At 63.4% G+C, this 40944-nt stretch carries 36 protein-coding genes and 2 tRNA genes; 18 read left to right on the top strand and 20 right to left on the bottom strand.

Going from position 1 to position 40944, the window contains the following annotated elements:
* The 5 genes from ABZF37_RS02770 to ABZF37_RS02750 form a co-directional block, all read left to right on the top strand.
* Positions 1-936: excinuclease ABC subunit UvrC (locus ABZF37_RS02770; RefSeq protein ID WP_372716516.1), on the top strand; the 936-nt coding region annotated here is incomplete at its 5' end.
* Positions 936-1499 carry a CDP-diacylglycerol--glycerol-3-phosphate 3-phosphatidyltransferase gene (gene pgsA, locus ABZF37_RS02765; protein WP_372716514.1) on the top strand — a complete coding sequence of 188 codons (564 nt, stop codon included), beginning with the start codon at positions 936-938 and terminating at the stop codon, positions 1497-1499. The genes ABZF37_RS02770 and pgsA, both read left to right, overlap by 1 nt.
* A gap of 41 nt (positions 1500-1540) precedes the next feature.
* Positions 1541-1616: transfer RNA gene (locus ABZF37_RS02760), tRNA-Gly, on the top strand.
* A gap of 50 nt (positions 1617-1666) precedes the next feature.
* Positions 1667-1740, top strand: a tRNA-Cys gene (locus tag ABZF37_RS02755).
* Positions 1741-2288: 548 nt separating this feature from the next.
* Positions 2289-5729 carry a methylmalonyl-CoA mutase family protein gene (locus ABZF37_RS02750; RefSeq protein WP_372716512.1) on the top strand — a complete coding sequence of 1147 codons (3441 nt, stop codon included), beginning with the start codon at positions 2289-2291 and terminating at the stop codon, positions 5727-5729.
* A gap of 21 nt (positions 5730-5750) precedes the next feature.
* Here ABZF37_RS02750 and ABZF37_RS02745 read toward each other — a convergent pair whose 3' ends face one another.
* The 3 genes from ABZF37_RS02745 to ABZF37_RS02735 are packed head-to-tail and all read right to left on the bottom strand — an operon-like array spanning position 5751 to position 8341.
* Complete coding sequence (locus tag ABZF37_RS02745) at positions 5751-6143, bottom strand: DUF6285 domain-containing protein (protein ID WP_372716510.1); 393 nt, start codon at positions 6141-6143, stop codon at positions 5751-5753.
* Between the two features lie 7 nt (positions 6144-6150).
* Complete coding sequence (locus ABZF37_RS02740) at positions 6151-7173, bottom strand: phosphotransferase family protein (protein ID WP_372716508.1); 1023 nt, start codon at positions 7171-7173, stop codon at positions 6151-6153.
* The gene (locus ABZF37_RS02735) at positions 7166-8341 is read right to left on the bottom strand and encodes an acyl-CoA dehydrogenase family protein (RefSeq protein WP_372716506.1); all 1176 of its coding nucleotides are present in this window, start codon (positions 8339-8341) and stop codon (positions 7166-7168) included. The genes ABZF37_RS02740 and ABZF37_RS02735 overlap by 8 nt, the downstream gene beginning before the upstream one ends.
* Positions 8342-8642: 301 nt before the next feature.
* Here ABZF37_RS02735 and ABZF37_RS02730 point away from each other — a divergent pair, with 301 nt between their 5' ends.
* Positions 8643-9548 (top strand): GGDEF domain-containing protein, encoded by a 906-nt coding sequence (locus ABZF37_RS02730; protein ID WP_372716504.1) that lies wholly within the window; start codon positions 8643-8645, stop codon positions 9546-9548.
* Positions 9549-9723: 175 nt separating this feature from the next.
* Here the strand turns inward: ABZF37_RS02730 and ABZF37_RS02725 are convergent, their stop codons facing one another.
* Positions 9724-10431, bottom strand: coding sequence for a Crp/Fnr family transcriptional regulator (locus ABZF37_RS02725; protein ID WP_372716502.1), 708 nt, complete (start codon positions 10429-10431; stop codon positions 9724-9726).
* Between the two features lie 174 nt (positions 10432-10605).
* Positions 10606-11331, bottom strand: coding sequence for a Crp/Fnr family transcriptional regulator (locus tag ABZF37_RS02720; RefSeq protein ID WP_372716500.1), 726 nt, complete (start codon positions 11329-11331; stop codon positions 10606-10608).
* Positions 11332-11981: 650 nt separating this feature from the next.
* Between ABZF37_RS02720 and ABZF37_RS02715 the strand changes: the two genes are divergently transcribed.
* A complete protein-coding gene (locus ABZF37_RS02715) occupies positions 11982-13730 on the top strand; it encodes a DUF6600 domain-containing protein (RefSeq protein WP_372716498.1) in 1749 nt (582 codons plus the stop codon).
* Positions 13731-14018: 288 nt separating this feature from the next.
* On the opposite strand, the gene ABZF37_RS02710 is transcribed toward ABZF37_RS02715, so the two are convergent.
* The 11 genes from ABZF37_RS02710 to ABZF37_RS02660 form a co-directional block, all read right to left on the bottom strand.
* Positions 14019-14612 (bottom strand): cysteine hydrolase family protein, encoded by a 594-nt coding sequence (locus ABZF37_RS02710; RefSeq protein ID WP_372716496.1) that lies wholly within the window; start codon positions 14610-14612, stop codon positions 14019-14021.
* Positions 14602-16053, bottom strand: a complete 1452-nt coding sequence (locus ABZF37_RS02705; protein WP_372716494.1) for an amidase family protein — start codon at positions 16051-16053, stop codon at positions 14602-14604. The genes ABZF37_RS02710 and ABZF37_RS02705 overlap by 11 nt, the downstream gene beginning before the upstream one ends.
* A 32-nt stretch (positions 16054-16085) precedes the next feature.
* Positions 16086-17150, bottom strand: a complete 1065-nt coding sequence (locus tag ABZF37_RS02700) for an LLM class flavin-dependent oxidoreductase (protein ID WP_372716492.1) — start codon at positions 17148-17150, stop codon at positions 16086-16088.
* Positions 17151-17204: 54 nt separating this feature from the next.
* Positions 17205-17699, bottom strand: coding sequence for a nuclear transport factor 2 family protein (locus ABZF37_RS02695; RefSeq protein ID WP_372716490.1), 495 nt, complete (start codon positions 17697-17699; stop codon positions 17205-17207).
* A gap of 3 nt (positions 17700-17702) precedes the next feature.
* Positions 17703-18086: a hypothetical protein gene (locus ABZF37_RS02690; RefSeq protein WP_372716488.1), complete on the bottom strand. Its 384-nt coding sequence runs from the start codon at positions 18084-18086 to the stop codon at positions 17703-17705.
* Positions 18087-18102: 16 nt separating this feature from the next.
* Positions 18103-19293, bottom strand: a complete 1191-nt coding sequence (locus ABZF37_RS02685; RefSeq protein ID WP_372716486.1) for an SRPBCC family protein — start codon at positions 19291-19293, stop codon at positions 18103-18105.
* Positions 19294-19383: 90 nt separating this feature from the next.
* Positions 19384-20730 carry an ATP-binding protein gene (locus tag ABZF37_RS02680; RefSeq protein WP_372716483.1) on the bottom strand — a complete coding sequence of 449 codons (1347 nt, stop codon included), beginning with the start codon at positions 20728-20730 and terminating at the stop codon, positions 19384-19386.
* Positions 20730-21407 carry a winged helix-turn-helix domain-containing protein gene (locus tag ABZF37_RS02675; RefSeq protein ID WP_372716481.1) on the bottom strand — a complete coding sequence of 226 codons (678 nt, stop codon included), beginning with the start codon at positions 21405-21407 and terminating at the stop codon, positions 20730-20732. Before ABZF37_RS02675 ends, ABZF37_RS02680 begins: the two co-directional genes overlap by 1 nt.
* Positions 21408-21422: 15 nt before the next feature.
* Complete coding sequence (locus ABZF37_RS02670) at positions 21423-21857, bottom strand: hypothetical protein (protein ID WP_372716479.1); 435 nt, start codon at positions 21855-21857, stop codon at positions 21423-21425.
* A 29-nt stretch (positions 21858-21886) separates the two neighbouring features.
* Positions 21887-22423, bottom strand: coding sequence for a glycine zipper 2TM domain-containing protein (locus ABZF37_RS02665; RefSeq protein ID WP_372716477.1), 537 nt, complete (start codon positions 22421-22423; stop codon positions 21887-21889).
* A gap of 27 nt (positions 22424-22450) precedes the next feature.
* A complete protein-coding gene (locus tag ABZF37_RS02660; protein WP_372716475.1) occupies positions 22451-22867 on the bottom strand; it encodes a hypothetical protein in 417 nt (138 codons plus the stop codon).
* A gap of 130 nt (positions 22868-22997) precedes the next feature.
* Between ABZF37_RS02660 and ABZF37_RS02655 the strand changes: the two genes are divergently transcribed.
* Both ABZF37_RS02655 and ABZF37_RS02650 read left to right on the top strand, forming a co-directional pair.
* On the top strand, positions 22998-23789 hold the full coding sequence (locus ABZF37_RS02655; protein WP_372716473.1) for a M48 family metallopeptidase: 792 nt from the start codon (positions 22998-23000) through the stop codon (positions 23787-23789).
* Between the two features lie 77 nt (positions 23790-23866).
* The gene (locus ABZF37_RS02650) at positions 23867-25462 is read left to right on the top strand and encodes a GMC family oxidoreductase (protein ID WP_372716471.1); all 1596 of its coding nucleotides are present in this window, start codon (positions 23867-23869) and stop codon (positions 25460-25462) included.
* 19 nt (positions 25463-25481) lie between these two features.
* On the opposite strand, the gene ABZF37_RS02645 is transcribed toward ABZF37_RS02650, so the two are convergent.
* Both ABZF37_RS02645 and ABZF37_RS02640 read right to left on the bottom strand, forming a co-directional pair.
* The gene (locus ABZF37_RS02645; RefSeq protein ID WP_372716469.1) at positions 25482-25658 is read right to left on the bottom strand and encodes a YbdD/YjiX family protein; all 177 of its coding nucleotides are present in this window, start codon (positions 25656-25658) and stop codon (positions 25482-25484) included.
* Positions 25655-27685 (bottom strand): carbon starvation CstA family protein, encoded by a 2031-nt coding sequence (locus ABZF37_RS02640; protein WP_372716467.1) that lies wholly within the window; start codon positions 27683-27685, stop codon positions 25655-25657. Before ABZF37_RS02640 ends, ABZF37_RS02645 begins: the two co-directional genes overlap by 4 nt.
* A gap of 131 nt (positions 27686-27816) precedes the next feature.
* On the opposite strand from ABZF37_RS02640, the gene ABZF37_RS02635 reads away from it, so the two are divergent.
* The 8 genes from ABZF37_RS02635 to ABZF37_RS02600 all read left to right on the top strand — a co-directional run bounded on the left by ABZF37_RS02635 (position 27817) and on the right by ABZF37_RS02600 (position 36896).
* Entirely contained in the window at positions 27817-28407 is a 591-nt protein-coding gene (locus tag ABZF37_RS02635) for a class I SAM-dependent methyltransferase (protein WP_372716464.1), read from the top strand.
* An 80-nt stretch (positions 28408-28487) separates the two neighbouring features.
* Positions 28488-29492, top strand: coding sequence for an XdhC family protein (locus ABZF37_RS02630; RefSeq protein ID WP_372716462.1), 1005 nt, complete (start codon positions 28488-28490; stop codon positions 29490-29492).
* Positions 29493-29502: 10 nt separating this feature from the next.
* Entirely contained in the window at positions 29503-30084 is a 582-nt protein-coding gene (locus tag ABZF37_RS02625; protein WP_372716460.1) for an NTP transferase domain-containing protein, read from the top strand.
* 277 nt (positions 30085-30361) lie between these two features.
* Positions 30362-31621 (top strand): DUF1329 domain-containing protein, encoded by a 1260-nt coding sequence (locus ABZF37_RS02620; protein ID WP_372716458.1) that lies wholly within the window; start codon positions 30362-30364, stop codon positions 31619-31621.
* A 174-nt stretch (positions 31622-31795) separates the two neighbouring features.
* Complete coding sequence (locus ABZF37_RS02615; RefSeq protein ID WP_372716456.1) at positions 31796-33040, top strand: CaiB/BaiF CoA transferase family protein; 1245 nt, start codon at positions 31796-31798, stop codon at positions 33038-33040.
* A 3-nt stretch (positions 33041-33043) separates the two neighbouring features.
* The gene (gene argE, locus ABZF37_RS02610; RefSeq protein WP_372716454.1) at positions 33044-34195 is read left to right on the top strand and encodes an acetylornithine deacetylase; all 1152 of its coding nucleotides are present in this window, start codon (positions 33044-33046) and stop codon (positions 34193-34195) included.
* Positions 34196-34449: 254 nt separating this feature from the next.
* Entirely contained in the window at positions 34450-34956 is a 507-nt protein-coding gene (locus ABZF37_RS02605) for a DUF3015 family protein (protein WP_372716452.1), read from the top strand.
* A gap of 368 nt (positions 34957-35324) precedes the next feature.
* The gene (locus ABZF37_RS02600; protein WP_372716450.1) at positions 35325-36896 is read left to right on the top strand and encodes a DUF4105 domain-containing protein; all 1572 of its coding nucleotides are present in this window, start codon (positions 35325-35327) and stop codon (positions 36894-36896) included.
* A 593-nt stretch (positions 36897-37489) separates the two neighbouring features.
* On the opposite strand, the gene ABZF37_RS02595 is transcribed toward ABZF37_RS02600, so the two are convergent.
* Together ABZF37_RS02595 and ABZF37_RS02590 are read right to left on the bottom strand one after the other, a co-directional pair.
* Positions 37490-39082: a GNAT family N-acetyltransferase gene (locus ABZF37_RS02595; protein WP_372716448.1), complete on the bottom strand. Its 1593-nt coding sequence runs from the start codon at positions 39080-39082 to the stop codon at positions 37490-37492.
* 196 nt (positions 39083-39278) lie between these two features.
* Positions 39279-40076: an inositol monophosphatase family protein gene (locus ABZF37_RS02590; RefSeq protein WP_372716446.1), complete on the bottom strand. Its 798-nt coding sequence runs from the start codon at positions 40074-40076 to the stop codon at positions 39279-39281.
* A gap of 121 nt (positions 40077-40197) precedes the next feature.
* On the opposite strand from ABZF37_RS02590, the gene ABZF37_RS02585 reads away from it, so the two are divergent.
* Positions 40198-40944: RNA methyltransferase (locus tag ABZF37_RS02585; protein ID WP_372716444.1), on the top strand; the 747-nt coding region annotated here is incomplete at its 3' end.

Here is a 40944-nt window from a genome sequence, read left to right as displayed (position 1 = left end):
GCGGCATTCCTGCCACAACATTACCTCGACGGTGAGGTGCCGGACGAGATCGTCATCAGCCATGCGGTGCCGGACCAGGCGCTGATCGAAGCCGCCCTGGCCACGGTCAGCGGCCACCGGGTACGCCTGACCGCCGCCGTGCGTGGGGATCGAGGCAAGTGGCTGCGCCTGGCCCGCACCAACGCCGCGCTGACCCTCGGACGACGTCTGGCCAGCAGTGCCAGCATTCGCGAGCGTTACGAGGCCCTGCAGGAAGCGCTTGGCCTGGACAGCCTGCCGCAGCGCCTGGAGTGCTTTGACATCAGCCACACCATGGGCGAGGCGCCAGTCGCCTCGTGCGTGGTGTTCGACGCCGACGGGCCCGCCAAGTCCGACTATCGGCGCTTCAATATCGAGGGCGTCACCGGCGGCGACGATTACGGCGCCATGGCGCAGGCCATCGAGCGGCGCTACACGCGCCTGCAAAAGGGCGAAGGCAAGTTCCCGGACATCCTGCTGATCGACGGCGGTGCCGGCCAGCTGGGCCGCGTCGCGGCGGTACTGGACGAACTGCAAGTCAGCGGTCTTACGGTGCTGGGCGTGGCCAAGGGCGAGACACGCCGGCCGGGTGCGGAAACGCTGCTGCTGATGGGCCGCGAGCAGCCGATCTTCCTGCCGCCCGATTCGCCGGCCCTGCACCTGATCCAGCATATTCGCGACGAAGCGCACCGCTTTGCCATCGCGGGCCACCGCGGTCGCCGTCAGCGCACGCGCAATCAATCGCCACTTGAAGACATTCCACAGCTCGGCCCCAAGCGTCGGCGCCTGCTGCTGACGCGCTTTGGCGGCCTGCAAGCATTGCGCCGCGCCGGCGTGGACGACTTGGCGCAAGTGCCCGGTATCAGCCACACTTTGGCTCAGGCGGTATACGACGTCCTGCACGGAGAAAGCGTTTGATGCAACCGCCACTGAATCTGCCGAACCTGCTCACCCTGGCGCGTATCGGCACCATCCCGTTGGTAGTGCTGTGCTTTGCACTGCCCTTCAGTTGGGGCCGGCCCGTCGCAGCGGCGCTGTTCCTGACCAGTTCCGTGACCGACTGGCTGGACGGCTACCTGGCGCGCCGACTTGACCAGACGTCGCAGTTTGGCCGCTTCCTGGATCCGGTGGCGGACAAACTGCTGGTCGCAGCAGCGGTTGTGCTCCTGGTACAGGGCGATCCACGGATCTACGTGACGGTGCCAGCCATCATCATTATCGGCCGCGAAATCACCGTATCGGCGCTTCGCGAATGGATGGCCGAGATGGGCGAGAGCGGCCGCGTGGCGGTGTCGCGCCTCGGCAAATTCAAGACCACCGCACAGATGACCGCCATCACCCTGATGCTCTATCAGCACCCGATTGCGGGTCTACCCGTGTACTGGTTAGGCTTGGCGTGTTTTTACGGAGCGGTTGCGCTGACCCTATGGTCAATGGCGCAGTACCTCCGGGCGGCCTGGCCCAGCCTGATCAAAGCTTGACAGCTACGGCCGCCGACCCCGAAAATCCGCCTCCCATTCGGGCGGGAATAGCTCAGTTGGTAGAGCGCAACCTTGCCAAGGTTGAGGTCGCGAGTTCGAGTCTCGTTTCCCGCTCCATTCGTCCGTTCTGGCCGCGCCTTGAGCGCGGCCACACGTTTCTGGTCCCCGGCTAGGTGGCAGAGTGGTCATGCAGCGGCCTGCAAAGCCGCGTACGTCGGTTCGATTCCGGCCCTAGCCTCCACCTTGAGCGCAGAATTACCTGCTACAGCCCGACGCTATCGCGGGCCGGCACGTTCGCGTACTCCCTGACCCAACACTTTTTGGCACTTGGGCAAGGAGCTTGACTGGCTCCAGTCCACCTTAGCCGGTCATCCATAACGTTCGTGACCGTCGCATCATCCGTTCGTCGGTGGACTGGACTATTGCTGGCTCGCAGCGCCCCCTCCTGTCGCGGTACCGTCGCTGTATGTATGCGGCGGTTCAGCCTTGTTTGAACCCTACCCATCCTGCCCTTCAGCGGCTGCCCTCAGCCTTGCCGCAGCAAGCACCTTGGTCAGACGTGCACCACATATCAGCGTGCGAAACTCAAGTCCACCTCGCTGAATCCCGCGCCCCACGTGGCAATATGCAACCAGCAACAGAAACTTTGCAGCGCGCGTCAAGCGCCTTGGACCAGTGCCAGGCGGTTGGCCGACCCGGCGATTAAATATGAATGCGAAAAAAACAGCGCTCGCGCGACCGCGTGCGCCGCAGCAGCGAAGGTTGCCGATATGACCGTGGAGTCCTGCCATGCACGCTAAGCGCTCGCCCGATATCGAGACGGCTACCGCTGCCCGACCGCTGCGCTTTGTCACCGCCGCCGCGCTGTTCGACGGCCACGATGCCGCCATCAACATCATGCGCCGGCTGATGCAGGACCAGGGAGCGGAAGTCATCCACCTGGGCCACAACCGCGGCGTCCAGGAAATCGTCCGCGCAGCGCTGCAGGAAGATGCCGACGGCATCTCGGTGTCGTCGTACCAGGGCGGACACGTCGAGTTCTTCAAGTACATGGTCGACCTGCTGCGCGAGGCGGGCGCTGGCCACGTGCGAGTGTTTGGCGGCGGCGGCGGCGTGATCGTGCCGGTCGAAATCCGCGAGCTTGAGGCCTATGGCGTGGAGCGCATCTACAGCCCCCACGACGGGCGTGAGCTCGGCCTCGAGGGCATGATTTCGGACATGCTGACGCGTACCGCGCAGCATCGGGTGGACAACCTGCCCATCCGGCCCACCGGGCCACACGAGCATTCGGCCATCGCCCGCTGCCTGACCGCGCTTGAGAACCTGACCGGCGAGGGCCCGGCGCGCAGCCGCCTGAAGTCGGTGTGGCCCAAGCATGCAACCGGGCGCCCGCCGGTGCTCGGCATCACCGGTCCCGGTGGGGCCGGCAAATCGAGCCTGACCGATGAGCTTCTGCTGCGCTTCCTGACGCAGTTTCCCGAGCTTCGCCTGGCGGTGCTGGCGGTGGACCCCACACGCCGACGCACCGGTGGCGCCCTGCTGGGGGACCGCATCCGGCTGAACGCCCTGGCCGACGAACGCATTTTTATGCGCTCGGTAGCCACCCGCCGTTCGCACCTGGCCACCTCGGTGGTCCTCAAGGACGAGATCGATTTTCTGGCCGACTGCGGCTTCGGGCTGATCCTGGTGGAGACCGCTGGCATCGGGCAGAGCGATACCGAGATCGTGGACCTTACCGATCTGTCCATTTATGTCATGACCAGCGAGTACGGCGCCGCCAGCCAGCTCGAAAAAATCGACATGCTGGACTACGCCGATCTGGTGGTTCTGAACAAATTCGAGAAACGCGGCGCCGAGGACGCGCTGCGCGACGTTCGCAAGCAGTGGAAGCGCAACCGGGTGGCCTTTGAGCTCGGCGACGAGCAGATTCCGGTATTCCCGACCATCGCCAGCCAGTTCAACGACCCAGGTGTGAACTGGCTGTTCGCCACCCTGTGCCAGCACCTGATCAAAAAGCTCAGCCTGGACGCCAAGCGCTGGACCCCGGACCTCGACACCACGCAGCGCGAACCGCGGGCACAGGCGCTGATCCCGCCCGCCCGTGCCCGCTATCTGGCGGAGATCGCCAGTCAGGGCCGCGGCCTTCGCGCGGACATCGAAGCGCAGGCGCAATCGGCGAGCCTGGCGCAAAGCTACCACCAGAGTCTGGCCGCACTCGACGACGCGGCACTACCGCCGGCCTTGACCCCCTATCCACAGCCAGCGCTCACCGAGGACGCTGACCGCACCCTGTTGCTGCTGCGCCAGCGATACAACGCAGCACTGGCCGAGTTATCCGATGACTCCGTGCGCCTGCTGGCCGATTGGCCGCAGCGGCGCGACGCCGTCACCGCCGATCAGTTCAGTTACGACGTGCGCGGCCGGACCGTGACTGGCGATAACTACGTCGAAACGCTGTCGCGCCAGCGGGTGCCCAAGATCGCCGCCCCGCGCTACCGCGACTGGGGCGAGCTGCTGTGCTTCCTGCACAACGAGAACCTGCCGGGGGGCTACCCCTATACCGGTGGCGTCTATCCATATCGACGCGCCGGCGAAGACCCGACCCGCATGTTTGCCGGCGAGGGCACGCCCGAACGCACCAACCGGCGGTTTCACTACCTGTCGTTGGGGCAACCGGCGGCGCGTCTGTCGACTGCCTTCGACTCGGTCACCCTGTACGGCGAGGATCCGCACCCGCGGCCCGACATTTACGGAAAAGTCGGCAATTCCGGCGTGTCCATCTGCTGTCTGGACGACATGAAAAAGCTCTACTCGGGCTTCGACCTGTGCAGCCCGACCACCTCGGTATCGATGACCATCAACGGTCCGGCGCCGATGATCCTGGCCATGTTCTTGAACGCAGCCATCGATCAGCAGGTGGAAAAATATCTGCGCCAGAGCGGCGAGTGGTCGCAGGCCGAGCAGAAAATTACCGCGCTGCTGGCTGGGCAAACGCGCCCCACCTACGACGGCAAGTTGCCTGAAGGCAACGACGGATTGGGTTTAAGCCTGCTGGGCGTGACCGGCACCCAGATCGTCGGCGCGGAAACCTACGCCCGCATCAAGGCCGACACCCTCAGAGCCGTGCGCGGCACCGTGCAGGCGGACATTCTCAAGGAAGACCAGGCACAGAACACCTGCATCTTCAGCACCGAATTCGCCATGCGCATGATGGGCGACATCCAGCAGTACTTCGTCGACCAGCAGGTGCGCAATTTCTATTCGGTGTCGATCTCGGGCTATCACATCGCCGAGGCCGGCGCGAACCCCATCAGCCAGCTCTCCTTCACGCTGGCCAACGGCTTCACCATCGTCGAGTACTACCTGGCGCGTGGCATGGCGGTCGACGACTTCGCGCCCAACCTGTCGTTTTTCTTCAGCAACGGCATGGATCCCGAGTACGCCGTGCTGGGCCGCGTAGCCCGCCGCATCTGGGCGCGCGCCCTGCGCGAGCGCTACGGCGCCAGCCCCCGGGCGCAGATGATGAAGTACCACATCCAGACCTCCGGCCGTTCCCTGCACGCGCAGGAAATCCAGTTCAACGACATCCGCACCACCCTGCAGGCCCTGTACGCCTTGTACGACAACTGCAACAGCCTGCACACCAATGCCTATGACGAGGCCGTCACCACCCCGACCGAGGAATCCGTCCGCCGCGCCGTGGCCATCCAGCTGATCATCAACAAGGAACTTGGCCTGAACAAAAACGAAAACCCACTGCAAGGCTCCTTCGCCATCGAGCAGTTGACCGACCTGGTGGAAGAGGCCGTGTACCAGGAGTTCGAGCGTCTGGCCGAGCGCGGCGGCGTGCTGGGGGCCATGGAAACCCAGTACCAGCGCGGCAAGATTCAGGAAGAAAGCCTCTACTACGAGCACAAAAAACACGACGGCAGCCTGCCCATCGTCGGCGTGAACACCTACCTGGCCCGCGGCGGCGTGCAGGATGCCGAGTTCAGCGGCGAGCTGATCCGCTCCACTGAGGCCGAAAAACAACTACAACTGGAAACCGTAGGGACGTTCCAGGCCCGCCACGCCCGCACGGCACAGGCCGCCCTGACCCAGTTGCAGCGCTCCGCCACCGCTGGCGAGAACATCTTTGCCGCCCTGATGGACGCCACCCAGCACGCCACGCTCGGTCAAATCAGCCACGCGCTGTATCAAGTGGGCGGGCAGTATCGGCGCAGTATGTGAGGCACGGCTGCTGCCGCGCCTTCAGACCGGCTCGAAGCCGGCCAAATAGCGCGGATTCGCGACTTCAAGCTTGACCCGCACGGCCTGCGTAACTTCCGCGAGGCTGCCCGGTGGCGCCTCGCCTGCGCGGATCAGTGCACATAGCGTCTGGTTTCTGGCGCGCAGCCCCGCGGTCAGTTCGATCACATCATGTGGTGGCGCATCGGCGCGACCCAGCAGCGCCGCCAGACCTTGCCACTCATCACGCAGCAGTGCCGGCTCCTGTGCCAGCTCGCGTTGCAGCATCTGCAGCAGATTGCCGGCCACCAGGGTGCGAAAGCGCAGCCGTGGGTCACCGATCACCGGCAGCAGCTCGCTGGCGATGAACTCGCGAACGGCCGCCAGCAGTTCCTGTGCGGTGGGACGGTCCTGCATGGCTGAATCAATCTCCTGCGTAGCGCGGGTGGTGGGGGTCGATCAGGCTGAGAATTTCCAGTTCGATTTCGGCGGTCATGCGCCCCAGGCTCGCCAATTCAAGGCTTGGCTCCTGCCCCGACCAATGCCGGCGTGCCTGGGTCACGGTGGCGATCGCCCACTTCAGGTTGGCGGCGATCTCGAACCAGTACAGCTCGCGCGCCTCGAAGCGGGTTCCACGAGCGGCGTTGTAGGCATCCAGAAACTCCCGCATCTGACCCACGCCTCCATAGCGCTGGCCGACTTCGCCAAAGCGCCAGGCGCGGATGGCGCCGAAGGTCAGATCCTCGCCCGGGTGGCCGCGATGGGCGAATTCCCAGTCGAGCACGCCGACCAGACCACCCTCGCCCACCACTACGTTGCCAACGCGAAAATCGCCGTGACACAGCACCGGCGCGGTTTCCGACGGCGGATGGGCGCGCAGCCAGGCGAGCCCGAGTTCGAGCGCCGGGTAAGGTGCTTCGACGCCGGCAAGTTCTTGTTCCAGCAGGCGCAGACCATAGGCCGCCGGTCCCTCGTGGCCCTGTGGCCCGGGCAAGAAATCGGCCTTGGCCACGGCAATGCCATGAATGGCCGCCAGCGCCAGCCCCATCTGCTGCGGCAGCACCTGTCTGGCCGCCGCCAGACGCGGCTCCCGGACAATGCGCCGGCCGATGGTCTCGCCGTCGAGGCAAGCCATCACAAACGCCGCCTTGCCCAGGACATCAGGCAGGTAGGCGTACGGTCGCGGTGCCGGCACGCCGGCGTGGTGGGCAAGTTCGATCACCGCGAACTCGTCCCGACGCGACAGAGCAGTGGCAAACATCTGACCACCGAGATCTCGACGCGCCACCAAGGCCATTGGTCCATTCGGCGTGGTCAGGTCCAGCCGCCAGGCTTGCTGGGAGGCGCCGCCCGCGAGCAAGGCGACGCTGCGCAGCGTCGCGTCCTGGCCAAACCGCTCGACAACCCACGGCGCGAGCGCCTGCGTCAAAGCCTCAGTTTCAGTCACTGCGCGCCCCGCGCGCCTCGCGCAGCACGCGGATGCCAATGCTGGCACGGTGCACCTCGCTGGCCCCGTCGTAGATTCGGAAGCCGCGGATTTCGCGGTAAAAATTGGCCAGTGGCAGGTACTCGCTTATGCCGCGCGCGCCGCACATCTGCACCGCCCGGTCGACGATGCGATTGACCGCCTCCGCCACGTACACCTTGGCCATGCTGGTCTCGTGCAAAGCCCGCTCACCGCGATCCAGGCACCAGGCGGCCTGCCAGATCATCAGACGCGAGCTGTGCATTTCGATCGCCGATTCCGCAACCATCCGCTGCATCTCCTGGTGCTGGGCCAGGCGCTTGCCGAAGGAGTCACGCCGGTTTACGTAGTCCATCGCAATATCAAGCGCCCGGCCGGCAATGCCCAGCCAGCGCATGCAGTGCGTCAACCGGCCGGGCCCCAGGCGCTGCTGCGCGTAGTCGTAGCCCTTTCCAACCTCGCCCAGCACCGCGTCGTCGCTGACCCGACACTGCGTAAAGCGCACCTCGCAATGGCCACCCGGGAATGCATGATCCAGAGTCGGGGTCAGCGCCAGAATCTGAAAGCCCGGGTTATCGCCGTCAACCAGAAACATGGTCGGCCCGGCCTCGGTACGCGCCATACAGATGACGAAAGCTGCCCCTTGGGCACCACTGATAAACCACTTGTCGCCGTCGATCACCCACTGGTTGCCGTCGCGTACGGCGCGCGTCAGCAGCATGGACGGGTCGGAGCCGGCACCGGGCGCCGGTTCGGTCATGGCAAAGCAGGACCGCACTTCGCCGCGTGCCAGCGGCGTGTAATAGCGCGCCTTCTGCGGCTCGCTGCCGACCGCGTGCAGCAGATGCATATTGCCCTCGTCCGGCGCGGCGCAGTTCAGAGCCTGCGGCCCGAGCAGGCTGCGCCCGGCCAGCTCGAACACCAGCGCGCTGTCGCGCCAGTCCAGACCCAGGCCACCCAGCTCGCGCGGCACGCGCGGCGCGAATACACCGGCCGCTCGCGCCGCATGCTGTAGCTCGCCCCGCACGGGCTCAAGACGGCTGGGCTGCGCTGCCACCTCCGCCTCACGCGGAATGACCTCCTGATCCACAAAGCACCGCACCTGCGTCAGCAGCGCCTCAAGCTCCGGGCGCACCGAAAAATCGAACATCAACCAGCCTCCATGTCACCGCGGGCAGAACCGGAGTGAATTCTAGACCCCGCCAGCCACCCCCCCAGCGCCGAAATTTCGACGGGGCAGATCGATCCGGACCGGCATGCCGCCAGAGTATTGGCGCATAGGCCCTATTTTGGCTCAGACGGCCGCTTAAAAACGCGACTGCAACCCGCCCAAACGTCGTACCGGCGCGGATTTATGATGGCATATAAGTCAGCGTCAAAAATATTTGGCATGCAAACTGCTATCTTTCCATCGTCGGCGAGGTTTTATCGCCAACCATAGGAATCTAAAAATGAAACTGATCAACATCGCGCCCCAGCAGCACGACAAACCGGTCGGTCGCGCGCCGGTGCGGCAGCGCGATCCGTCAGAGCTGCCGCGTTTTACGCTGGACCTGGCCGGGAGCCTGCAGCGTCACCTCGATCTGGAGCCTCTGATCGATCAGTTCTCGCGCAGTGTCGGCGAATTTGTGCCGCATGACAGCCTCAGTTTCCGGCATGAACTTGCCGGTCATGAGCGGGTCATCGTCCATGGCTCGGCCGGGCGTCACGCCTGTTCCTATCAGTTAACGGTCGAGAAAATGTCCCTGGGCACGCTACGCGTGACACGCCGTCGCCGCTTTGACGAGACCGAGCTGGCATCGCTGGAACAGCTCCTGGGTGCTGTGGTGTACCCGATACGCAACGCCCTGCTATACCGACGTGCCCAGCACGACGCAGCGACCGACCCCCTGACCGGCCTGTCCAACCGCGGCGTGTTCAGTGAAGCCCTGCCGCGTGAGATCAGCCGGGCGCAGCGCTACGACACGCAGCTCACGCTGCTGATGGTCGACCTTGATAACCTGAAGCAAATCAATGACCGCAATGGCCACAGTGCCGGTGACAAAGCTCTGCAGGCGGTGGCGCAGACCATGCGCGCCTGCGTGCGCGATTCGGATCACGTGTTTCGCTACGCTGGGGACGAGTTCGCGGTACTGCTGATTGGCAGCGCCGGAGCCGCAGCCTCCGAAGTGGCCGAGCGCTTGCGCAAGACCGTTGCCGAGCAGGCGCCAAAAATCGGCACCGCCCGGCCCACGCTGAGTATTGGCCTGGCGACCTTACGCACCAGCGACACCGGCCCCAAACTGTTCGAACGCGCGGATACAGCTTTGTACGGCGCCAAACAAGCCGGCCGCAACTGTGTCTGTAGTGCTGATTGATCCTGCCGGGTAAACGCCAGCCAGGAACGCTATCCACTTCGACTGCCGCCCTCGCCTGAGCGCGAAACCTGGCACCCCAAGCTATAAGTTTGCGTACGTGCCCGGACACGCATCCGCGCACTGAGTGCGCGAAGCGAACTACAGCGAGTAAGAGCGAAATTTATAGCTTGAGGGACTAGGGCAAGAATCGCGCGTAGTTGCCGATCCCGGATGCGTAGCATTCGCACGATGCCGCCTCGAGTCCACTGCGGTCGAGGACACCGATCTCGCCGCGGATGTAGCGAATCAGTTTCCTGCGTTGCAGCTTGCCCGCGGCAATGGTGACCGCGCTTCTTTGCACCCCTAGCATGTCGGCAAGAAAGCTGTGCGTAAGATGGAAGTGATCCGCGTGCGCGCGATCATGCGTCATCAGCAACCAGCGCGCCAAGCGCGCCTCCACTTGATGGAAACGAGTACACGCGGCGGTTTGCGACAACTGCGCCATCAACACGTACAAATAGCCGCCCAGGACGCGGCGCACGGCGGGGCTGTCGCGCAGTTCGCGCCGAAGCTGCGGCGCAGTCATCCGCAATGCGCTACCGGAGCCTTGCACCACGGCGCGCAGCGGCGCCGTATTGACCCCCAACAGCAGGGTCGCGCCAAGCAAACCCTCGTTGCCGATCAGTCCCATTTCCAACGGCGGGTGGGCGCCAACAACGGCCACCAGTGAGATAAAGCCGGTGAGGGGAAAATACACCTGTGGGCAAGGCTGCCCTGGCTCACAAAGGACAGTCCCAAAAACCAGACTGACTGGCGTGCAGTGTCCCAGAATCCGGCTGCGGTCCTTGCCTGGCAAGGCTTCGATCAGGCGATTGACCACTCGCCCGGGTGTTGCGATTGACACAGAACTGTCCTGCAACACAGTGACGCCGGGCTGGCACGGAATAGGCGCTGAGGCTATCCCACGGTTTGGAGTGTAACTGACCGCGAAAGTGGGTCCGTGCGCCAGGCCACGTACGGCGCGGCATTTCGCGGGAGCTTTCTGTAGCACCCGGGCCCCGAGCACCTGCTTGGCGTTTCAGTTACCCCGGGAGGCGAACGGAGGCAGATAAGGCAGCAGGCGTCGGGTTTCCCGGCTGACAACTGCGTAGCATTCGCAACTGAGCCGCTCGAGCTCGGGCCGGTCCAAGACCGTGATCTGCCCACGCTGGTACTCGATCACGGCGAGCCGCTGCAACTTGCCGGCTGCCTCGGTAACGCCCTCGCGGCGCACGCCAAGCATATTGGCGATCAGGTCCTGGGTCATGGCCAAGCGGTTGTCCGGCAGGCGGTCCAGGGACAACAACAGCCACCGGCACAGCTGCTGGTCAATCGTATGATGCCGGTTGCACACCGCTGTCTGAGCCATCTGGGTAATCAGCGCCTGGGTATAGCGCAGCAGCAGTAGCAGCAGGTCGCCGTGGCGATTGAACTCATCAAGCACCAGGTCCCCGGGCAGTCGGTAGGCCTGACCGGCGCTCTGCACAATGGCCCGGCTCGGCGTGCTTTCCCCACCCATGAACAGGGAAACACCGACCACGCCCTCGTTGCCGACCACCGCGATCTCCGCCGACGCACCGCTTTCCATCACGTACAGCAGCGACACGATGCTGTCGATCGGAAAATAGACGTGGTGCAAGGTTGCCCCGGACTCGTACAGTACTTGACCAAGCTCCAGGGGCACGCGTTCGAGCTTGCCAAACAAGCGGTTCTGGACCTCAGCCGACAAGGCAGTCAATAGGTAGTTGTGTTGGGTTGTGGGCACGCGAACCTCAATCAGCGCGAAGGCAGACAACCAGTTGCTCTGCTGATCCGAAAACTATAAATAAAGTTCCCGGATGCTTTATGTACGGTACCGCACATAGCTGGAAACCCACTCCAGCGGCGATGCTCGGGGCCGCGCTGAGCACCCATTTCGGCTTTTCGAGCGCCAGTTTGTCCGTAAAACAGCCCCTCCGGCGCGGGGCTGGCCAAGAACGTCCTGTTGGCTCAAGTGAACCTATGCCAGATTCGCCACGCGCCAGCTGCGAACAGCCCAACTCCCCCAACCCAAGCGGATGGGCTTAAAGTAGCCCGGATACGGCCACGGATGTCTTGTTCACAGAACATTCCGCCCGCTCCAGCGCCCAGTCGCTCAAGCCGGACAACCCGTGGCTGTGGCATTAAAAGAGGCCTTCCATGCCTAAGCTGTCGCGGCGAACTGCCATTGCTGGCGTATTGCTGTTTTCCTTGTGTTGCGTGCCGGTTGCCGACGCGGCGCACGCCGATCCAACGGGACGCGTGGCGCGCCTGAGTCACAGCCAAGGTGAAATCAGTTACTCGCCGGCCGGCGAGGACGAGTGGGTCGGCCTCGTGCGCAATCGTCCACTGATCCGTGGTGATCGCCTGTGGACCGATCACCACGCGCGTGGCGAGTTGCAGGTCGGCAGCGCGGCGCTGCGCCTCGGGTCGGACACCAGCCTTGAGATCCTGCAGCTGGACGACCGCATTGCGCAGTTCCGACTGACACAGGGCACTATCAATCTTCGGGTGCGGCGCATGGATCCGGGGCAGATCTACGAGATAGCCACACCTTTTCTCGCGTTCAACGCCAACCGTCCCGGGCGCTACCGCATCGATGTCGACCCGCCAAATCACCAAACCACGATTATTGTATGGGAGGGCGCCGGCGAAGCATTCGGCGAAAACGCCAGTTTCCCGTTGCGTGCCGGGGATACGGTGCGCTTCCACGGAGCGGATCTGCGCGATCACGATATCTTCGGCCCACCCCGTCAGGACGATTTCGATCGCTACAGTCTTGACCGCGACCGGCGTCTGGACCGCTCACCGGCGCTGCGTTACGTCGATGACGACCTGGTGGGCTACGCGGACCTGGACGATTACGGCAGCTGGCGCTCGGTGCCCAGCTACGGCGATGTGTGGTTTCCCAACCGGGTTGATGCCGGTTGGGCGCCCTACCGCGATGGTCATTGGGTCTGGCAGGAGCCATGGGGCTGGACCTGGGTAGATCATGCACCGTGGGGCTTCGCGCCGTTCCACTATGGGCGTTGGGTTTCCGTATCCAACTACTGGGGCTGGATTCCAGTGCCGCGCCACAGGCGCTCGATCTACGCACCCGCGCTGGTCGCGTTCATCGGTGGCCGCGGCTGGAGCCCCTCGTTCAGCTCAGGCTATGGTTCGTCAATCGGCTGGTTCCCGCTGGGTCCGCGCGACGTCTACGTGCCGTGCTACCAGGCCAGCCGCGACTATTTCACCCGCATCAATGGCAATAATACTGTTATTAATAACAATTTCATCACTGACATCTATAACAATTACGCTCGCGGCGATATCGATATCGGGCAGGTAAACCACGTCAACCGCTCAGTTTCAGATGCCATCACCGCGGTGCCCGGCGATGTGTTCAAGAACTCGCGATCTGTACGCAAAGCAGCGATTCGCCTCGACGGCGATGCGATCGCCACCGGCGACATCACCAGCGTGGCTCCGATTACGCCAGGAGCACAAAGCGTCATCGGTGCGGGCAAGGCGACCCGAGTCCGTCCACCAGATGAAGCGGTCGAGCGCCGGGTAGTCGCACGCCACGCACCGCCGCTGCGGGACAGGCCATTTGCTACACGCGAGCCGACGCTACGGAACGCTCCCGGACGCGTACCGAAGCCGTCTGCCGTCGAACCGGTTCCGGCGACGAACATTAGAGTCAAGCCAGCCCCACGAGGACCGTTCGCCGAACGCGAACATCGATCCGTGGATGCCTCGCAGCGGGCGCCAGAGCGATCGGCCATCAGGCCTTTGCCGGGCACCGAAGGCACACCCCGGCTCAGAAGTGAGGTCACGCCCAGAGTACGCGTGATCCCGGCACAGCGCGGCGCGGTGGACGCCCGGGCGGACGGGTTCCAGCGTCGTAGAGCATTGGCTGGGCGAGACACAGAGACGACAGCTTCGCGGCCCGCATTGGACCGCGGCGCAGGCGACCCCGGCCAACAACCCACCCGGACCCGGCGGAGCAACATTCAGCAAACGACGGAGCATGACGCCGAAACGCAAGGGCGAGCTTCCGGTCGCTCCGCCAATCCGCGGGACTCACGCCACCTGAGCGGCGAACGGGAGCAACTGAATCAATACCGCCGCGACGTTCCAAACGGGAACACGGCCCCGGAATGATCGACCCTTGCGTGTCTTTAAAGTCGCGCGACAACCACGCGGCAGGCTCGCCTTACCGGTAGTCAGCGGTCCAGCGTCAGGCCTTGGCAAAACGCGGGTGTCGCACCAGCACGGGTCACCCGGCCCTATCCAATCGCCGCCCGTGGTTCAGCCGGGCGTGGGCATCGGACGCGCCCTTGCGATATCCCGTTGTACTGCCAGATTTCGCGGCGTTGCACGGACGTGACCCCACGCATGCAAATGCATTCGGACCAGGGCCAGTGAGACGTCTAACGCACCGGCAAGGCCTCAGCAATCGAGCGCCTCAAGCTGCGCGGTGGTCCGGCACGCCACGCCGATGTTGGCCATATCCAGGATATTGGCCTGCGCCACCGCGGCCGTTTGCGCCGAGGCGGCATCGGTAACCAGCGTGACCGCGTAATCCAGGCACACGGCGTCCATCACCGTGGCACGGATGCAATTCGGATACTGCGTGCCGCAGACCACAAGCTGCCTGACGCCACGCCTGCGCAGCACAAGATCCAGCGCTGTACCCATGAAGGCACTGAAACGCGGTTTCACGATCACCTGCTCCCCCGGTTGAGGCGTGAGCTCCGCAACGATCCGTGCTCCAGTGCTACCGGGCAGCAAATAGGCCGGCCCTTGCATGAAGGCATCGCGGCGAAACAGCTCCACGTCGCTGCCATCGGGCCGGTAATGGCGAATCAGGTGAAATACCGGCCAGCCACCGACACGGAACTTCTCCAGCACGCGACGTATATTGGGCACCGTTGCTGGCGCGCCGGCCACCGCTGCCGGGCCACCGGGCAGTACGAAGTCATTCTGCATGTCGATGATCAGCAGGGCATGCATGTTGGGCGTCACGGCAGATTCAGAGCCCATCGGGCAGCGCCACCGACAGCCCGCCGCGGACTTGTTCAAAGGCATACGCCAGCGCGATCAGACGCGGCTCGCTGAACGCCTGGCCAATGAAACTCATACCCACGCGACTGCCATCGCCGGTATGGCCGATCGGTACCGTGATGGCCGGGTAACCGGCCTTGCCGCTCAGCTTGGCAGCTACGCCGCCCGGCGTGACCAGTGCATCCAGCCCATGGGTCCGACACACCGCGTCGATGCCCAGCTCCCGGGTCAGTGTGATGTCCCGCAGGCGGTCGGCCCGGTAGGTGGGGTCATCCAGGTCGCCGCTGCGCTCGGCATTCTCGGCCAGCAGCTGACCGTACTTCAGACATTGCTCGGGGTGCGCCTGGTTGAAGGCAATGATTTCGCCCAGCGAGTGCATGGGCGCTGCTTCGTTCTGGGCGGCGAGAAAGGCCTTCAATCCGGCCTTGAACTCGCACGCAAACACGCTGGAACGCAGCCGCGCGACCTCGTGTGCCGTCGGCACGTCGGCGGGGTCGATGATGATCGCCCCGGCGGTGCGCAGGGTGACAATGGCTTGTTCCACCAGCGCGTCGGCGTCTTGCTGCTCTTCCCGCCCAAAATAAACCTGCCTTGGCACGCCGATACGCGCGCCACGCAGAGCGTGTGGATCGAGAAACCGCGAGTAGTCGGCATGCAGGTGCGCCGCCGCGCCCAGCGTGAGGGTGTCGTTCAGGTCCACGCCGGCCAGGGCCGACAGCAGCACAGAAGCATCGGCGACGCGACGTGTAATTGGCCCGGCCGTGTCCTGACTGATCGCCAATGGCATCACGCCAGAGCGGCTGATCAGCCCGACCGTGGGCTTAAGACCCACCACGCCGGATTGGCTGGCCGGGGTCTGAATGGAGTTTTGTGTTTCGCTGCCGACCGCCGCCACGCACAGGCCGGCCGCCACGGCGCAGGCCGCGCCGATGCTGGACCCGCCGCCACGGTCGTAACGCTTGCCCCAGGGATGGCGCACCACGCCACCGGCGGAGCTGAACTCGGACGGCATGACATCGGCCAAATAGTCGGCAAACTCGGTCATATTGCACTTGCCAAGAATCACCGCGCCCGCTGCCCTGAGGCGACGCACCAGTTCAGCGTCCTGGCGCGGTCGCAGTTGCGCCAGAGCCAGCGAGCCTGCGGTACAGGCCATGCCGTCGCCCGTGGCGATGTTGTCCTTGAGCAGCACCGGGATGCCATGCAGCGGGCCGCGCACGTGGCCGGCGCGACGTTCATCGTCCAAGGCTCTGGCGATGTCGCTCGCCCGTGGGTTCACCTCGCGCACGGCGTTCAGCGTCGGCCCGGCCTTATTCAGCGCGCCGATTCGGTCCAGGAAATACTGGGTGAGAGCAGCGGCGCTCAGACCGCCGTTCGCCATCGCCTGCCCAAGCTCGGCGATGCTTTGTGCATGCCACATAAGGGTTTGCGGGTCGCTCGCTGGCGGGCGTGTCAGCGAAACTCCGGTATTACCCGGCGAGCGAACAGCTCCTGATTGCGGTACGCCTGGTGCGGGGCAATGCCGCCGTAGTGAGAGACGATGGAAAACTCGTCGAACTGCCATTGGCCGTGCAGGTCGGTCAGACGACGCGCGATCTGCTCGGGCGTCCCCACGTACACCATGTCCTGGGCCAGGATGTCGTCGTAGCTGAGCTTCTTCATGGATTGCAGGGCATCGCTGGCGTAGAACGCGTAGCCTGCCGCGTGCAATGGCTCTTGTAGCGCAGGGTCCAGCAGCGAGTCGTGCGGGCGCACGTTGTACTCGAAGAACTTCATGATCGCCTCGCGTGCCTCGCGGTGGGCCGTGTTCTCGTCATCGGCCAGGAACACCGCCCGCACGTAGCCGACGTGTGGCTGCGTGCCGAACTCGGTACAGGCATCGCGGTAGGTTTTGAAGCCATCGGCGAATACCTCGATCGGCGCCGGCCCTCCGGAGCAGATGCGCCAGCCGTGCCGGGCGGCGATACGAAAGGCTGCGCCGCTGGTGCCTGTCATGTAGATCGGCGGATACGGCCGCTGCACGGGCTGCGGCACCACCTGCACGTCATCCACGTGGGTGTAGCGGCCATGAAATGAAAAGCGCTCGCCGGACCAGGCCAGGCGCAGCAGTTCCAGGGCTTCCTCGTAGCGGCCTCGGCTTTCCTCGAATGGAATGCCGGCCGGTGGGTACAGCCAGGCGTGGCCGCGCCCGACGCCGACTTCCAGCCGGCCACCGGTGAGGATGTCGGCCATGGCGATCTCGCCGGCCAGCACAAGCGGGTTGTGCAGCGGCAGCGTGTGGCACAGGGTGCGCAGACGAATCTGCTGCGTGCGCTGCGCCACTGCCGTGAACAGTCCCAGGGGATTGGCGGAGATGCCGAAGGTCGGGAAAAAGTGATGTTCGATCAGGCTATACAGGTCATAGCCCAGCGTGTCGGCCTGTTCGATCAGCCGAAACACCTCCCAGGCCAGCTCGGCGTGGGACTTGTCAGGTGCGGACTGCATCTCGCAGTACACGCCAAAACGCAGCGCGGTCATGGATTACCTCCAGTTTGCTAGAACTCAGCCGCCGCGGTGAGCGGATGCGACCGACTACTCGAAGCGACGCAGCGGCCGGCCGGCCCAGGGCTCCTCGAACGGTGTCGCCAGCCGGATTTCCAGCCAGACGTTCTGGAAGTACCAGCGCCCGTCCTGCTGGGAGAAATCGGCCTGATAGGTGCCACCGACCCAGATCGAGTCCGGTTGGTCGGCGGTCTTGCCAGGCATGGTAGCGAGCTCCCACAGGTACCAGTTACCGGCAGCGGTGCGGCCATCCGCCGCCAGCTCGATCAGCGGCGAGATCATGTAATGCAGCGACCACAGGATATCGGTGCGCCCGGTCGCGGCCAGACCCTGGGCAATCGCTTCGCGGCCCTTGAACGGCCCGAAACCCTTGGCCGCCCAAGTGGCGTCCTCGGCAAACAACGGCGCCATGATGGCCGGATCGTTGTTGCGGTCCGCGCCCCGCGCGTAGCCTGCGATCAGGTCGCGGATCGCTTCCAGTGACTCCAGGCGTGCCAGGCGCCGGGCGATGTCATCGTCTGCCACAGGTCAGGCCGGTCGATTGGGCAGGGCGTACAGGTCGCCGTTGAAACCGGGCGCCGCGCCGTGCTCGGCGATAAAGCGCTCTTCCTCGAAACTGAACGGCACGCGCGGGTCCCCGCGGTACAGCTCCACGTGCGGCGCCACCTCGGCCAGGGACAGCATCAGATACAGCAGCCGCTGCTCGGGCGCCGGCAGCTGGTCCAGGGGAAGCGCATTCAGATGGGCGACGATGCCGTCCCCCTCGCCGACCAGGGCGTCATAAAATGCTTTCAGTTGGGCGCCCGTGCTGGCACGGCGCGTGGTTTCCCGCTCAGCCTGCGAGGCCAAGGCCCAACGGTCGACCCAGGGTTCGAGGTGCCGGTAGCTGGCCGGCAACAGATCGCTGCTCATATGCTTCTTCCGCCCCTCAGCTGTTCACGTACTCGTCCACCGCCTGGTAATGGTGGCGCAGCAACACCTCCTGGTCCTGAAGGTGCATCACTTTCTTGGCGCCGGACTTCAGCGCCGCATGCGTGGCTTCCATGGTGGCGGTATCTTCCAGCCAGGCATTGCGCTGTAACACCTGACCGTATTCCTGGCTGAAGCGCTCGCCCGCGTTTTGCGGCGGCGGGAAGTACTGAATTCCCTCCCACAGCGTCTGGTCCACCGACAGTGGGTGGAACTGATGCGTGAAGTACAGCCCATCCATGATGTGCACCAGGAAATTCGGAAACATCACCGACAGCTCGAAAGCGAAATTGGGACTGCGGGTCGGGTTGACGCCAGGCGGCAGCGCCACCCGGGTGCCGCGCTTGGCAATGGACGTGGTGCCCAGCCGATGCGAGAGCGCGGCCACCGGCGTTGGAGTCGGTCCCTTGTCATCCATGTATACAGCCGAGGTGCGGTGTGGGCCGAACAACTGCACCTCATAGAGCTTGGCCGAGAAACCCTCCGGGAAGGAACCGGCATGGATGGTGGTGACGTGGTAGGCCTCGGAGAACGCGTCCTGGGCGATCTTCCAGTTGCAGTTGAGCACGGTGCGGTAGGCGTATACGGCGGTCATCTGTCCGTACGGAAACCCTTCCAGGCGCGTGGCGGCCTCGCCCAGATAGTCCTTCAGACTGACCGCCGGCTGCGGGTCGAGGTGCGCAAAAATGAAGCCCTCCCACACCTCTACCGCCACCGGTGCAAGGCCGTTGTCAGGTTTGCAGAAGCTGTCGAAGAATTCCTCTTCCTGCGGCACGTGGACCAGCTCGCCTTTCAGGTTGTAGGTCCAGCCATGAAAGTGGCAGGAAAAGCGCCGGTCCTTGCCGTGGCCGTCCTCGGCCCAGATCACCCGGTTGCCGCGGTGCGAACAGGTGTTGTGAAAACCGCGAATCTGCCCGTCCTCGCCGCGCACCAGAATGATTGACGAGTCCCAGATCGGCAGCGGTTTGAGCTTCCACGAACCCGACTGGGGCAGCTCCTCGACCCGTGCCAGCTTCAGCCACGTGCGCTTGAACAGCTTTTCCTTCTCGCGCTGGAAATACTCTGCCGAGAGCAGGGCGTCCACCGGCACCGGATCGGTGCCCAACTGTGGAAACTGCTGCGCCCAGCGGGATGCGACCGGTTTGTTCATGCCTGCCTCCAGTCCGAAGACCCGCGAAGTCCGAATAAAGCGTCGCCATGTACTTTAATCGCTTTCCTGTCAGTTGGGATGGCTTGCTCCTCAGCCCGCCGGCAGGTGCACAATGAAACGTGTCCCACCCAGTTGCGGTGAATCATCAACCGCAAGCCGGCCGCCGTAGGCGGTGGCGATGTCGCGCACCACTGCCAGGCCGATGCCTTCGCCGGCCACGCGCCGATCGACGCGAGTGCCGCGCTCCAGCACCGCCTGACGTAGCGGCGCCGGCACGCCGGGACCATCGTCTTCGACCGTCAGTTCCAAGGCCGCAGTGCCGTCATCCGCCTGCGATGTCAGCGACAGCAACACACGCCGCTCGCTCCACTTGTAGGCGTTATCCAGCAGGCACCCGAGCAGCTCGTACAAGTCGCCCTCGTCACCTGCGAACTGGCCGCCCGCTGGATCGTCCAGTTCCGCCGCCACGCGCTTGTCGGCGTAGACCTTGTCGAGACCGCGCATGACCCGACGCGCCACCTTTGCCACCGGCACCGCCGCGGTCAGGGTGGCACGACCGGAAGCGGCTGCGCGGCGCACCTGATAGGCGACCGACTCGTCGATACGGGCAACGGCGTCGTTGATCAATGCAGCTTGCTCGATCGACTGCGCACCCGCCGCATTGCGCAGTACCGCCAGCGGCGTTTTGATGCTGTGCGCGAGATCGGCCAGCGCATTGCGCTGGCGAAGCAACTGCGCGCGTTCGTGCCGCAGCAGGGCATTCAGGCCGTGGGTCAGGGGGGTCAGTTCGGCCGGATAACGCCCGGCAAGATCGTCACGCGCCCCGCTTTCGATGGCCTTGATGTCTACCGCCACCTGAGCCAGCGGTCGCAGCCCCCAGTGCAGAATCAGCATCTGCGTCAGCAGCAGCAAACCCGCGGCCCCACCGAGCCACAGCAGCAGGGTGGTCTCGAATTGACCGATCTCCGCCCCCAGTTCGTCCAGCCGGGCGGCCACGCTGAAGGTAAACTGCCGCGCCGCACTGCCCTGGACTTCCCAGCCCACGCCAAAACTGTAGACCAGCAATGTCTCGCCGTCGGCGCGGACCCGGGACCAGGACGCGCGACCCGGTGTCAATCCACGCACAAATGGAAGGTTCAGCCCCACCATGGACGGCGAGCGCCACAGCACCTCGCCTTCGTCGCCGCTGATCTCGGCATAGCGGCCGGATCCGGGCACCTCGAAGCGGCTCTCGTGCAGGCCACGTGGGACGTCCAGCTTGCCCGCACGCAGTTCAGCGGCCGCCAGAAGGGCGAACACCTCGCCCCGCATCCGGGCACGCAACGCCCCCTCGGCGCTATCGCGATACGCCCGATCCAGTGCCACCGCGGTACCGCCCAGGAACACCGCCAGCACCAGCAGCGAGGACAGCAGCAGACGGCGGCGGATCGACCCCATCAGGCTCGGGGCAGCGCCAGTCGGTAACCCCGCCCGCGCAGGGTTTCAATCGGATTCAGGCACTCGTCGGGATCGAGCTTCTGGCGCAGGCGACGGATAAACACTTCCAGCACGTTACTGTCGCGGCTGGCGTCATCCGGGTACAGGTGCTCGGTCAGCTCGGTCTTGGACACCACTTCGCCAGCGTGCAGCATGAGGTAGGCCAGAAGCTGGTACTCATAAGCGGTCAGGTCGAGTTCGGCATCTTCCAGGTAGGCGCGCTGCTCGCGTGTATCGAGCTTCAGCGGCGGACAGGCGATGACGCTATCGGCCCAGCCGCCGGTGCGCCGAACCAGCGCCCGCAGGCGAGCCACCAGCTCCGGCATCTGGAATGGCTTGACCAGGTAATCGTCGGCGCCGGCGTCCAGCCCGGCGACTTTGTCCTGCCAGCGGTCGCGGGCAGTCAGAATAAGGATCGGATATCGACAGCCGCGCGAGCGCAGGCGGCGGATCACCGACATGCCGTCGCGACGCGGCAAGCCGAGGTCGATAACCGCTATGTCATAGGGATATTCGAGCCCGAAATATTCCGCTTCAATGCCATCCCCAGCGCTGTCCACCACGAAGCCGGCAGCGGTAATTCCGGTTACCAGTTGCTTGCGCAGCGCAGCATCATCTTCCACTACCAGCCCACGCATGGCGTACTCCCGGCCTCAGTCGTCCCGATGCCGGTCGGTGTCGTCCCGACGCGGATCAACGTAGCGTTCGCGTACATAGCCATCGGGGGTCAACACCCGCACCCGGTAGCCACGATCGTCGGTCGGTTCCGAGCGCAGGACCCGACCCCGCTCGTCACGACGCACCGCGTTGGCAGCCCGCCCCGCATCGCGGTCGTAGTGGTCATGGCGATCGGGACCACGGAACGACCGCGACTCATCGCGCCGCGTGCCGAGCGAACGATGGGCAGGCTCATCACGCCGATATTGGCCCTTCGCGCGGCCTTGGCCACGCTCATGGCGATCGTCGTAATGACTGTCGTGATCGCGCCGATCCGAGTCATCCCGACCCTTGTCAGGACCAGCCCAGGCGGGTAGCGCGACTGCCAGCAGCAGCACGCCACCCACCAGATACCTAGCCCTGTGTTTCATGGTCCGGCTCCAACATTCAGCATGGGTGCTCAGTAATCGTATTGCGGCTGCACCGCCACCCGCACGCGAATCCGATCGCCCGGGTCGTAATCGGTAATCGTCACGTGTTCGCGACCCGCGTAGGCGTAGGTCACGCGATAACCGTCGTTACGCTGTTCCCGAGTGTACTCGTGGCGTACGTCGCAGCGCTCGCGTGAGGTGTAGTAGCCGTCATCGACGCGGCGGCGCGCGCTCATATCCCGACCCACGGAGGCGCCCAGCACCGTGCCGGCCGCAGTGGCAAGACCGTGGTGACTCCCACCCACCTGGTGGCCGAGTACTCCACCGACGATGCCGCCCAGGATGGTTCCGGTGTGCGAGCGATAGGCGGGCCGTTCCACGTAGACCTCTTCGTCCCAGCACTCGCGGCGTGGCCGGTCAACACGCACCGTGCGATACAGTGGCTCCACGCGCACCACCGGTGCGTCCACGTAATAGCGTTCGTTGTCACCGCGATGACCCGCCACTGCGTTGCTGGCGCAGCTCGAAAGCAGGGGTACCAACAGCAGCAATTTTGTCAGTTTCATGTCGTGTCCTCCGCGTGCGGGCGACCGTTAATAATCGTGATGGCTGTAGTCGAACAGGAACTCGACCAGGCCTCCGTGGCCATAGCCGTTGTGCCCACAACCCCGATGATGTCGGTGGTGACTTGGCCGGTAGTAATAGCCCGGCGACGAGTAGTAGTGACCATAGGAGCGATGGCCCCATCCGTTGTGGTGCCCATAAGAGCGATGGCCCCGGCCGCTGTAATGCTTGCCATGATGGGAATCCCCACGACGGTAGTCACCGCGACCACCCCAACTGTTTCCCAGGTGACGGTTGTGCGAATCGCCCCGATAAGCACGGTCATGTCCGGACTGCTGATGCTCGCCACGGTAGCTGTCGCGGGCCGAAACGGGCGACACCACCAGCAAGGCGCCGGCAAACGCCGACACCAGCAGCAAATTTTTGAGTACCCTTTTAGCAGTCATGGCAGGTTCCCCTGACGTACCAGGGCGGGGCCAATCCCCGCCGCGTGACAGCACCTTAAGCAAGCGTGCCTTAACCCACGCTGAACGCGCTCAGTGCCCGGACCCGCGTAATCAACCATCAGGAATCGCCATGCTCAAACACTGCTTTCTGCTTCTGTCCCTCACACTGCTCACCGCCTGCGCCACCTCACCACTGGGCCGCAGTCAGCTGCAACTGTTCTCGGATACCGACTTGTCGCAGATGGGCCTGGCCGCCTACGACGACATTCGCAAAAAGGAGCCGCGCGACAACGATCCGGCGGCCAACGCGTATGTGCGCTGTGTGGCCAATGCCATTACCGCGGTGCTGCCGAGTGGCGGCGAGGCTTGGGAGGTCACTCTGTTCCGCGATGACTCGGCCAACGCCTTTGCGCTGCCGGGCGGCAAGATTGGCGTTAACAGTGGCCTGCTCAAGGTGGCAGGCAACCCGAGTCAGCTGGCCACCGTGATCGGCCACGAGGTGGCGCACGTGCTGGCCCGCCACTCTGGCGAGCGCCTGTCGAATCAGGCCGCGGTCGATACCGGCCTGCAGGCGGCCCAGGCCATCAGTGGCGGCATGACGCCCGCCAAGCAGCAACTGATGGGCCTGCTCGGTGTCGGCGCGCAAGTCGGCGTGCTACTGCCATTTTCGCGCACCCAGGAGAGCGAAGCCGATTTGCTGGGACTGGACCTGATGGCGCGTGCCGGCTTCGACCCACGCCAGAGCGTCAACCTGTGGCAGAACATGGAACGCGCCAGCGGTGGCGGCCCACCGGCGTTCCTGTCTACCCACCCGTCGCCCGGTGGCCGTATCGCGGCCCTCCAGAACCGAATTCCGCAGGCGCTGGAGCTTTACCAGCAAGCCCAGGCAAGCAGTCGCAAGCCCGCTTGCCGGGTGCCTTGATCGGCTAACCGAAGGCATTCCGCCGGCGCCAGGCGGTCATCGAATAATCGGATCAAAACCAGATAAGGAGCGAGGCGGTGGAAACGGATTTCATTATCGTAGGGGCAGGTTCTGCCGGCTGTGTGCTGGCCAATCGCCTGACCGCGAGCGGCAAGCACAGCGTGCTGCTATTAGAAGCAGGCAAGGACGACAACAGCTTCATCGTGCGCATGCCAAAGGGCTTTGGCAAGCTGATGTTCGACCAGCATCATGTGCGCCGTTTCGACACCGAACCGGAGCCCGGCAACGGCAATGCCTCCGAGTCCTGGCCGCGCGGGCGCATGCTCGGCGGCTCCAGTACTGTCAATGGCATGTTCTACACGCGCGGCCAGCCCGAGGACTTCGACAGCTGGGCAGCCGCCGGCAACCCCGGCTGGGGCTGGGCCGAGCTAGGCCCGTGTTTCAAGGCCATGGAAGACCACGAACTGGGCGCCGACGAGGTGCGTGGCGTCGGCGGGCCACTGCACATCAGCAATCATCCCAATCCACACCCGCTGTGCGACGCCGCCATCGCCGCCGGCGGCCGGCTGGGTCTGACGGTCAAAAACGACCTGAACCGGCCCGAGCAGGAAGGCATCGGCTACGTACAGTTCACCATCCGCAACGGCCGCCGCGAGGACGCCGCTACCGCCTTTGTACGGCCGATCCGGCAGCGCAAGAATCTCCAGATCGTGACCGACTTCCTGACCGAACGGGTTCTGTTCGAGGGCACCCGGGCGGTCGGTGTGGTCGGCAGGCGCGCGGGTATCGAGCAGGAGTTTCGCGCCCGCAAGGAGGTCATCATTGCCGCCGGCACCCTGCAGTCGCCCCAGCTGCTGCAACTGTCAGGCATTGGGCCAGCCGAGCACCTCACAGGCCTGGGCATCGACGTTATCAATGATCTGCCAGGCGTCGGCCAGAACCTGCGCGAGCACCGGATGATGTTCGTACAGTTTCGACTCAAGCAGGCGCTGAGCCTGAACCGTGAATTCGGCGGCTGGCGCCTGGTCAAGAACCTGCTGCGGTACGTGCTCGACCGCAAGGGTTTGATGGCCACCGGCTCACATGATGTGGTGGCCTTCGTGCGTACCCTGCCGGAACTGACCCGGCCGGACGCCGAGCTGGTCATGGCGCCGTTTTCGCTGGTGCCCGGCAAGCTGTCGATGGCGTTTGAAAAAGCCCACGGCGTGCAGATTTTCGGCTATCAGCTGCGGCCCGAAAGCCAGGGCAGCGTGATGATCAGCAGCAAGGACCCGGCCGCGGCGCCGACCATCCGCTCCGGCTTTTTCACTGCCGACGAGGACCGCCAGATGAGCGGCCGCATCCTGCGCTACATCCGCCAGCTGGCGGCCCAGGCGCCGCTAGCCGATTATTTGGTAGAAGAAACCACTCCCGGCCCCGCTGTGCAGTCCGACCAGGACGCGCTGGCCTACCACAGCGATTTCGGCGGCCCGGTGGCGCATCCGGCCGGCACCTGCAAGATGGGCCACGACACTCAGGCGGTGGTCGATGCGCGGCTGCGGGTCCACGGCGTCACCGGCTTGCGCGTGATCGACTGCTCCATCATGCCGACCCTGGTGTCGGCCCACAGCAACGCCGCCACCATGGCTATCGCCTGGCGCGGCGCGCAGTTGATCGAGGACGACTGGCCGTAACAGGGCGCCTGAACGAAGCTCAGCAGCAGCGCCGCACGCCGGTCCACGCGTCGGCCTGAAATCGCCGAAAAAACGCCCGTCGGTCGAGCGGCGTCTGACCTGGGTGAGCGCTGGCCTGGTGGGCCAGATAACGTTCGTAGGCGTCGTCACCCGAGACCTCGCGCAGCCAGGCCCACAGCATCCGCAACGCCTTCACGCCGGGCTCCTGGCTGGCTCGGCGGTTTGCCCATGGCGCAAGTGGCGCAGGCATACCCGCGCGGTATCGGCCAGGATCAGCCACAACAGGCCGGCGAAGACAATCGTCAACCAACCATCCAGGCGCTGGTTGAAGATCAGCTGCGGCGCCAGCGCGGCTTTTTCAGGCGGCAGCAGACCCGCCGCCAGTTTGTGCGCCAGATCGTCGGCGCCGGCAAAGAAGCCGAGCCGTGGGTCATCGCTCATCACCTTTTGCCAGGCGGCGGTACTGGTGACCGCCGTCAGCCAGGCAAGCGGCAGCGAGGTCACCCAGAAATAGCGCTCACGGCCGGACCTGACCAGGATGCCAGTGCACACGCACAGAGCAATGGCGGCGAGTATCTGGTTGGAGATGCCAAACAGGGGCCACAGGATGTTGACCCCGCCCGCCGGATCAATGACGCCGATGTACAGAAAATAACCCCAGGCAGCCACGAACAAGCCGCTGCAGAGCAGCACCGACGGATACCACGCCGTGCGACCCAGCGCCGGCACGAGGTTGCCCAGCATGTCCTGCAGCATGAAACGTCCCACCCGGGTGCCGGCATCCAGCGTGGTCAGGATAAAAATCGCCTCGAACATGATGGCGAAGTGGTACCAGACCGCCAGCAGCCCCTGCCCGAACGCACCGCTAAAAATACTGGCCATGCCAACGGCCAGGGACGGCGCGCCGCCGGTACGACCGAACAGGGTCGCCTCGCCCATGTCCCGCGCCAGCGTCTGCATCTGTTCCAGCGCCACCGGGAAGCCCCAGGACGAAATGGTGGCCACGGCCGCGGCGCCCTCGCCCACCACCCCCGGCGACGTGTTGATGGCGAAGAATACGCCCGGCTCCAGCACGCAGGCGGCAATCATTGCCATGACGGCCACAAACGACTCCAGCATCATGCTGCCGTAGCCAATCATGTGGACGTCGCGCTCATCCATCAGCAGCTTGGGCGTGGTGCCGGAACTGACCAGCGCGTGAAACCCGGAGATGGCGCCGCAGGCAATGGTGATGAACACGAACGGAAACACCTTGCCGGCAAAGATCGGGCCGGTGCCGTCCACGAACTGCGTCGTGGCCGGCATGTGCAAGACCGGATTCAGCCAGATGATGGCCACCGCCAGCAGCGCAATGGTGCCCAGCTTCATGAAGGTCGACAGGTAATCGCGTGGCGCCAGCAGCAGCCAGACCGGCACCACCGCCGCCACGAAGCCATAGATCATGATGCCGTAGGCGATGGTCAACGGACCGTGGTCGAACCAGGTGCGCAGCAACGGATGCTGGTCCACCCAGCCGCCGCCCCACACCGCGAGCAGCAGCAGCGCAATGCCAATGGCGCTGCCCTCCAGCACCCGGCCCGGGCGGATGCTGCGCATGTAGATGCCCACCAGCACCGCAATCGGGATGGTGGCGACCACTGTCGCCGTGGCCCAGGGGCTGTGTTTCATGGCGTTCACGATGATCAGACCGAGCACCGAGATCAGGATCACCAGGATCAGCATCGTGCCGACCTGCGCCGCAACGCCACCGACCGGGCCGAGTTCCTCGCGCGCCATCTGCCCCAGGCTGCGGCCATTGCGCCGGGTCGAGAAAAACAGCACCGTCATGTCCTGGATGCAGCCACCCAGCACGGCGCCGATCAGAATCCACAGCGTGCCCGGCAAGTAGCCGAACTGCGCCGCCAGGGTTGGCCCGATCAGCGGCCCTGGCCCGGCGATGGCCGCGAAATGGTGGCCAAACACCACCCAGCGGTTGGTGGGCACGAAATCCCGGCCGTCGTTGATCCGGACCGCGGGGGTCACCTGGCTGCCGTCCACCAGCAGCACCCGCGTCGCCACCCAGGCACCGTAAACACGAAAACCGATGGCATACACGCACACCGCGGCCGCGATCAGCCACCAGGCGTTGATCGGCTCGCCGCGCGCCAGCGCGATGCCGCCGAAGGCGGTCACGCCGAGTCCGACCACCACCAGCCAAAATACCGTCTTGCGAAGCGATGCCATGTCGTCCTCCCTCTCATGTGTCACCCGCTGCCGCACGCACGGCCACGGGGCGCCAATCGTACCTTTCGCGGTGCGGTTTTCCGCGGCTGACCGTGAGCTATGCTGGAGGCCATGATTCCAGAACCCTGCAGATGAGCCAGACCGAAGCCGAGAAATGGGAAGCCCGTTACCGCGCCGGCAGCGCAAGGTATGCCGCCCGGCCGTCAGCGTTCGTGCTGGACTGGCTGAAACGGGTGCCCCAGGGGCGGGCGCTGGATGTCGCCTGTGGGCTCGGCGCCACCGCCATTGCCCTGGCGCAGGCGGGCTTCGCGGTGGACGCCATCGACATCGCCCCAACCGCGCTTGACCGCGCGCGCGAACAGGCCAAGATCGGCAACCAACAGATCAACTGGATCTGCGCGGATATCGCTGATTACCGGCTCCCGGATGCCCGTTATGAACTGATCGTGAACATCCAGTTCGTAAACCGCGACCTCGTTGCACAGTTTGCCGACGCCCTGGCACCGGGTGGCTGGGTGCTGTTCGAGCAACACCTGCGCTGGCCACAGCCGGTGGCCGGGCCATCTTCGTCGCGCTTTCGGCTGCGCCCGGGCGAGCTGCGCCACCTGCTATGGCCACTCGATATCGTTCACTACCACGAGGGTCTGGTTGCCGGCGACCTGCCGGACGCGCCGTTGGCCCTGGCACGCGCCGCGGCGCGCATGCCGACATCCGCGCCCTGACCCTCGCGATGAACGCGGGTGCCGCCCCCAACAGCACGTAAAATGGACGCCGAATTCAGGACGCCCGCGCAGGAAGAAACATGGACAGTAGCGACCTCAACGTGATCCGTGCCGTCCTCGGCTGGGTGCGGGCCGGCACGCGCGCGCACCTGGTTACCGTCACCCAGACTTGGGGTTCATCGCCGCGTCCGGCCGGTTCGCTGCTGGCGGTGGGCGGCGCTGGCCAACTCACAGGATCGGTGTCCGGCGGCTGCGTCGAGGATGATCTGGTCACCAAACTGCGCAGCGGCGAGGTTGCCGCCGACGGCCCGCAGCGCGTGATCTACGGCCTCAGCCGCGAGGAGGGCGAGCGCTTCGGCCTGCCCTGTGGCGGCACGCTGGAGCTGGTCTGCGAACCGATCGGCTCGGCAGGCGATTTCGACGCCGTGCTGGAGACCCTGGAGCAGCGTCACGCGGTAGCTCGCGAGCTCAATCTTACCGATGGCGCCAGTCGACTCTTGCCGGCCGGCCCGCACACCGCGGCCTGCCGTGTCCGCGACGACGTGATGCACAAGGTGTTCGGACCGCAGTGGCAGCTGGTCATCATCGGCGCGGCGGAACTGTCCCGCTGCATTGCCGAGCTGGCGCAGGCGCTCGATTATCACGTGCTGGTATGCGACCCGCGCCAGGACTACGCGTCAACCTGGAACGTACCCGGCACCGAGCTTGTGCCGGGCCTGCCCGACGCCGTGATCCGCGAACGGGTGACCGACCAGCGCTCGGCTGTGATCACGCTCACCCACGACCCGCGGGTGGACGACCTGGCCTTGATGCAGGCGCTGGAATCGCCCGCTTTTTATGTCGGCGCACTCGGTTCGCAGCGTACCACCGACAAACGCCTGCTGCGCCTGCGCGAGCTTGACCTGCCGGCCGAGGCCATCGCGCGCCTGCACGCGCCCATCGGCCTGCCGATTGGCTCGCACGCGCCGATGGAAATCGCGGTCGCCATCGCGGCCGAGCTCATCGCGGCGCGTAATGGCGCGCTGGCCACCGCCCATGCACGCCTGCTGGATCGCGAGCAACGACCGACGCCCGCCTGCGCATGACGGCACACAGATGACGGCTGGCATTCTGCTCGCGGCAGGCTCCGCCTCGCGCTTTGGCGCCCAAAAGCTCCTGGCGCCGCTGCATGGCCGCCCATTGGTCCTGCATGCGCTCACCGCCCTGCTACCGGCGGTGGAACATCTCATTGCCGTGGTGGGGCCCAATAACGACACACTTGCTGCGCTGCTGGCACATGCGGGCGCCAGCGTGGTGGTGTGCGACGACGCCGCGCTCGGGATGGGTCACAGCCTGGCTTGCGGTGCGCGTCACGCGCCAACCGGAGTCGACCTGCTGATCGCGCTCGGCGACATGCCGCAAGTGACCACCACCAGCGTCAGACTGATCGCCGCCGCACTTACCGATGGCGCTGGCATCGCGGTGCCGGTGTATGCCGGCCAGCGCGGCCACCCGGTGGGCTTCGCAGCCCGCTTCACCCCCTTGCTCTGCGGATTGACGAAGGACCAGGGAGCACGAACCGTGCTCCTGGCCCATGCCGATGCGGTACAGGAATTCGCCGTCGACGACCCCGGCGTGCTCGCCGATGTGGACACCCCGGCGGACTTACAGCGTTTGTCCGAAAATCCCGCAGGTTAACGGCTGCGCTAACGCCGCTACCGCGGGTCACGGATTTCGGCATCGCGACAGTCCGGGGTATGCTAGTTTGAAGACTGATCGATCGGTCATCGTGTCCTGTCTCATCCCCATTGAATCAGGTTGCAATCACTGCGCCAACGGCGGCGCGGTGCGGCTGTTTTTTTGCGTTTTTTCACCCAACTCCTGGAGGTACGCCATTCACGTAACCCGCTCCCATCACCCTTTCATCCAGCGCCGGCAGCATCAGTCGGCATCACCTACAAGGACAAGGAAGACCATGTTCAAGAAATCTGCGCTGGCCATCAGCGTACTGGCCCTGTGTGGCCTGACTGCCACCGCGACCGGGCAAGATGCCCCTGTCGGCACCGTCATCAGCGCTGCCAATATCGACCAGATGAAAACTCAAACCTTCGAAGGCAAGGCTATTTCTGATCTGATTCTGCCAACGCAGGAAAGGATGATCCGGGAATTCGGCCTGCAGATGCGCCTGCAAACCGCATCCGAGGTCCAGGTGGACCCCAGGCTGATTGCCCTGACCGAGCAGCATGCTGGCAAGGCGAGCATCAATTCGCAGACCGGGGTACTGGAAAATTTCGCCGGTGGTCTGCCATTCGCCAGCATTGACGCCAGCAACCCGGCCGACGGCGTCAAGGTGGCCCAGAATTTCATGCGTGGGCCGTGGTACGCCGACGTGCTTGACTACAACCCAATGTACTTTGCGCTGATCGACGGCCGGAAAGGCCTGGACCGCGAGCAGCAGTGGCGATTCGGGCGATACATGGCCGACGGCGCTATCGACCCGGCACTGGCCGACCCTAAAGGCCAGATCGCGAAGTACGAAGTCGTGCTCAACAAATACCCCAACGACACGCGCGGCCTGGGCGTGGTCACCATCCAGTACACCGACGCCCGCCTGCCGGACGTCTATGCCTATATCCGCAGCGTGCGCCGCGTGCGCCGCCTGTCCAGCAATGCCTGGGCCGACCCCCTGTCCGCAACCGACCTGTTGAACGACGAGTCGTTCGGCATGAATGCGGATCCGTCCTGGTACAAGGGATGGAAGCTGGTCGGCAAGCGCTGGATTCTGGCAATCGCCCATTCCAGCGTTCGCTTCGATCCATCGGTAGGCTCCGGAGAGGCGCGCTTTCCGATGATCGACCTGCAGCAGGCGCCGCACTGGAACGTGCTGGACGATTGGGAGCCACGTGAGGTTCTCATCGTTGAGGCCACACCCAACCAAGGGCACCTGGTAAGCCGCAAAGTACAGTACTACGATGCTCAAACCTACGCGCCGATGCTGCACTGGCAGGAGTTCTACGACAAGAAGAACGAACTGTGGCGCATCGAGAACTGCAACTACCGGCAGGGCCAGCGCGACGACGGCACCAACGGACCAACCGTGTCCTTCGTGGGTGTTTACGACCTGCAGCGCTTGCACGCCTCCTTGGTGTTCACAGACCCGCAGGGCCGCCATAATTACCCGAATGCCAAAGCCAGCGACTTCACTCCGGACGCAATCCCGCGCCTGATCAACTAATGCCAGGGGCGGCCCAGGCCAAAAGCTGAAACCTGAATGCCCGTCGGTCCTGTGGCCGACGGGCATTTTTAGCTACCGCTGCGCAGCCTCGCCCACGGGTGGTACTTTTGCTGCGACTTGAGGATCCCCTGGTCCAGGCAGCGATCCTGAAACATTCACGCCCGAGGAAACCCCGTGGAAAAATCCGAATTCTTCGCCGACGCCCGCACCGACACCCAGGGCCCGCTGACCGGCATCCGTGTGCTGGAAGCCACCAATTACGCATCAGGCCCGGTATGCGGCATGATCCTGTCCGACCTGGGCGCCGAGTCGGTCAAGTGCGAGCTACCCGGCACCGGCGACCCAAACCGCTTCGTGCCGCCGTTCATCAAGGACCAGCGCGACGGCGAATCGTCCGTGGTCTACAACACCATGAACCGGGGCAAGCGCTGCGTGACGCTGGACTTTCGCAAACCCGAAGGCCAGGAACTGTTCCGCCGCCTGGCGGCCAACGCCGACGTCCTGATCGAGAACTTCTCGCCCGGCACCATGGACGCCTGGGGCATCGGCTACCAGGCCATCCGCGCCATCAAGCCGGACATCATCTACACGTCGATTTCGGGCTTTGGCCAGTTCGGGCCGTTATCCCACAAGAAGGGCTTCGACCCCGTCGGCCAGGCCATGGGCGGGCTGATGAGCGTGACCGGCGAGTCCGGCGGCCGGCCGCTGCGCGCCGGCACCGTGATTGCCGACGACATGGCCGGCTGGCAGGCAGCCATCGGTACGCTCGCCGCCCTGCACCACCACACTAAAACCGGCGAGGGCCAGCAGGTGGATGCCTGTCTGACCGACTCGCAGCTGTACGCCACTTCGTACGACATCATGGCGGCCGCCGAAACCGGTCACATCTGGCAGCGCTCGGGCAACGCGATCGGCGGCGGCGCACTCATGAACACCTATCGCACCTCAGACGACCACTGGCTGTGCCTGTTCGCACCGTTCGAAAAGCAGTGGCAGGCCCTGTGCGTCGTCATGGGCCAGCCGGAACTGGCCAGCGACCCGCGCTGCTCGGACTGGAACGCCCGCGTTGCCAACGCTGAATTCATTGATCTTGAAGTTGCCGCCTGGATCGCGACCATGACCGCCGACCAGGCCGAGGCCACGCTCGAAGCAGCCGACCTGGTCGCCGCACGGGTGATGGACTTTGGCGATATCGTCAAGTTCCCGCACTACCACGCCCGGGACATGATCGTGAAAGCCGAGCACGCCGTGCACGGCCCCATTACGCATTACGGCGTTGCCACCAAGCACTCGCGCACCCCGGGCGGCGTGCGCCGGGCAGCGCCGCTACTGGGCGAACACAATGCGCAGATATTCGGTGGAGAGCTTGGCCTGGGCGCGGCCGAACTGGCCGACCTGAAGACGAAAAAGATCATCTGAGCCATGCCGGCACCGCCACCCCTGCTGGAGCAGATTCGTGCCCTGGTGGCCACGCCCTCGATCAGCAGCTTCGAACCGGAGCGAAACAGCAGTAACCGGGCGGTCATCGACCTGCTGGCCAGCTGGCTCGAAGACCTGGGCTTCCGTATCGAAATCCAGGACCTGGAAACCACTCCGGCCAAGGCCAACCTCATCGCCACCCTCGGCCAGGGCGACGATGGGCTGATCCTGGCCGGCCACACCGACACCGTACCCTGCGACCCGGCACTGTGGCGGCGCGATCCGTTCACCCTGCACCAGGCCGATGACCGCCTGTATGGCTTGGGTACCGCCGACATGAAGGCGTTCCTGGCGCTCGCCATCGAGGCCGTGCGCGACCTGCGCGTCCGCGACCTCAAGCGACCCCTGGTGCTGCTCGCCACCGCCGACGAAGAAAGCGGCATGCTCGGCGCTCGCACGCTGGCCGCCGCCGGGCGACGCCTGGGCCAGCACTGCATCATTGGCGAGCCGACGGGCCTCAAGCCGATCCGCCAGCACAAGGGCGTCATGGACGAGCGCATCCGACTTATTGGCCAGTCCGGCCACAGCAGCGACCCCACCCTGGGCAACAGCGCGCTCGAAGGCATGCACGCGGTGATCGGCGTCCTGCTCGCCTGGCGCTCGGAACTACAACTGCGCCACCGCGATGCGGCCTTCAGCGTGCCCGTTCCCACGATGAACCTGGGCCACATCCACGGCGGCGACAACCCTAATCGCATCTGCGGGGAGTGCGAGCTGACGCTAGACCTGCGTCCATTGCCCGGCATGTCCATGTCCGACCTGCGCGCGGACTTACGTGCACGCGTGCAGGCCGTAGCCGACACGCGGGGACTGGCGGTGGAATTCGAGGCCATCTTCGACGGTCTGCCGCCCCTGGCCACGTCTGCCGACGCGCACATCGTGCGCCTGGCCGAACAGCTGGCCGGCGCCAGCGCCGGATCGGCCGCGTTTGGCACCGAGGGTCCGTACTACAACGCACTGGGCAGCGAAACCGTCATCCTCGGCCCGGGCGACATCGCCCAGGCTCACCAGCCCAACGAGTATCTGGCACTGGACAGACTCACGCCCACGATCGCGATCCTGCAGCGGGCGATTGGCCGGCTGTGTAGGCAATAAGAAGGCATTTACGTAGCGTGGAGGCTGGCGGAGCTGGTTCGGCGAACGTCAAATTCGGAAAATAGTCGATTTATAGTCGATGAGGTGTAGCTATACCTACTGGTTATGTGCGAGCATCCGCCGCACGCCTTCCAAGGCGCAGCGGGGGGAGATGTGTGCTCTCAAGCGTCCTGCTGGCGGCTAGGTGGGTCGTAGGTAGCAGAGAGAGCTAGGACAGGGGTTATCTTAATAAATTAAAAACGGAGTGTTTGAGAATGAGAATCAGGGAATTCATGCTGAATGCTTCAATTGTTGTCGCTGCAATGTCTGCCAGCACGGCTGTATTTGCTGAGACCAAGGCGGCCGGCTCCGGTCCAAATCCGTATGCTGACTGTGGCATTGGAGCCGCTCTTTTTAATGAGACAAAATGGGCCGCCGTTACTTCCAACGTAATCTGGGATCTTGGCATCACCGCAATCACCTCGGCGACGTCAAGCCCGGAAACCTGTTCCGGGAAGAAATTAGTGGCTGCTCTCTTCATTCGCGACACCTATGCAAACCTAGTTGAAGAAACTGCGGCGGGCCAAGGCGAGCATCTGACGACGGCGCTAAATATCTTCGGATGTGGGGAATCGCGTCAAGCAGTCGCCACACAAGCAATTCGAGGCGCAATGGGACACGCTGTGTCGGCTCCGGATTATAGTGACCTGCCACATCTCGATAAAGCCGCGAATTTTTACTCGATTATTGAGAATTCTGTAAACAATAGCTGTTCCGCGTAGTATATTTTGGCTGCTGGTCTTTAATCTGATCAGCAGCCATTTTTTTGTGTAACTCTGTGTTGCGCCGCCTCGCGTTAGGCCTTTGGCCGTATTTTCTAGGCTTTCTTTTAAGCTCGGCCGTGGCTCAGGACCACCTTCCTGCCCAAGTACTCCAGCTCGCGTCCGATCCAGGGTGGCTCCGATTGGGCCACTATGAGAAGGATGCAGGTAGCCCTACCGGTTGGAGTAGCTCCATCCGGGATGATTTTCTATTGGACGCCAACGGTAGAACCGACCCGGCCGCGGAGCTGAACACTACGATAACCGCCTTGGTTGCGCCTCCCCCAGTTGATCCAGACCGGCATGCACAGTGTCGTTTCCCGGCGCGAATGCAGTGGCTGGAGGCCAGGATGGGAGGTATCCCAGGCCTGACAGAACGAATGAAATGCCCTGCGTTCGATGGGTGGACCCGATCAGGAAGCGTTTCTTCTCTCAGTATCGTTTTCGCTACGGGTTACTTGGGAAATCCGGCCTCTTACTACGGCCACACACTACTCAAATTCAATTTTGGGGGCGATGAAGGGCAAACACGACTGATGGATGTCAGCGTCAATTTCGGAGCGATACTGACAAAGCAGGATGGCCCCGTTACTTATATAGTAAAAAGCCTTACCAGAGGATATGACGCGGGCTTTAGTCACATCCATTTTTATTTCCACAACCACAATTACGGAGATAACGAATTACGGGACCTGTGGGAGTATAGGCTAGACCTTCCCCATGAAGCAGTAAATCTAATTGTTGCACATGCCTGGGAAGTGCTTGGAAAGCGATACACCTATGATTTTTTAAAAAAGAATTGTGCCTATCGGATAGCTGAGATAATTGAAATTGTCGATGGCTTGAAGATAATTCAAAAAAGATCAGCATGGATCATTCCTCAAGCCTTAATCGAGGAACTCGCCGTGGCAGAATATCGCGGTAGAAAACTATTGTCCGATGTGACCTATCTCCCATCCCGACAATCCCGATTCTACGCGAGGTACTTGAATCTCTCAGCGCAAGAAACCGATTCGTTCAGAAATTTGGTTAATCGGCGGGAATTCTTCGACGGACGGCAGTTTCAGGCGCTGCAAACATCATCCCGGCAGTTGGTGCTTGATGCAATTCTCGACTATTATCAGTTTGTTGCAAATCCTCTCGAAATGGCTCCGGCAGAAACTAAAGAGGAATACAGGAAGGCATTGTCAGCGCGCTATCAGGAACCACCTGGCTCGCCAGAACTCAAGCCTCGACAGCCACGGTCTCCGCACCTCGCGCGTCCCTTGGGCTGGAGTCAAGTTTCATGGCGGCACAACACCGATACTGGAAACGCATTGTCAATCCGACTCAGGCCAGCCTACTACGACGTTCTAGACGCAGATAGCGGACATGTGCGCAATGCCTCTCTTGTTATGGGTGACCTACAGCTTGGCCTTTATAAGAATCGGGTCCGTATTGATAAATTCGACCTGTTTGGCGTGGACAGCGCGAACCCTGGACTAACCGGCCTACCAGGAGACAAAGGAACCACATGGAAAATACACGTGGGCGCCGAGCAGGCGAGACTGGCCTGTCAAGACTGCCTGGTGGCTCGTGTGCAAGGCGATTACGGTTACGGGCGACAGTGGCCGAGAGGGCTATTTGGCGCTGTTTACGTGGGAAGTGCGCTTCAGAATCCTCAGGCTGGTCAGGGAGTTGGCTATGCTCGAACATCAATGAGCTTCATTCTTCATCAAAGCGACCAACTTGGAATGAAGCTAGGCTACGAACAACGGTTTCCAATGGCCGGTAAGATCGGAAACTACGGAGTGACCAGCACTGAAATGCGCTGGGCCATTGCCCCCGATAGTGACTTGCGTTTGAGCTACGAACACGATCGAGCGCAGCAAATCAGTGTCGGCCTCGGAATATATTGGTAGTCCCCGGCGCAACAGGCTGCCCGCCTCTGCGGGTAGAGCCGCCCGCAGCGGCGGCTTGATCGTGTCCATAGCGGCGAATTGCCCGCTTGGGGCTCACCGAACCTGAATGCGTACAACCTGCCTCTTCCGGATTGCGGTCCCATATAAGCAGTAGACTTGAGTATGACGGGGAGAGTCATGTCCCATTTTCCAAGCCCACTCCACAATCTTCCGAGATTTGAAGGGCCGTTCGAGGCACTCAGGTTGGCGGCCAAGGACTGTGAGGTTCTGTTTGCCTCTTACCCCGCAGACACGACTATCGCTGCGCACAGCCATGAAACCGAGAATGTGGGAGTCATCACCAAGGGAGAGCTTCTGCTCACGATAGACGGAAAAGAAACACGATCTGGCCATCGGAATGTGATATCACGTCCCAGCAGGGACAACGCATGCCGCGCGCTTTGAAACAGAAACATCGGAAATAGAGTTCTGGTTTTCTGTGGCCTGGCTCTGGCAGCACGCCTTGAACAAACCCTGTGCGCCGAGCCAGTCTTTGCAAGCGAAAGTCTCGCCAAGGCGTCGCGCGCATCCGGCGCGAAGCCCCGGCCGCAACATTAGGCCTGCGCGTTCTTCTTTGACACGTCGACGCTAACCGGACCGCCCGCCCCCAGCCATTCGATTCGGTACAAGTCTCGGCGTCGATCGAGGTAGTTCCTTACCGATCCCTCATTCTGAAGCTCCTTGAGCTTTTCCAGATCCAGGTCGACGATGAGCGTCATCTCGGTGTTCGGCGTGGTCTCGGCCATGATCGCGTCGTGCGGAAAGGCAAAATCCGAGGGCGAAAACACCGCCGTTTGCGCGTATTGAATGTCGGCGTTATCGACTTTTGGCAAATTACCGACACTGCCGGCAATTGCCACATAACACTCATTTTCGATGGCCCGCGCCTGGGCGCAACAGCGCACCCGCAGATAACCATTCTTGGTGTCAGTCCAGAACGGAACAAACAATATCTGCATCCCATGCTCTGCCTGTAACCGCGCCAGTTCCGGGAATTCCACGTCGTAGCAGATCAGGATGCCAATTCTCCCAAAGTCGGTATCGAAAACCCGCAGGCCGTCGCCACCCTGCATGATCCAGGCGCGCTTCTCGTGCGGCGTTGGATGCAGTTTGTACTGTCTTTCCAGCGTTCCATTACGCCGGCAAAAGAAGGCAACGTTCAGCAATTCGTCGTCTTCGATAACCGGCATGGACCCCGCGATGATATTGATGTTGTAGGAAACCGCGAGCTTCGAGATTGCCTCGACAATTTCATCCGTATAGGAAGCCAACGCCTTTATCGCATCAAACGAATTTGTATGGTGACCTACACCCATTAGCGGCGCGTTAAAAAATTCCGGGAACAGCGCCACATCGCATTGATAGTCCGACAGGGCATCGACAAAGTACTCAACCTGCTGCACCAGTTCCTCAACCGACTTCAGGGTGCGCATTTGCCACTGTACACAACCGATTCTCGCAGACGTCGGGCGCGCGCCAAACAGTGGTTGTTTCGTCGGATCGTAATACAGGTTGTGCCATTGCAGCAGCGTGGCATAGCCCTTGGACTCCTTATCCTCGGGCAGATACGCGTCAAGCACCTGCTTGACTTCAAACTCATTCGAAAGCTGGAATGTGAGGATGGGGTCGTAAATTTCCTTCTTCTTGACCCGTTCAATGTAGTCCTGTGGAGTCATTTCCTTGGAATAATTTTTATAGTTCGGAATTCTTCCACCCGCGACAATGGCATGCAGGTTCAGGTTGCGACACAGTTCCTTGCGTGCCTCGTAGAGCCGTCTGCCGAGGCGCAGACCACGATAATCGGGCGAAACAAAGACATCCACGCCATACAGGACATCGCCATTCGGATCATGTGTGGTGAGATAGGCGTCGCCGGTTATTTCGTCGTAGGTATGCTGGTCACCGAACTTGTCATAGTCCACGATAACGGAGAATGCGGCAGCAACCACTTTTCCGTGATCCTCAATACATATCTGCCCGTCCGGGAATACCTTCAGTTGCGAGCGAAACTTCTTTTCAGGCCACGCGCCGCCAAAACCGACATAGACTCGGTCCATAACCTCTTTTATGTCGGCATAGTCTTTTGCCTGCAAGGGGCGCAATCGCAGGTTATGTTCCGGCTCTTCGATGTTGATACTTTCAGCCATGGGTCTTCAGGTCTCGTTCAAATTTGAATATGTTTCGCGCCCGACTCCGGGAGCATCGCTTGCTTGGGTTTTCTGAATCACTCGCTGCGCGGCTGTGCCGGGATCCCGCGCGGCAGAAAACAGTCTTTTCCGCCGGATCGCTGGGCTCGTCCCGAACCGTGAACATCCCGTTGGTGCCGGTCGCCGCAGGCCGGCCTCAGGCCCGCAGATCGTCACCCAGATGTGACTTTATGGTGTCCAGCAGCGCCTGGTGTACGCGCAGGTTGCCACCGACCACGTTGCCGGTAGCCATGAACCGATCGCCTCCCCGAATGTCGGTAACCGCACCGCCGGCCTCCTGGATCAGCAGTACACCGGCGGCGATGTCCCATTTTTCGAGGCCGAGTTCCCAGAAGCCGTCGAAGCGACCGGCCGCGACATACGCCAGATCAAGCGCCGCCGAACCGGCGCGGCGCACGGCGCAGCCTTCGCGCGATACCGCCTTGAAGGTCTCGGTGTATGCGTCCAGGTGATCCACGGACTTGAACGGAAAACCGGTGCCGATCATGGCTCCGGCCAGCTTGCCGTGCTGGCTGACCCGCAGGCGGCGGTCGTCCAGCCGGGCGCCCTGCCCACGCTCGGCGACGAACAGCTCGTTACGGGTAGGGTCATAAATGACGCCGACTTCCAGCCGGCCCTGGATTTCCAGGGCGATCGACACCGCAAACCAGGGGAAGGCGTGCAAGTAGTTGGTAGTGCCGTCGAGTGGATCGATGATCCAGCGCGCCGTGGAATCGCCCTGGGCACCGCCCTCCTCGCCCAGGATGGCGTGGTCTGGATAGGAGCGGTGGATGATTTCGACAATGCGCCGCTCGGCCTCGCGGTCGGCGTCGCTGACAAAATCATTCGGCCCTTTCTGTTCAACGCGCAGCTCGTGCAGGCGCTCGCCAGTTCGCAACAGAAAGTCACCCGCGCTGCGGGCGGCGCGCACGGCGATGGTGGTCAGTCCAGACATGAAAAACTCGCAAGGCAAAATCGGAGGCCGCCACACCATAAGCGTCGCGGCGCGCAGGCAACGCAGTTTACCGCGCACCATCCCCGACAGCCTAAGCAACAGCCAGGGCTAGAATGACCCGATGAAGGCACTTTCCAATATTCGCGTAGTGCTGGTCGGCACCACTCACCCTGGCAACATCGGTGCGGTCGCGCGTGCCATGCGTACCATGGCGCTCGATCGCCTGTACCTCGTGCAACCGAAGTTTTTTCCGCACGAGGAAGCCAGTGCCCGCGCTGCCGGAGCCGACCTGGTGCTGGCACAAGCACGGGTGTTCGACAGTCTGGCCGAGGCTACCGCGGACTGCACCCTGGTGATCGGCGCCAGTGCCCGCCGCCGCTCCATAGAAGCGCCGCCGCTGGACCCGCGCGCCGGTGCGGCGCTGGCTCTACAGGCCGCCCGCCACGGCGGGGTGGCGCTGGTGTTCGGCCCCGAGCACTCGGGTCTGAGCAATACCGATCTGGACCTGTGCCAGCAACGGGTGTGCATTCCGAGCGACCCCGAGTTCGCCTCGCTGAACCTGGCGGCGGCGGTGCAGGTGCTCACTTACGAGCTATACCAGTGTGTTGACAGCGACATGCCGGCGCCCGCGCCGACCGTAGCGCCCGCGACGCGAGAGGATTTCGAGCGTCTGTTCGAGCACCTCGAGCAGACGCTGCGCGATCTGAATTTTCTGTTACCGAACAATCCGCAGCGTTCCATGCGACGCCTGCGAGCGCTTGTCAACCGAGCGGCACCGGACCAAAATGAAATGCAAATTCTGCGCGGCATCCTGACCGCCACCGGGCACGCCATCGCGGCGGCCGAAGCCAAGAGCACTCCCTGCCAT

The sequence above is a fragment of the Immundisolibacter sp. genome (assembly GCF_041601295.1).
Classification (GTDB): Bacteria; Pseudomonadota; Gammaproteobacteria; order Immundisolibacterales; family Immundisolibacteraceae; genus Immundisolibacter.
Note: the sequence above shows the minus strand (reverse complement) of the source record. Positions and strands in the feature narration are given on the sequence as shown.

What these genes read in the sequence shown, in the direction of transcription:
- pgsA (WP_372716514.1), top strand. Translation starts at nt 936, where the DNA reads ATGCAACCGCCACTGAATCTGCCGAACCTGCTCACCCTGGCGCGTATC.
- ABZF37_RS02750 (WP_372716512.1), top strand. Translation starts at nt 2,289, where the DNA reads ATGCACGCTAAGCGCTCGCCCGATATCGAGACGGCTACCGCTGCCCGA.
- ABZF37_RS02745 (WP_372716510.1), bottom strand. Translation starts at nt 6,143, where the DNA reads ATGCAGGACCGTCCCACCGCACAGGAACTGCTGGCGGCCGTTCGCGAG.
- ABZF37_RS02735 (WP_372716506.1), bottom strand. Translation starts at nt 8,341, where the DNA reads ATGTTCGATTTTTCGGTGCGCCCGGAGCTTGAGGCGCTGCTGACGCAG.
- ABZF37_RS02730 (WP_372716504.1), top strand. Translation starts at nt 8,643, where the DNA reads ATGAAACTGATCAACATCGCGCCCCAGCAGCACGACAAACCGGTCGGT.
- ABZF37_RS02710 (WP_372716496.1), bottom strand. Translation starts at nt 14,612, where the DNA reads ATGGGCTCTGAATCTGCCGTGACGCCCAACATGCATGCCCTGCTGATC.
- ABZF37_RS02705 (WP_372716494.1), bottom strand. Translation starts at nt 16,053, where the DNA reads ATGTGGCATGCACAAAGCATCGCCGAGCTTGGGCAGGCGATGGCGAAC.
- ABZF37_RS02700 (WP_372716492.1), bottom strand. Translation starts at nt 17,150, where the DNA reads ATGACCGCGCTGCGTTTTGGCGTGTACTGCGAGATGCAGTCCGCACCT.
- ABZF37_RS02690 (WP_372716488.1), bottom strand. Translation starts at nt 18,086, where the DNA reads ATGAGCAGCGATCTGTTGCCGGCCAGCTACCGGCACCTCGAACCCTGG.
- ABZF37_RS02685 (WP_372716486.1), bottom strand. Translation starts at nt 19,293, where the DNA reads ATGAACAAACCGGTCGCATCCCGCTGGGCGCAGCAGTTTCCACAGTTG.
- ABZF37_RS02680 (WP_372716483.1), bottom strand. Translation starts at nt 20,730, where the DNA reads ATGGGGTCGATCCGCCGCCGTCTGCTGCTGTCCTCGCTGCTGGTGCTG.
- ABZF37_RS02675 (WP_372716481.1), bottom strand. Translation starts at nt 21,407, where the DNA reads ATGCGTGGGCTGGTAGTGGAAGATGATGCTGCGCTGCGCAAGCAACTG.
- ABZF37_RS02670 (WP_372716479.1), bottom strand. Translation starts at nt 21,857, where the DNA reads ATGAAACACAGGGCTAGGTATCTGGTGGGTGGCGTGCTGCTGCTGGCA.
- ABZF37_RS02665 (WP_372716477.1), bottom strand. Translation starts at nt 22,423, where the DNA reads ATGAAACTGACAAAATTGCTGCTGTTGGTACCCCTGCTTTCGAGCTGC.
- ABZF37_RS02660 (WP_372716475.1), bottom strand. Translation starts at nt 22,867, where the DNA reads ATGACTGCTAAAAGGGTACTCAAAAATTTGCTGCTGGTGTCGGCGTTT.
- ABZF37_RS02655 (WP_372716473.1), top strand. Translation starts at nt 22,998, where the DNA reads ATGCTCAAACACTGCTTTCTGCTTCTGTCCCTCACACTGCTCACCGCC.
- ABZF37_RS02640 (WP_372716467.1), bottom strand. Translation starts at nt 27,685, where the DNA reads ATGGCATCGCTTCGCAAGACGGTATTTTGGCTGGTGGTGGTCGGACTC.
- ABZF37_RS02635 (WP_372716464.1), top strand. Translation starts at nt 27,817, where the DNA reads ATGAGCCAGACCGAAGCCGAGAAATGGGAAGCCCGTTACCGCGCCGGC.
- ABZF37_RS02630 (WP_372716462.1), top strand. Translation starts at nt 28,488, where the DNA reads ATGGACAGTAGCGACCTCAACGTGATCCGTGCCGTCCTCGGCTGGGTG.
- ABZF37_RS02625 (WP_372716460.1), top strand. Translation starts at nt 29,503, where the DNA reads ATGACGGCTGGCATTCTGCTCGCGGCAGGCTCCGCCTCGCGCTTTGGC.
- ABZF37_RS02620 (WP_372716458.1), top strand. Translation starts at nt 30,362, where the DNA reads ATGTTCAAGAAATCTGCGCTGGCCATCAGCGTACTGGCCCTGTGTGGC.
- argE (WP_372716454.1), top strand. Translation starts at nt 33,044, where the DNA reads ATGCCGGCACCGCCACCCCTGCTGGAGCAGATTCGTGCCCTGGTGGCC.
- ABZF37_RS02605 (WP_372716452.1), top strand. Translation starts at nt 34,450, where the DNA reads ATGAGAATCAGGGAATTCATGCTGAATGCTTCAATTGTTGTCGCTGCA.
- ABZF37_RS02600 (WP_372716450.1), top strand. Translation starts at nt 35,325, where the DNA reads ATGCAGTGGCTGGAGGCCAGGATGGGAGGTATCCCAGGCCTGACAGAA.
- ABZF37_RS02595 (WP_372716448.1), bottom strand. Translation starts at nt 39,082, where the DNA reads ATGGCTGAAAGTATCAACATCGAAGAGCCGGAACATAACCTGCGATTG.
- ABZF37_RS02590 (WP_372716446.1), bottom strand. Translation starts at nt 40,076, where the DNA reads ATGTCTGGACTGACCACCATCGCCGTGCGCGCCGCCCGCAGCGCGGGT.